The organism is Deinococcus aquaedulcis (genome assembly GCF_019693445.1).
GTDB classification, from domain to species: Bacteria; Deinococcota; Deinococci; order Deinococcales; family Deinococcaceae; genus Deinococcus; species Deinococcus aquaedulcis.
The window spans coordinates 57,672-113,535 of record NZ_JAHRBL010000007.1 but is presented as its reverse complement, the minus strand read 5'-3'; the positions used below and the strand labels follow the sequence as shown (position 1 = coordinate 113,535).

The window sequence follows — 55,864 nt, the reverse complement described above, 5'->3', positions numbered from 1 at the left end:
GCTGCACCTCAGTCTGCGCGGCGCGTGCCTCGTCGGCCAGTTCCACAGCCAGCGTATGGGCGTGCTGAAGCAGCGCCGTGGTGTCGGGCAGCGGGTGGTCGCCGCCCGCCAGGTCCAGCAGGGCGTCAATCCGCTCTGCGGTGCGCCGCTGGGGCAGATGAACCTCGTAGTGGGACAGCTCTGGCGGCAGCTCAGTCATGGGGCACCCCAGACGCCGTCATTGGGCTGGCGGCCGAGGGGGCAAAGGGGGCTCCAGAGGGTGCGGCGACACACCCGCCATTATGGCGGGGCCAGCACCCTCCGGCTGGGCCGGGCGCGGGTGAGGACAGGCCCCCGTGAGCGAAACGTCCTCCCAGCGCGGCCGGGCACCCGGGCGCGTCCCCCAGCCTTCAGGTCCAGGGCAGGGCCGATCTGGCCGCCCAGTAGGCCCCTGGCTCCTGCTTCAGAGCGGAAAGCAGCGGTTCAGCGTCCACAGTCACCCGCCGCGCCGCCAGATTCTGCGCCAACTGGTCCGGTGTGCCCGCCCCACTGAGCACCACGTCGGCCCACGGCTGGGCCAGCGCCGCGCCCAGGGCGACCGCGTCCGGGGTCACGCCCTGCGCGCGGGCGGCGTCCCGCAGCGCCGGGGGCACGTCGCCCTGCCCGGTCAGCCCGCGTGCACTCAGGCGGCCATTGGCCACCGCTTCCTTGACCACCACGGTCCAGCCTGCCGCGTGGGCTTCGGCCAGGGCGGGGCCCGCCGAGGGCTCCAGCAGGTTCCAGGTGGCCTGCACAGCGCCAAACGGACAGGCGCCGTCCACCTGCACCGCCAGGGCGCGGCGCAGGGTCTGGGCCTGCCCCGGCCCACTGGTGCTGAGGCCCACGCGCACGCCCCCCTGGGCCAGCTCCGCCAACTTCGAGAGCACCTCGGCGTTCTCCAGCACCCCCGAATCCAGCGTGGCCGAATGAATCAGGTACAGGTCCGGCGCGCGGCCCAGTGCCGCCTGGGTTTCGGGCCACTGGCGCGCCAGGGTGGCGAGGTCATGGGTCTTGACCTCATGCACCTCGGCGTCGGTGCGCCAGTCGGCCACGTAGGTGTAGCCCCACTTGCTGCCGATCACCGCGCCCTGGGGAAGGCGGTCCCGCAGCCACTCGCCCAGAAACGCCTCGGCCCGGCCGTAGCTGCGCGCGGCGTCGAAGTACCGCACGCCCGCCGCCCAGGCCGCGTCCAGTACCGCCCAGGTCTGGGCGCGCAGGTCGTCCACCCCCTTGCCGGGCAGGTCCGCGCCGTGCCCCAGGTTGATGTAGCCGGGGCGGCCCAGCGCGGCCAGCCCCAGGCCCAGTCGGGGGGTGCCGGGGGGCAAGGGGGTCAAGCGCCCCTCGTCAAGGCCGTGCGGTGGAGGGACAGGCGGGGCCAGAGGTCACAGCGGCGTTGGGTCATGCCCACAGGCTACGGCGCCATGTGGTCCGGCCACGCCCGCAACTCGGCGGCCAGCGCCGCCGACAGGGGCAGGCCCAGGTCCTCCGCCAGCTGCAGGGTCCAGGCCACGGCGTGGGTATACGCCTGTTCCAGTCCGGCGAGGTCCGCCGTGACGCTGGCGTAGCGGGCCAGGGCGGCTGCGCTGAGCTCTTGTTCGGCCGCGCGCGAGGCATTCGGCCAGTGTCCGGTTGCGCCTTCCTGCAGGCGGGCCAGCCGCAATAAGCCGCCCTGCACCCAGCCCAGCAGTTCGTGGGCCCGCACGCGCTCGCCGCGTGCCAGCACATTCAGCCCAAAGGCCAGCCAGTTCAGCAGGCGGTCCAGAAGGCGTGGCCCCTCACCCGCCGGGTCGGCGCGGCGCGTGGCCAGCACCGCCAGATGCCCGGCCAGTCGCCCGTCTGTGTCCCTCACCAGCATGCGCGCGGGGTGAACCTGCTGCGGGGTCCAGGTCTCGATCTCGGGCAGACGGGTGGCGGCCTCGACATGCAGTTCCACGCGGTGCAGGCCCGGAAGGATGGCCGTGGGCGTGCCGAACTCGTTGACCACGAAGTGCTGCACAGGCAGGTGTGCCCGCAGCCAGCCCTCGGCGCTCACCACTGCGCCAGGGGCGACAAAGGCCCAGTATTCCAGATCGCTCCAGGCGTCGGCGCGGCCCTGCGGCACGCTGCCGTAGGCGACCACGTGCGAAAAACGCGGATCGGCGCCCAGGACCGCGCGCAGCTGCCGGTCCTGGGCCAACAGGTCGGCCAGGCGCGCCTCAGTTCGCAATGATCGCCTCGGCCTCGATTTCCACCAGATGCAACGGGTCAATCAGGGCGGCCACCTGCACCATCGTGGTGGCCGGGCGAATGTCGCCAAAGACCTCGCCGTGGGCCGCGCCCACCTCGGCCCAGCGGGCGATATCTGTGACATAGATGCGGGTGCGGGTCACGTCTTCCAGCCGGGCGCCTGCCGTTTCCAGCGCGCGGCGGATGATCGCCAGAATCACCCGGGTCTGCTCGGCGGGGTCGCCTATCCCCACCACCTCGCCGTTCACAGTGGCGGTGGTGCCGGCCACCTGCACCACGTTGCCCACGCGCACGGCGCGAGAGTACCCCACCTGCGCTTCCCAGGGACTGCCACTGCTGATGTTCTGCCGCATGGGGCCCAGCGTACCGGGGCCGGGGTGGACGTGGGGCGGCCCAGGGCGGCACTCATACGGACTGCCGTCCATTTCTGGAACATCCAGGAAAGAACAGGATGTTCCCCGCCTTCGGCGCTGTTCCAGCCCAATTCCTGAGAATCCGTAGTTGTTCCTTCTCCGCTGCGCCGCTCTGCGAGTCCCTCTGATCGAAAAAGTTCCGTCACACCTGAGGGCATGTTTCGGAAACCAGATCAGTCCTTGTACAGCTCGCCCTTGCGCGGGCTCAGCGTCCAGGACTGCACCGCCCAGCCCTGCGCAGCGCGCTGCAGGTTCACGGTCAGGGTGAAGCGGTCGCCGTCAATGTATTCGCTGTCGGTGCGGGCGTCGGTCAGCCCCAGGATCACGGGCGCCACCACTTGCGCCCGGTCCGTCCGGTCCACGGTCAGCTCTACGCTGCCAAACGTGAAGTTGCCCAGCCGGTCCAGGGGCAGATCCACCTCTGGGCTGTCCAGGCGGTCCAGCCAGGGCCGGGCGCGCTGCACCGCCACGTCAATGCGGCGCTGCACCTCGGCGTTCTGGGCGGCGGTGCGGGGTGTGTCGCGGTACTGCGAGGCCACATGGCGCGCCAGCGTGCTCAGGTCGCCCAGCAGGCCGGCCGCCACCGCCAGGGGATCGGCCTTGAGTTCGGTCAGGGTGCCCGCGCCCACCCGGTAGGCCACGTAGCGCACGCTGCCGCTGCGGTCGTCACGGACCAGCACGTCGTCGCGGCCTCCCGTGCGGCGCACGGTGGTCACGGGGGCCCAGGCCGTGTCCAGATAATCGGGTTCGGCCTGCCGCGCCGGCACCGTCATCAGCGGCGGGCCAGCCACGATCCGGCCGCCCTGGGCGCGGTACAGCCGCAGGGTGGCCTGGGTGCCGCCCCCCACCAGCCCCAGGTATTCGCGCACGCCGGGGCCGCTGAACGAGCCCCCCAGCCCCAGGCGCGGGGCACTGAAGGGCACGCCCGCGCGCACCGGCCAGTCGCTCAGGCCGTAGTCGTTCATGGCGTGGCGGATGTCGGGGCCATAGTTGCCCAGCCACGTGCGAAAGCGGGCGGGCAGCTTCTGCACGAACGCCTGCGCCTCGCCGGGTTTGCCAATGGCCAGCAGGGTGGCGTAATCGGCCAGCACCTCGCCGCCGCCGGTTTTATCGGTCACCTGTTTCGTCAGGAAGCCGCGCAGCACCCCTGGAAAGGCCCGGGTGTTGTCCACGTACTGCCCACCCACGTACGAGTACACGTTCAGCAGGGGCACACTCTCGGCAAAGCTCAGGCCATAGGCGTAGGCAAACCGCCAGTCCGAGACGAACAGTTCCAGGGGCCCCTGGCCGTCCAGCTGCCGTGGAGTGATGGTTTCACTGTGGGCGCTGAACACGGTGAGCAGCTTTCTGGGCGGTGTGGTCAGCGAGTACAGCGTATGGGTAAAGCAGCAGTGTGCCCCGCCCGAAAACCCGGCCAGCAGCACCTCTGGCACGCCGTCGCCGGTCACGTCGCGGCACCAGTCTACGCTGACCGCCGTGTCGGAGACCGAAGCGTAGGTGGCGCCGCCCCGCACGAGGCTCACGCGGTCCTCGGGGTCGCCGAAGCCGTTTTCGGCCAGGCGCAGGGTGTAGGCCCCGCAGGTCTGGGTGCTGGTCTTCACTGGAGCGCGCGGCTCGTCCTGGGCGCGGGCGGAGGGCAGCGTCAGGGGCAGCAGGGCGAGGGTGAGCAGAAGCCAGCTCCGGGGTGGGGGCGCAGTGAACACAGGTTCAGTAAAGCACCTGCGTCTGCCCAGGCGCCTGCCTTGATTTTTCCGGGGCGCGGTGTACACTCGCCGCAGTCACCAGGGGTGCCGCTCACAGGGGGCGGCTGAGAGAACAGCGTGTTCAACCCTAGGAACCTGATCTGGTTTGTGCCAGCGGAGGGAGCGTGACGGGTGCCAAGGCCACGTGTGGTTTTTGCCCCCCTCCGAACGCGTGAGGGGGGCGTTGTTGTGTTGAGCCACTAAAAAAAGCGCATGAACACCGCCGGCTGAAGCGGTCTGCGGTTCATTTCTGGTGACGGTTCTCACCGCCCTTGCTGGGTGCCCTGCGCGCCCGGCCGTCCCTGCTCTGTTGCCTTTCGGAGGCCCCATGCCCACCCTGCCTGACCTGCCCCAGCCCACTCTGGACGCCGACCTGACCACCCCCTTTCCCGGCAGCGAGAAGGTGTACCTGAGCGGCACCTTGCACGCTGGCGTGCGCGTGCCCGCGCGGCGCATTCACCAGTCGCCCACCCTGGTGCGCGTGGGTGAATTGACCCGCAGCGTGCCCAACCCCCCGCTGCTGGTGCCCGACACCAGCGGCCCCTACACCGACCCCGCCGTGACCGTAGACCTGCGCGCCGGCCTGGGCCACGCCCGCCCCTGGCTAGCCGGTGACGCCCGGCTGGAGGTGCAGCCCCAGCGGCACCACCCCGCGCTGGACCGCAGCGGCCCGCTGCCTTTTCCCCGGGTGCCCCGGGCCCGCCGCGCCCGTCCCGGTGCCGACATCACCCAGTTGCAGGCCGCGCGCCGGGGCGAGATCACGCCCGAGATGGAATTCGTGGCCCTGCGCGAGTCGCTGCGCCAGGAAGAAGGCTTTGACCTGACCGCGCAGCACCCCGGGCAGGCGTTCGGGGCGAGCATCCCGCGCGAGATCACCCCCGAGTTCGTGCGCGCCGAGGTGGCGCGGGGCCGCGCGGTGATTCCCGCCAACATCAACCACCCGGAACTGGAACCCACGGTCATTGGCCGCAACTTTCGCGTGAAGGTGAACGCCAACCTGGGCACCAGCATCGTCACCAGTTCCATTCCGGAAGAGGTGGGCAAGATGATCTGGGCCGCGCGCTGGGGGGCCGATACCGTGATGGACCTGTCCACGGGCCGCCACATTCACCCCACCCGCGAGTGGATCATTCGCGGCAGCGCCGTGCCGGTGGGCACCGTGCCTATCTATCAGGCACTGGAAAAGGTGGGCGGCGTGGCCGAGGACCTGACCTGGGCGGTGTACCGCGACACCCTGATCGAGCAGGCCGAGCAGGGCGTGGATTACATGACGGTTCATGCGGGCGTGCGGCTCTCGCACCTGCCGCTGACCGCGCGGCGCCGCACCGGCATCGTCTCGCGCGGGGGGAGCATCCTGGGCAAGTGGTGCCTCGCGCACCATCAGGAGAACTTCCTGTACACGCACTTTGCGGAAGTGTGCGAGATCCTGGCCGCCTACGACGTCACCTTCAGCCTGGGCGACGGCCTGCGCCCCGGGTCCATTGAGGACGCCAACGACGCCGCGCAGTTTGCCGAACTGGACACGCTGGGCGAGCTGACCCGCGTGGCCTGGAAGCACGGGGTGCAGACCATGATTGAAGGCCCCGGCCACGTGCCCATGCAGCTGATCCGCGAGAACATGACCCGCCAGCTGGAGGTGTGCCAGGAAGCGCCCTTCTACACCCTGGGGCCGCTCACCACCGATATCGCGCCCGGCTACGACCACATCACCTCTGCCATTGGCGCCGCGCAGATCGCGTGGTACGGCACGGCGATGCTCTGCTACGTGACCCCCAAGGAACACCTGGGCCTGCCAGACCGCCAAGACGTGCGCGACGGCGTGATCGCCTACCGGATTGCCGCCCACGCCGCCGACCTCGCCAAGGGGCACCCCGGCGCCCAGGCCCGCGACAACGCCCTGAGCAAGGCCCGCTTTGAGTTCCGCTGGGCCGACCAGTTCAACCTGTCCCTGGACCCCGAGCACGCCCGCGCCCTGCACGACGAGACCCTGCCCGCCGAGGCCGCCAAGACCGCGCACTTCTGCTCCATGTGCGGCCCGCAGTTCTGCTCCATGAAGCTCAGCCACGACCTGCGCGCCCCCGAGGTGTTGGCCGGGCTGGAGGCCAAAGCGCAGGAGTTCCGCGCGCTGGGGAGCGAGATTTATGGGTGAGGGGGGAGGAGGTCTAAGGGTCGAAGGGTCTGAGGGTCTAAGGGCAGTGGGTCGGGGCGTCGAAGGGTTGAGGGATCAAGGGGGCCCGGCTGAAGGGCAGGCGGGTCTTTTTCAAAAGGCAGCCCCCCAGCGCGCCGAGGGGGTCTTGACCTCTCGACCCCTGGACCTCTCGACGGGCGCCGCTGAACAGGCCCCGGTAGCCCACGATGTCGCCTCGCCCCTTCGCCCCTTCGCCCCTTCGACGCGCCCCCTGGGGCGCCTCTACCTCGTCGCCACCCCCCGCCCCGGCCAGCCGGAAAGCGAGTTCCTGGCCCGGATCGCGGCGGCCCTGGACGGCGGCGTAGACACCCTGCAACTGCGCTGCAAAGACTGGGAAGCGCGGCCGTACATCGCATTGGGCGAGAAGGTGGCGGCGCTGGCTCAGGCGCGCGGGGTGCCCTTTTTCATCAATGACCGCGTGGACGTGGCGCTGGCCTGCGGCGCGGACGGCGTGCACCTGGGGCAGGGGGACCTGCCGCCTGCGTGGGCGCGGCGGCTGGGGCCGGAGCTGCGCGTGGGCCTCAGCACCCACGCGCCCGCGCAGGCCGAAGAAGCACTGGCGCAGGGGCCCGCGTATCTGGCCGCCGGGCCGGTTTATGCCACGCCCACCAAGCCGGGCCGCGCCCCAGCGGGGCTGGCCTACATCCGGCAGGTGGCGGCGCTGCGCCTCCACGTGCCCTGGTACGCGATTGGCGGCCTGGACGCGGGCAGTATCCACGAGGTGCTGGCGGCCGGCGCCACCCGCGTGGCGGTGGTGCGCGCGGTGCTGGACGCCCGCGACCCCGCGCAGGCGGCGGCCGAACTGTGCGCCGCGCTGCAGAAGGTCAGTCCATGCGAGTGAACGGCGAGGCCCACCCCTACACCCCAGGCCTGACCCTGTGGACGCTGCTGCGCGACCTGAACGTGGACCCGGCGCGCGTGGCGGTGGCCGTGAACGACGACTTCTACCCCGGCGCCCGCGTGCCGGACCGGGACCTAAAGGACGGCGATGTCATTGAAATCGTGCGGATTCTGGGAGGGGGCTAAGGGTGCAGGCTGATCCGTTTCACCTGGGCGGGCGTACCTTCACGTCCCGCCTGCTGGCCGGCACCGGCAAATTCCACGACTTTGGCCTGATGCGCGAGGCCCTGGCCGCCAGCGGCGCACAGATCGTCACCGTGGCCATTCGCCGCGTGGACCTGAAGGCCCCCGGCCATGACGGCCTGCTGGACGCGCTGGACTGGGACCGCCTGCAGCTGCTGCCCAACACCGCCGGCTGCCGCACCACCGCCGAGGCCGTGCGGGTGGCCCGGCTGGCCCGCGCCGCCACGGGCACGAACTGGATCAAGCTGGAAGTCATTCCCGACCCCCGTTACCTGCTGCCCGACCCGGTGGGCACCCTGGCCGCCGCCGAAGAACTCGCCGCTGACGGCTTCATCGTCCTGCCCTACGTGCAGCCCGACGCGGTGCTGGCCCGCGCGCTGGAGCGGGCCGGCTGCGCCGCCGTGATGCCCCTGGCCAGCCCCATTGGCACTGGGCGCGGCCTGCGCACCCCGGACCTGCTGGCCACCGTGCTGGACGGTGCCGGGGTGCCGATCATCGTCGACGCGGGCCTGGGGGTGCCCAGCGACGCCGCCCAGGCCCTGGAACTGGGCGCCGACGCCGTGCTGGTGAACACCGCCATTGCCGAGGCCCGCGATCCGGTGGGTATGGCCCACGCCTTTGCCCTGGGCGTGCAGGCCGGGCGCGCGGCGTTCCTGGCCGGGCGTATGGCGGCACGCACTCATGCCAGCCCCAGCAGCCCGGTGCAGGGCGTGCCCCGCTTACCCGACCCGGAGGTGCCGGTGTGAAGGGGTCTAAGGGTCGAAGAGTCAAAGGGTCTAAGGGGGGCTGGGGCCACGGGGGGAGCTTGTGGCGGGGCGCCAGTCGAGGTGTTGAGGGGTCCAGAGGTGGAGAAAGGCTGGTTCTCGACGCCTCGACTGCTGGACTTCTCGACCCGTGCGCGTCCCGCTCATGACGGCCCGCGAAGTCATCGTGGTGGGCGGCGGCCTGGTCGGCGCGCTGGTGGCCTTCACGTTGCGCCAGGCCGGAGCAGATGTGCTTGTGCTGGACGCGGGGCGGCGGGGAGCGGCGTGGCGGGCGGCGGCGGGCCTGCTGACGCCAGACGGCGAGGGACTGACCGGCACCGCCCTGCACGCCGAGGCCCTGGACAGCCTGCGCCGCTGGCCCGCGCTGGTGGCCGCCCTGGACAGGGCCAGCGGGCAGCCGGTCTTTTACCGGGAAGGGGTGCGCCGTCAGCAAGCCGGTGGGGGAGAGGCCGTCACCCCTGGCGAGGCCCGCCTGCACCCGCCGTCGGTGGTGCGCGCCGCGCGGGCCGGGGCAGAGGTGCGGCGGGCCCAGGTGCTGGCCCTGCACCCGGGGCCGCGTGGGGTGACGGTGGTAGCAGATGCGGGGGGCTGGACCGCCCAGACGGTGGTTCTGGCGGCAGGGGTGTGGAGCGCGGCCTTTGGGGTCACGGTGAGGCCCGTGCAGGGGCAGGCCCTGCTGCTGGAAAGCCCCGCCGATGTGGGGGCCGTGTACGGTCCACCCACCCGGGGCTTTTCCCGCTACGCCCTCTCGCGCCCCGACGGCGTGTATGTGGGCGCCACCGCCCGCGCCTCGTGGGCCACCACGCCAGACCCGCACGCGGCGCGCTGGTTGCGGGGGGTGGCCGGGCAACTGGTGCCGGGCGTCACCGCCCCGGTGCAGACCCGGCTGGTGGGCCTGCGCCCCGTTACCCCGGATGGAATGCCGCTGGTGGCGCCGCATCCTGGCCTGCCCGGCGTGCTGGTCGCCACCGGCCACGGGCGGCACGGCGCGCTGCTGGCCCCGGCCACGGCGGCGCGGGTGCTGGCGCTGGTGCAGGCGGGGGTACCCGCATGACGGTGCCGGTGGCCCTGAGCATTGCGGGCTCGGATTCCGGGGGTGGGGCCGGGATTCAGGCCGACCTCAAGACCTTTGAAGCGCACGGCGTGTACGGCACCAGCGTCCTGACCCTGATCACGGCCCAGAACACCTGCGGCGTGCACGGCGCGTGGCCACTGCCCCCCGAACAGGTTTCGGCGCAACTGGAGGCGGTGCTGGCGGACTTTCCGGTGGCAGCGGTGAAAACAGGGGCGCTGGGCAACGCAGCCATCATTCAGGCGGTGGCGGGCGTGCTGCGGCCCCGGGCTTTGCCGCTGGTCGTGGACCCGGTGATGCTGGCCAAGAGCGGCGACGCCCTGCTGGCCCCTGACGCGCTGGACGCCCTGCTGCGCGACCTCCTGCCGCTGGCCACCCTGGTCACGCCCAACGCCCCCGAGTGGGCGGCCTTGCAGGCGGCGGGGGCCCCCCCGGACCTGCCGCTGCTGCTTAAGGGCGGGCATGTCCCCGGCGAAACGGTGGTGGACGAATTGCGGGCCGGTGGGCAGCACTTCACCCTGACCGCGCCCCGGCAGCCCACCCGCCACACCCACGGCACCGGCTGCACCCTCTCGGCGGCGATCACGGCGCAGCTGGCACGGGGCAAGTCCTTGCCCGACGCGGTTCGGCTGGCCCACGCCTACCTGCAAGCGGCCCTGCGGCACGCGCCGGGGCTGGGCGCGGGGCATGGCCCGCTGGGACACGCCCGCGCGGCCCAGGGCCATGACCACTTGTCCGTCTCAGCGGGCCACGGCCGGACCTAACAGCGCCCTCTGTGCAGCGGCCTGCCTGCTGTGCGACCTGCGCCACACCCAACCTAACGAGCGTTAGGTACACTGGGAGACAACTCTCAATGGAGGTGGCCCCATGACCCAACCCCAGACCTTTCCCAACGGCGAAACCGCCGAGCAGCATGCCGCATTCGAGGCCCGCATTGCGCGCGGCGAGAAAATAGAAAGCGGCGACTGGATGCCCGCCGAGTACCGCCGCCAGCTGATCCGCATGATTTCCCAGCACGCCCACAGCGAAGTGGTGGGCATGCTGCCCGAAGGCGAGTGGATCACGCGCGCGCCTACCCTGAAGCGCAAGACGATTCTGATGGCCAAGGTGCAGGACGAGGCCGGGCACGGACAGTACCTCTACCACGCCGCCGAAACGCTGGGCGCCACCCGCGAGGAAATGCTCCAGGCCCTTCTCAGTGGCAAGGCCAAGTACTCCAGCATCTTCAACTACCCCACCCACACCTGGGCGGACGTGGGGATGATCGGCTGGCTGGTGGACGGCGCCGCCATTAAGAACCAGACCATGCTGGCGGGCTGCTCTTATGGCCCCTACAGCCGCGCGATGGTGCGGATCTGCAGCGAGGAAACCTTCCACCACAAGCAGGGCAAGGAAATGATCGTGGCCTACGCCCAGGGCACGCCCGAGCAAAAGCAGATGGCCCAGGACGCCCTGAACCGCTGGTGGTGGCCCGCCATGATGATGCTGGGGCCGCACGACGCCGACAGCCCCAACACGGGCGCGCTGGCGAAGTGGGGCATCAAGCTGAAAACCAACGACGAGGTGCGCCAGGAGTTCATTAATGAGCATGTCCCCGAACTGCTGGAAGCTGGCCTGACCATCCCCGACCCGGATCTGCACCAGGACGAGCAGGGCAACTGGCGCCACGGCCCGATTGACTGGACCGAGTTCTGGGCGGTCATCAAGGGCGAGCAGGGTCTGAACAGGGAGCGCCTGGGCACCCGCCAGGCCGCCCACGACGACGGCGCCTGGGTGCGCGAGGCGCTGCAGGCCTACACGGACCGGCAGCGCGCGGACGCGGCGGATTAACCCCTCAGTCGCCTCCAGCGACAGCTCCCCTGAGAGGGGAGCCAAAACGCTCTTCCCGGCTCCCCTTCAAGGGGAGCTGTCCGCGAAGCAGACAGAGGGGTTTGCCCCCCACCAAGGACACCCATGACACACCCCCAACCCGACACCCAGTGGCCCCGCTGGGAAGTGTTCAAGCAGGATGCCCCCGGGCGGCCTCACCAGGCCGTGGGCAGCGTCCATGCCGGTGACCCCCAGCACGCCCTGCTGACCGCGCGCAACGTGTTTGTGCGCCGCCCCGCCGCCGTGAGCCTGTGGTGCGTGCGCGAGAGCGACCTGCTGACCGCCACCCCCGAAGAGCTGACCACCCGCCCGGCTGTGCTGGACACGGCGGGCGAGGCCGGCACCTACCACCTGGGCGTGAAGCGCACGCACAAACGCTCCATGACCTTTGTGGACCTCGTGGACACCGTGCAGGCCGCTGGCCCTGGCGACGCGCTGCGCCAGGCCCAGGCCGCCCACCCGGACGCTCTGGCGTGGCTGGTGTTCCCGGACCGCGCCGCCGTGCGCACCGACGAGGACCCCGGTACGGTCGAAAGCTGGTTTGCCCCCGCCAGGGAAAAAACCTACAAGCAGCAGCAGTTTTACGGCGTGATTGGCCGCCACATCGGGGAACTGAAGCGCGCGGGCCTGATGCCGGGCCGCGCCCCCACCGAGGAGGGCGCATGACCGCCGCCATCGAAGCCCTGAGCACCGCCCAGACCCAGGCCCTGATTCGCCGGCTGACCGCCCTGGCCGACGACGAGATCATCCTGGCGCACCGGGGCGGCGAATGGACCGGGCACGCGCCCATTCTGGAAGAGGACATTGCCCTGGCGAACATTGCCCAGGACGAGCTGGGCCACGCGACCCTGTACCTGGGCCTGCGCACCGAGCTTGACGGCACCGACCCCGACCGCCTCGCCTTTTTCCGGGACGCCGACGAGTACACGAGCACCCGTTTCGTGGAATTGCCGCGCGGCGACTGGGCCTTTACGATGCTGCGCCAGTTTCTGTACGACACCTTTGAAGCCCTGTGGCTGGAGGCCGCCACCCGCAGCACCTACGCGCCCCTGGCTGCGGTGGCCGCCAAGGCCGTGCGCGAGGAGAAATTCCACGTGCAGCACACGGCGCTGTGGGCCGAGCGCCTCGCCCTGGGCACCGAGGAAAGCCGCCGCCGCACCCAGACGGCCCTGGAGGGGCTGTGGCCCCACGCGGCTCAGTTGTTTCAGCCGGTGGAGGGCGAGGCCGAACTGGTCGCCGCTGGCCTCGTGCCTGACCTCGGCGCCGTGCAGGCCCGCTGGCACGACCTCGTGACCCGGCATCTGGCCGACAAATGCGGCCTGATCCTGCCCGAGACCGGCGCCGAGCCTGCTCCCCGCACTGTCCACACCGAGCACCTCGCGCCCCTGCTGGCCGAGATGCAGCGCGTGGCCCGCGAGCACCCGAACGCGGAGGTCTGGTAATGGGGGCAGATGGTGGATGGCACATGGCACATGGCGAGCAGCCACCTGCCATTGACCATCTGCCATCGGCGGTCTGGAAGGCCCTCGCGGCCGTTCCAGACCCGGAAATTCCTGTGGTCAGCATCACCGACATGGGCATGGTGCGGGACGTGACGGTGGACAGCGGCGGGCGGGTGCAGGTGACCTTTACGCCCACCTTCAGCGGGTGCCCGGCGCTGCATGTGATTCGGGAGAGTATTGAACAGGCGGTGCGGGCCCTGGGCGTGCAGGACGTGGAGGTGCGCAGCACCCTCACGCCGCCCTGGACCACGGACTGGATTAACGAGGACGCCCGCGAACGCCTGCGCCAGTACGGCATTGCGCCGCCCGCCCCAGCCGGGGAAGGGCCGCTGATTCAACTGGACGCTGAGCCCACGCGCTGTCCCCGGTGCAGCAGCCTGAACGTGCGCATGACCGCCAGTTTCGGCCCGACCCTGTGCAAGCGGATGTACGTCTGCGACAGCTGCAAAGAACCGTTCGAAGGATTCAAGAGCGTGTGAGCTTGAACTGATGCGACGTCTTGATGAGCTTGATTTCAATGGTGGGCGCGTGACGCATATAGAACGCGACCTAGACCTCACCCTCTCAGTGGGCGAGCAGCAGGATGTGCTCAGAGAGGATCTCCTTCAAGTGGTCTATCCGGATGGATGCCGCATGATTGATGTTGGTTTCTATGGGCACTGGCCTGAAGGAGAGTTCGTGGTTCTCGGTGTCCGTAATGGTCAGTGGGAGTCGCCAATGTTCAGTGAGCGGACTCAACAACTCGCGACAGTCGCGGAACTTATTCAAGCAGCCGTAGTTGCCTTGACGAGGATGCAGAGTGAGTGACGCGCTTTCACGCTGTGTAGCGAGAAGCTGGAAAAGTGCTGGTATCGTCAGGGCTTTCACGGTTTAGGTGCTTATCCGCGAGTTCAGATTCTAAGATGTTCAGTTTTCAGGAGTCCCCATGACCCAATCCACACTCCCCGAACTTCTTCGCCCCGCCTCTTACGTTTACGGGACGTGGCACAGCAACAACGACGGGCAGACGCTCGTTGACGCCGTGTATGGCCGCCCTGTCGCCGTTATTTCCTCCGAAGGCATTGATTTCGCCCAGGCGCTGGCCTACGGGCGTGCAAAAGGCGCGGCGCTGCGGCGCATGACCTTTCACGAACGGGCGCGCGCCCTGAAAGCCCTGGGGACCTATCTGCTGGAGCGCAAAGAAGCCTATTACCAGCTGAGCGCCCTGACCGGCGCCACCCGCCGCGACTCGTGGGTGGACATTGAAGGCGGGATTGGCACGCTGTTTTCTTACGCGTCCATGGCCCGGCGCGAGCTGCCCGACGAGCGCTTCTGGCCCGACGGCAAGGTGGAACGCCTGGGCCGTGAGGGCACCTTTGTGGGCCGCCACCTGCTGGTGCCGCGCGAAGGCGTGGCGGTGCAGATCAACGCCTTTAACTTTCCGGTGTGGGGCATGCTGGAAAAGCTGGCCCCGGCGATCATTGGCGGCATGCCCAGCCTGGTCAAGCCCGCGCCGCAGACCGCTTACGTGACCGAGCGTGTGGTGCGCGACATCATGGCCTCGGGGCTGCTGCCCGAAGGCGCGCTGCAACTGGTGACCGGCGACCCCGGCGACCTCCTGGACCATGTGGAAGAGCAGGACATGGTGGCGTTTACCGGCTCGGCGGCCACGGCGGCCAAGCTGCGGGTGCACCCCAACATCGTGGCGCGCAACGTGCCCTTTAATACCGAGGCCGACAGCCTCAATGCCTCGGTGCTGGGCCTGAGCGTGAAGCCCGAGGACCCCGAGTTTGCCCTGTTCGTGCGCGAGGTCGCCCGCGAGATGACCGGCAAGGCGGGCCAGAAGTGCACCGCCATTCGCCGCGCCATCGTGCCCGCGCATCTGGTGGAGGCCGTGACCGAGGGGCTGCGCAAGGAACTGGGCAAGGTCACGATGGGCGACCCCGCCCGCGACGACGTGCGCATGGGCGCCCTGGTGAGTGTGGAGCAGCGTGAGCGGGTGCGCGAAACGCTGGCAAAGTTGCAGAGTGAGGCCCGCATCGTCATCAGCGGCGAAGCCCAGTTGCTGGGCGGCGACCGCGAGAAGGGCGCGTTCCTGGACCCCACCGTGCTGCTGTGCGAGTCGCCGCTGACCGCCAAGGGCCCCCACGAACTCGAAGCCTTCGGGCCGGTGGCGACCCTGCTGCCCTACGACTCGCTGGCGGACGCCATTCACCTCACCCAGCTGGGCCGGGGCTCGCTGGCGGGCAGCATCGTGAGCCATGACCGCGCCGAGGCCACCGAACTGGTCCTGGGCATGGCCAGCACCCACGGGCGCCTGCTGGTCCTGAACCGCGAGAACGCCAAGGAAAACACCGGCCACGGCTCGCCGCTGCCGCAGCTGAACCACGGTGGCCCCGGGCGCGCGGGCGGCGGCTCGGAACTGGGCGGGCTCTCGGCGGTGCGTCACCACATGAACCGCGTGGCGGTGCAGGCCGACCCCACCACCCTGGCGGCGATCACCCGCGAGTATGTGCCCGGCGCGCAGGTACAGGAAGACGGCGTGCACCCCTTCCGCAAGTCCTTTGACGAAATCCAGGTGGGCGACAGCCTGCTCACCCACCGCCGCACCGTCACCGAGGCCGACATCGTGAACTTTGCCAACGTGTCGGGCGACCACTTTTATGCCCACGTGGACGAAATCGGCGCCAGGGAAGGCATCTTCGGCAAGCGGGTGGCGCACGGGTACTTCGTGCTGTCGGCGGCGGCGGGGCAATTCGTGTGGCCCGCGCCGGGGCCGGTGCTGGCGAACTACGGCTTGGAAGGGCTGCGGTTCATTGAGCCGGTGGGCATTGGCGACACCATCCGCACCCGCCTGACCTGCAAGCGCAAGATCCGCAAGGACCTGCGCCCCGGTGAAACGCGCCCCACCGGTGTGGTGGAGTGGCGTGCGGAAATCACCAACCAGGACGGCGCGCTGGTCGCCACCTACGACATCCTGACCCTGGTGGAACGCGCCCGCGACGCCTTTGACCCCCCCCTGGACGCTGCCCAGGCCTGAAGCCCCCCAGGGGCCATTGGACGATGGCTGCTTTGCTTTCCGGGCACTGAAAGACGGCCGGGTGGTCGTGTCGTGGTACGGCTGCCCGGTGACCATCCTGGCCCCGGCCAGGGTACCGAATGCTTGCTGGCGCGAGTCGGCCTGGACGGGCGCGGCGTGCAGTGGGTCATGGCCCGCATGACGGGCAACCTCAAACGTGGTCACGAGAGGGGGGCAGAGCTTGCTGTTGTTTCGAGAGGAGTAACAACCAGTCTTGCCTCCACCTCCTACGCTCTGGGCATGACCTTCATCACCGGACTGGATCACGTGCTGCTGGAAGCGCCTGCGGGTGGCGAGCCGGCGGCGCGTGCGTTTTATGGCGCGTTCCTGGGCCTGACCGAAGTGCCTAAGCCTCCTGCCCTGCAGGTTCGGGGCGGGGTATGGTTTGCCCTGCCGGACGGGCGGCAACTGCACCTTGGCGTGGCACCCGACTTTGCGCCGCGCCTGAAGGGGCACCCGGCGCTGCGCTGCGTAAACCTCGCTGCGTTCACCGCCCACTGTGCGGCCCACGGCGTGCCCACCCGCCCCGACCAGGAAGGGGGCGTGCCCCGCGTGTTCCTGCATGACCCTTTCGGTAACCGTCTAGAAGTGCTGCAGGGCTGACGCCCCCACGGAGGGCCCCCACGGCGGCCGACCCCGGGGCTGGGCACCGGGGCAAAGCTGACCGTAAGATGAAGGGGCCTATGACACAGATGGCGTTGCGTTCCCAGAGCGGAGACCGCTGCGCCGCGCAACGCCGTTTTCTCGCCGTCTTCCTGTTGCCGGTGTGGCCCCGTTGCGTCCCTGCGGGGGGGCGGCCCCCCTCGCTGGGCGGCCTATGAGCCGCCCTAGTCCGGTGCCGCCGCCCCTGCTGGGGCGAATCGGGCGGGTGAAGGGCTGGGCGCTGCGGTTGATGTTCGGTGGCGGCAGCGTGCTCGCGCTGCTGACCCTGCTGCTGCCGGCCCCGGGCGCGCCCAACCTGCCTGTTGGCCAGCTGCTGTTTCTGCTGACAGCGGTGATGGGGCTGGGTGTGGTGGCCCTCACGTGGCAGCGGCCCGGCGTGCTGCGCAGCGAGCGGTTTGACACGCTGTTCATGGTGCTGGGCAACGTCTGCGCTTTTACCTCGTCGCTGGGCGAGGCGCTGCTGTTCGGCACCAGTTACAGCGAACACGTGGCCCTGTGGCCGATGGTGTTCGCGGCCGGCTTTCTGGGGCGGCGCCTGCTGCGCACCCAGGCGGTCCTCACGCCGCCGCTGCTGGCCCTGGCGGTGTACAGCCGCAGCCTGTGGGTCACGGGCAGCGAGCGCTGGTGGCTTGAAGCCCTGGTGCTGGCGGTGCCGGTGGTGATCACAGGACTGATCATTGGGTTTTTCCGGGCCGCCGCCGAGGACGAGGCCGAGGAACTGACGCAGCAGGTGGGCACCGACCCCCTGACGGGGCTGGCCAACCGCCGCGCGCTGCACGAGGATTTTGGCCGCTTGCTGGCGCGGCTGCCCCCGGGGCACCGGGTGGCCGTGATCATGCTGGATCTGGACCATTTCAAGCTGGTGAACGACCGGTACGGGCACCGCATCGGTGACGACGTGCTGCGCTGCTTTGCCGGGGTGCTGCGCAGCCACGCCCAGCCCCACGACCTGCTGGTCCGGGTGGGCGGCGAGGAATTCGTGTGGGTGACGGCCGAGGCGGCCCTGGACCCGGTTATGGCGCGGGTGGAAGCGGCGCGCGCCGCCCACGCGGCCCACCCGGATGCGCGGGCCGTGACCGTCAGCGCGGGGCTCGTCTGCCACGAGGCCAGCGAACCGCTGAGTGCCGGGCACCTCGACGACCTGCTGGGCCGGGCCGACGCTGCCCTGTACGCGGCCAAGGCGGCCGGGCGCAACTGCCTGCAGTTGTACGGCGGGCCCCGGCCGGTGCTGGAACCCGCCTGAAGCGCAGGGGGCTGACAGCGATCTTCCGTTCCGCCCAGGGGAGGAGAACACCCCCCCTCAACGCCACGCCAAGCGCTGTCTATCGCGGTCACTCGCGCCGCTCGCCCCACAAGACCTGAGGGTGAAGCTTTCAGGTCTTGTGGTGACTGCTATGAAGCGCCGGGTGCGGCGGCCAGCGGGCGTGGGGCCCCGGATGGGCGCGGCCTGGACCGGCTGGCCGCCCCTGGGCCATCTGACAGAGGCGGCGCCACACGGCGCTGGGTAGGCTGGCGGCATGAGTGCCTTTCACGTGTTCATTGCCACCAGCCTGGACGGTTTTATTGCGCGGGCCGATGGCCGTCTGGACTGGCTGCCCGGGGCCTCGGCGGACGGGGTACCGGCGCCAGAGGGCGAGGACTACGGCTTTGACGCGTTCATGGCGGACATAGACGTGGTGGTGATGGGCCGCGTGACCTTTGAAACCGTGCAGGCCCTTGACCCGTGGCCCTACGCGGGGCGGCGCATGGTGGTGCTCAGCCGCACCCTGCCCGAGCAGGCGATTCCGGCGCAGCGGCGCGCCGACGTCACCGTTCACCCGGGCCCTCTCCCAGCCCTGGTGGACGACCTGCGCGCCCAGGGGGTACGGGGCGTCTATGTGGATGGCGGCCAGACGGTCCAGGCCTTCCTGCGCGCAGGGCTGATTGACCGCCTGATCATCACGCGCGTGCCGGTGCTGCTAGGCCGTGGCCTGCCGCTGTTCGGGGACCTGCCCGAAGACCTGTGGTGGGACCACGTCGAAACCCGGCCTTTTCCATCCGGGCTGGTGCAGAGCCACTACCGTCGGCGCCGCTGATTCACACGGTCCAGCGGACAGGATGAGGTGCCCTTAAGACGTTCTCCATCTGGCACCGTCCTGATGCTTTAAGAGTTAAAGTGTCGCGCATGGAATACCGGAAGCTCGGCAGAAGTGGCCTGAAAGTCAGCGAAGTCGCCCTGGGCGGCTGGGAAACCTACGGGGTGAACCAGGACGCCTCGCAGATGGTGCGCGAGATTGTGCTGGCCGCCTACGAGGGCGGCGTGAACTTCTTCGATCAGGCCGACGTGTACGCCCGGGGCCGCAGTGAGGAACTGATGGGCGCCGTGCTGCGCGAACTGCCCCGGCACACCCTGGTGATTTCCAGCAAGGTCTTCTGGCCCATGAGTGACGACGTGAACGACCGGGGCCTGTCGCGCAAGCATGTGCTGGAAAGCATTGACAAGACCCTGAAGCGCCTGGGCACCGACTACCTGGATATCTACTTCGCCCACCGCTACGACCCCGACGTGCCGATGGAAGAGATTGTGATGGCCTTTGATCAGGTGATCCGCGACGGCAAGGCGCTGTACTGGGGCACCTCCATGTGGCCGGCCGCCCGCATTGCCCAGGCCGTGGAATTTGCTCGCGCCCACGGCCTGCACGCCCCGGTCACTGAGCAGCCCGAATACTCCATGATCCGCCGCGAGCGTGTGGAAGGAGAAATTCTGCCCTACACCGAGGGCGCGGGCGTGGGGCTGGTGGTCTGGAGCCCTCTGGCGATGGGCCTGCTGACCGGCAAGTACGACGACGGCAAGCCCGAAGGCGCCCGCCTGACCGAGAAGGAAAACTGGGGCAAGAACTTCCTGACCGACGAGAACATTGCCAAGGTGCGCGACCTGAAGCCCATTGCTGACGACCTGGGCATTACCCGCGCCCAGCTGGCCCTGGCCTGGATTCTGCGCCAGCCCGGGGTCAGCAGCGTGATCACCGGCGCCACCAAAACCAGCCAGATTCAGGACACCGTGAAAGCGGCTGGCGTGCGCCTGAGCAGCGACGTGCTGGACCAGATTGAGAGCATTCTGAAGCGCTGAGCGCGACAGTCACAGCTGGGGGCCTGGAACGCGGAAGGCGGCGTTCAGGCCCCTGGCTTCTGGTTGTGGCGCTCTCGCCCTTACGCCGGGGGATGCACGCGGTTGCGCCCGGCCGCCTTGGCGCGGTACAGGTGGTCGTCGGCGGCCTGCAGGGCCACGTCCAGCCGCTCCGGGCGCTCCACGGCGTAGCCCACGCTGGCCGTCAGGTTCACGCCGGGCAGCAGGGCCGACCAGTCGTGGCGTTCGATGGCCCGGCGGCAGCGCTCCGCGAGATCGTGGGCCTGGCCCGGCGCGCGAATCGGGGCCACCAGCACGAATTCCTCGCCGCCGTAGCGGCCCAGCAGGGTACCCGCGCGCACCGTGCCGGCCAGCAGCCCGGCCACCGCCTGCAGCACCCGGTCCCCGTGCGCGTGGGAAAAGCGGTCATTGACGCTCTTGAAGTGGTCAATGTCCACGAACAGGGTGGCCAGCAGGCTCCAGCCAGGGCCGCCCCCGTCCTGCAGGGTGCGCAGGCCCTCTTCCAGACCGCGCCGGTTCAGCACGCCGGTCAGGGGGTCCTGGCGGGCCTGCACCTCGGCGTGGCGCAGGCGGTCCTGCCAGGAACTGGCGTCGGCCTGGGCCTGGCGCAGTTCCACATTCAGGTGCCGCTGGGCGTCCTCGCTGATCTGGTCCTGGGCGGCCTGGGCTTCGGCCAGGGCCTCGCGCGCACTGTGCAGCGCCGCTCCCAGGTCGCCCTGCGCCTCGTGCAGATCGGCTATGCGCCGCAGCACGCGCTGGGCGTCGCGGTGGCGGCCCTGGGCGCGCATGCTGTCCAGGGCCTCGCGGTAGCCGGCCAGGGCGCCGGGCACGTCTCCGCGCGCGGCCAGCACCTCGGGCAGGCACAGCAGGGGCTCCAGGTACAGCCGCTGCTGCAACTCGGTGTTCAGGGCGTGGGCGGCGCGCGCGGCGCTGAGGGCGCCGTCCAGATCGCCGCACAGCCGCTGCAGCGCGGCGCGGTGGGCGCCGCACAGCAGGGCGGTGCTGGGGTGGGGCGTGGCCTGCAGCGCCGCGTCGGCGGCGCGCAGCACCATCAGGCCCTGCTGCGCGGCCTGCTGCACCGCTTCGGGGCGGCCCAGGCGCCCGGCCTCGCGGGCCAGCACCACGTAGGCGTGGGCGCGGTTTTCGTGCAGGCTCAGGGCGAGGCTGGCACGCAGCGGTTCATCGGTCTGCGCGTGCACGTGCTCTTCAAGCAGGTTCAGGTGGTGCAGGGCGTCCTTGGGGTCGCCGCGCAGGTTCGCCACCCAGGCCAGATTCCCCAGGGCGTGGCCGTAGTCCAGCGCGCACTCGTTCAGGCGGGCCAGCTCCAGGGCCGAGTGCAGGTCGTGCGCGGCGCCGGGCAGGTTGCCGCTGATCACGCGGATCAGGGCGCGCACATTGATTACCGCCGCGCGCAGCTCGCTCAGGGCGTGGTCCTGCACCAGCGTCTGCGCGCGGGTCACGCTGTCCAGGGCGCGGGCGGGCTGCCCCAGGTTGGCGCTCACGAAGCCCAGCCCCACCAGCGCCAGCACGGCGGCCCGGGGCGAGTCGGCGCGCAGGGCCTCGTCCAGCGCCCGCTCGCCCAGGTCCAGCGCCGCGTCCAGGCTCAGGCTGCGCACCGCGCGCGCCAGCTCCACCAGGGCCAGGGCGCGCGCCTCGCCGCCCGGGGCGCTCTGCAGGCGTTCCAGCAGGGGCGCGGGCGTCCCAGGCGGCAGCGCCTGGGGAGGCTGGGGGGCGCAGGGAGCAGACATTCTCTCCATTCACTCACATCTGACCCGGGTTCACCCTGAAAAAGGTCTCAGTGTGCGTTGGGGGAACTGGGGGGGCTGGGGGGCACGACCAAAGGTGGACGAGGCCCGCGCCGCCGCGCCTCTATGCTGACAAGGGTGAACGCCATAGAAACGCAGGACCTGCGCAAGGTCTACCGGGGCCGGGCGGTGGTGGACGGCCTGACCCTGACGGTGCCCCAGGGCGAGGTCTTCGGTTTTCTGGGCCCCAACGGCGCTGGCAAAAGCACCACGGTCAAGATGCTGCTGGGGCTGGTGCTGCCCACAGGCGGCGCGGCGCGCGTGCTGGGCGGCACCCCGCACGACCCGGCCATCCGCGCCCGACTGGGTTTTTTGCCCGAACAGTTCCGCTTTCAGACCTGGATGACCGGCGAGGAGTTCCTGCGCTTTCACGGGCGACTGGCCGGGGTGGGCGCGGCCGAGCTGCGCCGGCGCATCCCCGAGGTGCTGGAGCTGGTGGGCCTCTCGGGGCGCGGGCGCGAGGTGCTGGGCGGCTACAGCAAGGGCATGCTGCAGCGCGCGGGGCTGGCCGGGGCCATTCTGGCGCGGCCCCAGCTGGTGTTTCTGGACGAACCCACCAGCGCCCTGGACCCCATTGGCCGCATTGAGGTGCGCGAGATCATCGAGCGCCTGCGCGCCGAGGGGGTGGCGGTGTTCCTGAATTCGCACCTGCTCTCCGAGGTGGAACAGGTGTGCGACCGCGTGGCCTTTGTGAAGGCGGGCCGGGTGCTGACCCAGGGCACCATGCGCGAACTGATGGGCGGCGTGCTGCCGGTGGACCTGCGCCTCTCGCACCTGTCGCCGGGGCTGCTGGACACCCTGGCTGGCCTGGGTGAGGTGCGCCGCACCGACCTGAACACCCCGGGCCGCGCCGAGGTGGAGCTGTGGTTGGCCCAGGAAGACGCCCTGCCCGCCGTGGCCCGCGCGGTTCACGCCGCTGGCGCCGACCTGTACGCCCTGAGCCCGCGCCGCCCGGACCTGGAAACCATGTTCCTGGACCTGATTGAAGACACCCCTGAGCGCACCCGCGCCGCCGCGCCGGAGAAGACCCATGCGTAACGCCCTTCTGATCGCTGAACTCTCGCTGCGCGAGGCCGCGCGCAAGCGGCTCGTGGCGGTGCTGCTGCTGCTCACGGCTGCTTTTCTGGGCTTCTTTCTGTACGGCGTGTACCGCCTGGACCTCACGCTGGACGAGCGGGCGGTGGCGGCGGGGCTGGACGGGCGCAGCATCACCGGGGCGTCCAACCTGCCGGTCATGTACTCGGCCATGTTCGGCATGTATCTCGTGTACTTCCTGGGGTCGCTGATGGCGGTGCTCTCCACGGTGGGCGCGGTGAGCGGCGACATCGAAAACGGCGTGATGCAGAGCGTGCTGGCCCGCCCGGTCAGCCGCGCGCAGCTGGTGCTGGGGCGCTGGCTGGGCTTTGCCGCCGTGAACGTGGCGTACGTGGCCCTGCTGTCGGCCGGGTTGCTGGGCGGCGTGTATCTGCTGACCGGGTACGTGCCCCCCGAAACGTTGCCCGCTGTGGCCCTGCTGCTGCTGGCGGTCACGCTGCTGACCGCTCTGACGGTGCTGGGCAGCACCCTCTTTACCACCCTGGCCAACGGGATAGGCGTGTTCGTGCTGTACGGGGTGGGGTTCACGGGCGGCATTCTCAGCTTTATCGGCACCTTCGCGGATACGCCCACGCTGCTGACCCTGGGCCGCGTGGCAAACGTCGTCATGCCCACCAACGCCCTGTGGCTGGGGGCCAGTTACCACCTGCAGCCCCAGGTGGCCCGCGACCTGGGCGAGGTCACGCGCGGCGCCAATCCCTTCTTCGGCACTGCCCCCGCCGACCCCGCCCTGGTGGCCTGGGCCGCCGTGCTGAGCGCCCTGGCCGTGGCCGCCGCCATGTGGCGCTTCAGCCGCCGCGATTTGTAAGGGGATAGGTGATGGAAGGGGGAGGGCCTGCGCTGTCGGCCCTGGCAGCAGGGAAGACCAGAGGGCAAGGGCGCTTCGTGGAGAAACGAGGCGCCTTGCTCCATCAACCATCACCCATTAACCATCAACTCCCCAGCCGGGTCCACTGGCCTCCACTTTCAAACCACGCGGCGCCGTCACTGGTCACTGTCAGGGCGCGGGGGCCCGTGGGGGTGCCGGGGGGCAGGGCCACCGCCGCGCCGCTGCTGGCGCCGGGGGCCACGCGCAGCAGGGTCGCGCGGGTGGCGTCGGCCACCCACAGGGTGCCGTCGGGGGCGGCGGCCAGGGCGCTGGGGCGGGTGCCAGTGGGCAGGCTCAGCGTGCGGGTGGTACCGCTGCGGGGGTCCAGGTTCAGCACGGCCCCGGTGCGCGTTTCAGCCAGCCACAGGGTGCCGTCCGGGGCGGGGGTCAGCAGGTCCGGCACGCTGACATTCGCGGTGCCCACGGCAAAGGCGCGCGCCGCGCCAGTCTGCGGGTCCAGCGTGACCACGGCCGGCGCCGCGCCCCGGCGGGTGTAGGCCAGCCGGCCACCTTCCAGGGCCACCAGCGTCTCGGGCACGCCGTCGGTGGGCACGCGGCTGACGGCGCCGCTTCCTGGGTCCAGGGCCAGCACCTGCGGCTGCCCGTACACCAGGAACTGCAGCCGCCCGTCTGGGGTGGGGGTCAGGGCATTGAGGGTTTCTGGGGTGCCGGCCAGAAAGCGGGTCAGCGTGCCCGCGCTGTCGCGCCGCACCAGAAAGCTGCCGGCGGCCGTCACACCGCGCACGGCCACCCAGGTTTCGGTGCCGCGCGCCCCGAGGCTGATGACGGTATGGCTGGTGATGGTCTCGAAGCCCTGCAGCCCGAAGTCCAGCGTGCTCCAGCGGCCCTGGGCCGGGTCAAACCGCAGCAGGCTGTGGCGCGCGCTGGCCTCGGCGTTGGCCGGCGCACGCAGCAGCAGGGCGCCGTCGGGCGCGGGCAGCGCGGCGGCGGCTAGGTAAGGGGTGGTGCCCGGAATAGGCCAGCGCCGCTGCGCCAGCACCGGCACATTCAGCCGCGCGGTGCCGGGCGGGGCCGAGACCTGCAGGGTCACTGTGCCGCCCCCCTGACCCTGGGGATTCAGCGGCACCAGCGTATCGCTGCCCTCGGCGGCAGCCGCGCCCGGGGCGAGTTGCACGCCGGGGGGCGCGGCCTCCACCGTCACCTTGACCCCGGCGGGCGGCGTGCCCCGCAGGCGCAGGGCGCCGGGCTGCGCGGCCTCACCCACCACCGGCAGCCGCTCCAGGGTGACATTCAGGGTGCCGGGCTGGCCGCCCGGCGGTGGGGTGCCGCCCTCCCCCGGGGCGCTGCCACAGGCCAGGAGCAGGCTGGCCAGCAGCAGTGCCGCGCCCAGGCCAGGGCGGCGGGGGCGCCGGGCAGGCGCGGTGAGGGGTCGCATCAGGCCCGTGGTGGTCATGGCTGTATTTCACTCCCCGGGCTCTTGCCGCCGTCTGACGGGCCCTTGACCGGGGGTTCACGCTTGGGGCCGTGGGTGGAATGGTTTTAAGAGAAGCCGCTCTGAAACGGTCTTTTTGATCTTAATGAAAGACTGGGCCAGCGCGCCGTGACGCTTTGGTGAGAGGGCGGCTCGTAAGGTGAGCGGCATGGAACCCACCCTGCTGCTGTGCGCGCTGATCGCCCTCACCTCGGGCCTGCACTTTGGCCGCCGCTTCGCGCAGGCGCACCAGGCTGGGGGCGCCTACCTGCTCCCCGCCCTGGCGCACGGGGTGGTGTGCAGCGCCCTGGTGCTGCTCAGCACCCTGCTGGACCCCACGCCGAGTGGCCTGCTGTGGATGGCCGTGGCGGCGGTGGCCCTGTGCGGCCTCGCCATCGGGGCGCTGCGCCCGCTGCCGGCCCGGGCCCAGGGCGGTCAGACCCTGACGCTGGCGCGCGAACCCCACGCCGAGGTTCAGGCGGCCTAAGCACGCCTAAGTGCGGCCCGCGCGGCGTCCCTCTGGTTCGGGGGCGCCGCGCTTCTGTGGGCTATGGGGGGGTGCGGGGTGGGCGCCTTGGGCCGTTCTTTGGATGGACGCCGGGCGCCCGCCCGCTGGGGCACACTGGGGCTGGGGGGCAGAGTGCCCCAGCGCCCCAGCAAGGTGCCCCCGCAGGAGAGAAAACCCCATGAGCCAGTCCCGCCGCACCCTGAACACCCTGATTCGCCTGGGCCGCGCCCTGCGCGAAGATGCCCGGTCGCCCGATGACCAGGCCACACAGTCGCCGCTGCGCGCGGCGGGTCAGGCCGCCTCTGCCCGGGTGACGCCCACCCTGCAGGACGCGGCCGGGCGCCTGCGCGCCGGGGCGCAGGGCCTGCGCGATCAGGTGCAGGCCCGCGCCGATGACCGCCTGGAACGCCTGATCACCGAGCGCCGCACGGGCGGCGCCAGCGACCCCGAAGCCCTGGCGGTGCTGGCCCGCCGCCGCGAGGCCCGCGAAGCCCGCGCCGCCCAGGCCCAGGCCCGCGCCGAGTTGCTGGCCCAGGCCCACACCCCCGAGCAGCGGCAGGTGCTGGGGCTGGTGGCCGCCGCCACCGTCTGGGCCGGGGGCGAGCCCGGCGAGGTGCGCTACACCACCCTGCTGGACCGGCTGGCCCCCGGCGGCGACCCCGCGCGCGAGATGGCCATTCACCGCGCCCTGTGGACCCTGGCCGAGCGGCAGGTGCTGGCGGTGTCCCCGCACGGGGTGGTGACGGCCCCCTACCCCCGGCCACCTCTGGCCCTGCCCCCAAGTTGAGAGAGGCTTGTCGGCTGAGAGAGTAAAGAAGCGGGGCCTACCCCTGCGCCTGGCGGGGCGCCCCTTCCTCTGCCCTGAGCCTTGGGCCCTCTCGCGGCAGTGGTGGAGGGCCGTGCTGGCCAGCGCCGCTCAGGCCAGCGTGCTGCCAGCGGCGTTCAGCTGCGTCTGCAGGTTCTGAAAGGTCCGCTCGATCAGGGCGCGGGCCCGGCTTTCCATCAGGCGGCCCCCCACCGCCGCCAGGGGCCCGCGCACACTGACCTCGCCCTGCCAGCGCAGGGAGGTGGTGCCGTCCCCAGGGTCGCCCAGGGTGGCAGCGGCATTGAGGGTGAGCGTGCTGCCCAGCCCCGCGCCCTGCACGCGCACGGTCACGCGCTGCGCGGCCTCGTCGGGCTGGATGTTCAGGCGCAGGTGCAGGGTGCCGCGCAGCAGCCCGGCGCGCACCGCCACGCTGGCCTCGGCGTGGTCAGCGTGCGCGCGGATGTCCTGCACTTCGGGCAGGCAGCGCGCCACCTGTTCAGGGCGCTGCACAAAGGCCCACACGACGGCGGGCGCGGCCCGCACCTGAAACTCTCCGGCTTCCTGAAACTGCATGGTCCTGATGGTGGCGCCTGTGGGGGCAGGGCGGGTGAAGAAGGGCTTGAGCGGCCCTTACCGCCGGGGCGCGCCGGGCAGGTCCACCGGGGTCACGGGAATGGGCTCGCCAAACTGGGCGTAGCGCCGCCCCCGGTGCGGTTCGCCCCGGCCACACAGCACCGTCACCTGCGGCAGGCCGTGCACGTTCACCTCGGCCACGGCCAGCCGCCCGGTTTCGTAGGCGCCCAGGTCCAGGTACAGGTGGCGGCCCAGGCGGCACGGCGTGGGGACCGGGGTGTGCCCGTGCAGCGAGTAGGTGACGCCGGGGGGCAGCGGAAAGGGCCCCTCGTAGGGCCGCAGCCACAGCGCCGCCGACAGCGGGCTCTCGTGCTGTGGGTGCTTCACGGGCGGCGCCGCGTGGGCGATGAGCACGCTGGGGTGCGGCGGCACCTCGTCGTGAATCTGGCCGTCGGCGGTCACGTAGATCACCTTGCGCAGCACCTTGAGGTAGGCCTCCAGCAGCGGCGGAAACTTCTCCAGGGTCAGGCCGCCCAGTTCGGCGCGCACCGTTTCGCCGCCCGCGCGCATCCACCACTGGTAGCCTTCCATCGCCTTGCGGTAGTCGCCCAGGTTGTGGGTGCCCTCGTACAGGCGGTACCACTTGATGCCTTCTTGCATCATGCGCTCGTGGTTGCCCATCAGCAGGGTGGCCCGGCCCGCCTGATGCAGTTCCAGCAGTTTGTCCACCGTGGCGAGGCTGCGCGGCCCGCGGTCAATCGCGTCGCCCAGGCCCACGTAATGCGCGTCGGGAAAGCGCTCCAGCGCGGCGCGCAGCAGGTCCGGGCGCCCGTGCAGATCCGGCAGGACCACCACCTGGCGGCTCATTCGCCTTCTCCGGGGGCGTCGCTGAAGTCCAGCAGGGTCTGCTTGCTGCGCTCGCGCAGCTGCCGCGCGGCGTCCGGGGCGGGGACAAAGCTCAGGCCGCCCCCCTGGGCCACCACCTCGTAGCCGGCGCCGTCGGCAGCGCCGGGCAACCACTCGGCGGGCAGCTGGTAGGTGCGGCCCTGGCTGTCTTCCACATCGGCCAGGCCAGCGTCCTCATCCAGAACGTCAATCACGAGCAGCAGGGGCGGGACGGACATGGGGGCAAGTCTAGAGCATTCCCCTGCCCCGGGCGGCGGCCAGAGGGCCAAGGCGGCGCCCGTTTTCGCGCCCTGCACGTGGGACGCGGGGGGCAGAGGCGCTGGCCCCTCTTTCGGTGGATGCCCCTGGCCGGGGCGGGCCGGTATGGTCAGGGGCATGAGCACCGTGACCCGCCGCCGGGTGCTGCGCGCCCTGGGCGGCGCGGGGCTGGGCATGCTGGCTGCCGGGGGCGCCGGGGCTGCGCAGGCCTACCGCTTTGGCGTGACCCGCCACACCCGCCCCCTGCCCGGCCTGCGCGCGCCCCTGCGCGTGGCCTTCCTCACCGACCTGCACTACGGCCTGTATATCGGTGCGGGCAGCGTGCGCGCCTGGGTGGAGGCCACCAACCGCGAGCGCCCCGACCTGGTGCTGCTGGGCGGCGACCAGCTGGACCGCCGCATGGATGAAGCCCCCGGGGCCCTGCTGGACGAACTCGCGCGCCTGCGTGCCCCGCTGGGGGTGTACGGCGTGTGGGGCAACCACGACTACGGCAGCTTTGGCTTTTACGGCGGGCGGCAGTATGGCCCGCCCCGCGCCGACTGGCCGGCCAAGCGGGCGGAACTGGAAGCGGCGTTTGCGGCGGCGGGCGCGCCCATCCTGCGCAATGCTGGGCGGGCACTGCGCGACGACCTGTACGTGGCCGGCGTGGACGACCTGTGGAACGGCCAGCCGGATGTGGGGGCGGCCCTGGCCGGAGCGGGCGAGCGGGCCACGCTGCTGGTGACCCACAACCCCGACCTGCTGCCCTTTTTGCCGCGCCGGGTGGGCCTGACCCTATGCGGCCACACCCACGGCGGCCAGGTGCGGCTGCCCTGGCTGGGTGCGGTGACGGTGCCCAGCCGCTACGGTCAGCGCTTTGCGATGGGGTGGGTGGAGGGCGCGCACGGCACGCCCGCGTATGTCAGCCGGGGCCTGGGCCTCAGCGGCGTGCCTTTCCGGAACCTATGCGACCCAGAAGTGACTGTGCTGGATTTAAAACCTGCCCCGGGCTGAAGCGGCCGGGCTTATGTCTATGCAGGCGTAAAAGTTGGGGAGGTTGTCGCCCTGCTTGTCATTTGAAAGTTCGCTTGTGCTGTGTTGGCCTGGGCAACTCGGTGTGGCAGAGAGTACCCAGCGGTTGATGTCTCGGTCAACCCGTCTGCGCATGGGTGGAGCACCTCAGCAAGAATGGCGGCCCCCTGAGGTTTTGCTGCTGTGACGTTCTGCAGCTTTGTGCAGTCTCGGACGCGGCCTGGGTCCCATACCCAACTACTCAACATCGGGCCGGCTGGCTCGCTTCAGGCTGCGCCAGCCGCCCTCCACCCCACCTTCCCTTTGCCAACAAAAGGACACGGCACACTTTTAAACCCGTTATAAACAACGGGCCTGCATAGACATGCATCTCTCTGTATGGTGATTCTAGCAGCCTGCACCCTGCGGGCGAGCCCAGACGAGATGGGAGTGTCCACATGAACGAGACCAACAACCGGGTGACGCCGGCTGCATTGCCGCACACCCCATCCACGGCCACGCCAGGCACCAGCCGCGACGAGCTGAGCCGCGCCCGCGAGCAGGGCCTGTACGCCGCCCACGAGCACGACGCCTGCGGCGTGGGTATGGTGGCCCACATCAAGGGCGTGCGCAGCCACGGGATCATTGCCCAGGGCCTCAAGATTCTGGAGAACCTGGACCACCGGGGCGCGGTGGGCGCTGACCCCCTGATGGGCGACGGGGCCGGCATCCTGATTCAGATTCCCGACGAGTTCTACCGCGCCGAAATGGCGGGGCAGGACGTAACCCTGCCGCCCCCCGGCGATTACGGCGTGGGCATGATCTTCCTGCCCAAGGAAATCGCCTCGCGCCGCGCCTGCGAGCAGGAACTGGAACGGGCCATCCGCGCCGAGGGCCAGCTGGTGCTGGGCTGGCGCGACGTGCCGGTCAGCCGCGAGATGCCCATGAGCCCGGCCGTGCGCGAGAAAGAGCCCGTCATCCGGCAGGTGTTTATTGGCGCGGGGCCCGACACGCTGGTGCCCGACGCGCTGGAGCGCAAGCTGTACGTGATTCGCCGCCGCGCCAGCAACGCCATCCGCGCGCTGAACTTCACGCACGGCGCGGAATATTACGTGCCGTCCATGTCGTGCCGCACCGTCATCTACAAGGGCCTGCTGCTGGCCGATCAGGTAGGCGAGTACTACCTGGACCTGCAGGACGAACGCGTCACCTCGGCCCTGGCCCTGGTGCACCAGCGCTTTTCCACCAACACCTTCCCGGAATGGCCGCTGGCGCACCCCTACCGCATGGTGGCGCACAACGGCGAGATCAACACGGTCAAGGGCAACTTCAACTGGATGCGCGCCCGCGAGGGCATCATGGTTTCCCCGGTGCTGGGCGAGGACCTGAAAAAGCTCTACCCGATCTCCTTTGAGGGCGAGAGCGACACCGCCACCTTCGACAACGCGCTGGAACTGCTGACCCTGGCGGGCTACCCCATGGCCCACGCGGTCATGATGATGATTCCCGAAGCCTGGGAGCAGAGCAGCGGCCTGGACCCGCGCCGCCGGGCCTTTTACGAGTACCACGCCTCCATGATGGAGCCCTGGGACGGCCCCGCCGCGATGGTCTTTACCGATGGGCGACAGGTGGGCGCGACCCTGGACCGCAATGGCCTGCGCCCCGCACGCTACGTGCAGACCCGCGATGACCTCGTGATCCTGGCGTCCGAATCCGGCGTGCTGCCCATTCCCGAGAGCCGGATTGTCAAGAAGTGGCGCCTGCAACCGGGCCGGATGTTCCTGATTGACCTGGAACAGGGCCGGATTATCGAGGACGACGAGCTGAAGACCCAGTTCGCCTCGGCGCGGCCCTACGCGCAGTGGGTGGAAAACACCCGCTTCCGCCTGGACGACTCCGAGGAGACCGGCACTGTGGGCCAGTTCCGCGAGTCGCTGCTGGACCGCCAGCAGGCCTTTGGCTACACCCAGGAGGACCTGAAGTTCCTGATGGGGCCGATGGCATTGACCGGCGAGGAAGGCATTGGCTCCATGGGCAACGACAGCCCGCTGGCGGTGCTCTCGGGCAAGAACAAGCCGCTGTACAACTATTTCAAGCAGCTGTTCGCCCAGGTGACCAACCCGCCCATTGACCCCATCCGCGAGGCCGTGGTCATGAGCCTGGTGTCGTTTGTGGGCCCGCGCCCCAATCCGCTGGACGTGAACGCCGTGAGCCCGCAGCTGCGCCTGGAAGTCGAGCAGCCCATTCTGGACTTTGACGACATGGCCCGGCTGCGCAGCATTGCCGAGCACACGCGCGGCAAGTTCAAGGCCTATGAACTGGACATCACCTACCCCGCCGACTGGGGCCCGCGCGGCATAGAGGCCAAGCTGGCCACCGTGAACGCCCGCGCGGTGGACGCCATTGAAAACGGCCACAACATCATCATCGTGACCGACCGCCGGCTGGACCGCGACCGGGTGGCGATTCCCTCGCTGCTGGCGCTGAGCAGCGTGCACCACCACCTCGTGAAAGCGGGCCTGCGCATGAAAACCGGCCTGGTCGTGGAAACCGGCGACGCCCGCGAGGTGCACCACTTTGCCGCGCTGGCCGGCTACGGCGCGGAAGCGGTTCACCCGTACCTCGCGCTGGAAACCCTGATCAACCTGCACACCGACGTGCCGGGCATGCCCAGCCTGGCGGGCGTGGACGCGCACAAGGCCATTCGCAACTACATCAAGGCGATTGGCAAGGGCCTGAGCAAGATCATGTCCAAGATGGGCGTGAGCACATACATGAGTTACTGCGGCGCGCAACTGTTCGAGGCGATTGGCCTGAAGAGCGAGTTCGTGAACAAGTATTTCTACGGCACGCCGACGCAGGTGGGGGGCATTGGCATTTTCGAGGTGGCCGAGGAAGGGATTCGCAACCACCGCGCCGCCTTCAGCCCCGACCCCACGCTGGCCCAGAGTCTCGATGCCGGCGGCGAGTACGCGTGGCGCGTGCGCGGCGAGGACCACCTGTGGACCCCGGATTCGGTGGCGAAGCTGCAACACGCGGTGCGCAGCGGCTCGGTCAGCACCTACGAGGAATACGCCCGCCTGATCAACGACCAGAGCAAGCGCCACATGACCCTGCGCGGCCTGTTCGAGTTCAAGACCGAAGGCGTCACGCCTGTGCCGTTAGAAGAAGTGGAAAGCGCCAGCGAGATCGTCAAGCGCTTTGCCACCGGGGCCATGAGTCTGGGCTCTATCTCCACCGAGGCGCACACCACCCTGGCCGTCGCCATGAACCGCATTGGCGGCAAGAGCAACACCGGCGAGGGCGGCGAGGACCCCGCCCGCTACGAACGAGAAATGCGCGGCGAGACGCTGGGCGAGGGCCACACCCTGGCCTCCCTGCTGGGTGAAAGCCGCGTCGAGGTGGATTACCCGCTGCAAGCCGGGGACTCCCTGCGCTCCAAGATCAAGCAGGTGGCCTCCGGGCGCTTTGGCGTGACCACCACCTACCTCGCGTCCGCCGACCAGATTCAGATCAAGATGGCGCAGGGGGCCAAGCCCGGCGAGGGCGGCCAGCTGCCCGGCGGCAAGGTCAGCGAGTACATCGGCTTTCTGCGCCACTCGGTGCCCGGCGTGGGCCTGATCAGCCCGCCGCCGCACCACGACATCTACTCCATTGAAGACCTCAAGCAGCTGATCCACGACCTGAAGAACGTGAACCCGCGCGCCGACATCTCGGTGAAGCTGGTCTCGGAAATTGGCGTGGGCACGGTGGCCGCCGGGGTGGCCAAGTGCAAGGCCGACCACATCGTGATTGCCGGGCACGACGGCGGCACCGGGGCCAGCCCCTGGAGCTCGATCAAGCACGCGGGCTCGCCCTGGGAGCTGGGGCTGGCCGAAGCGCAGCAGACGCTGGTCTTAAACCGCCTGCGCGACCGCGTGCGCGTGCAGACCGACGGGCAGCTAAAAACCGGCCGCGACGTGGTGGTGGCCGCCCTGCTGGGCGCCGACGAATTCGGCTTTGCCACCGCGCCGCTGGTGGCGCAGGGCTGCATCATGATGCGCAAGTGTCACCTGAACACCTGCCCCGTGGGGGTGGCCACCCAGGACCCGGTGCTGCGCGCCAAGTTCACGGGCAAGCCCGAGCACGTCATCAACTACTTCTTCTTCGTGGCCGAGGAAGTACGCCAGCTCATGGCCTCCCTGGGCATCCGCACCTTTGACGACCTGATTGGCCGCAGCGACCTGCTGGACACCCGCAAGGGCATTGAGCACTGGAAGGCGCAGGGCCTGGACTTCAGCCGCGTGTTCTACCGCCCCGAGGTGCCTGAAGAGGTGGGCACGCGCCACCTGCACGCCCAGGAGCACGGCCTGGAAGGCGCGCTGGACCTCACCCTGATTGAGAAGTGCCGCCCCGCCTTTGAACGCAGCGAGAAGGTGCACTTTCTGCAGGACGCGCGCAACGTCAACCGCAGCGTGGGGGCCATGCTCTCGGGCCAGCTGGTGCGCGTGCGCCCCGAGGGCCTCCCCGACAACACGGTGTTCGTGCAGATGGAAGGCACGGGCGGCCAGTCCTTCGGCGCCTTCCTGGCCCCGGGCCTGACCCTGTACCTGATTGGCGACGCGAACGACTACACCGGCAAGGGCCTGTCGGGCGGGCGCGTGGTGGTGCGGCCCAGCATCGAGTTCCGGGGCAAGGCCGAGGAAAACATCATCGTGGGGAACACGGTGCTGTACGGCGCCACCAGCGGCGAGGCCTTTTTCCGGGGTGTGGCCGGCGAGCGCTTCGGCGTGCGCCTCAGTGGCGCCTCGGCGGTGGTGGAAGGCACCGGGGACCACGGCTGCGAGTACATGACGGGCGGCACGGTGGTGGTGCTGGGCAAGACCGGCCGCAACTTCGCGGCGGGCATGAGCGGCGGCGTGGCCTACGTGTACGACGCCGACGGCACCTTCGCCCAGCGCTGCAACCTCAGCATGGTGGGCCTGCACCCGGTCCTGCCCGAGCAGGAGCAACTGGCCCAGACGACCGGCGCCCTGCATGCCGCCCAGAGCGACGAGGCCCTGCTGCGCCGCCTGCTGGAAGACCACCACAAATGGACCGGCTCGGCGCGCGCCTCCGACCTGCTGGACGACTGGGAAGCGGCCCTGAAGCGCTTTGTGAAGGTCCTGCCCCACGAATACGCCCGCGCCCTGCAGGCCCGCGCCCCGAAAGCTGGCACCGAGGCCGGCACCGTGCAGGCCGCCGACACCACCTCCATGCAGACCGGCCAGCCCGCGCAGAAGGTGGCCGGGCAGGGCACGCTGACGAAGTAAAGGGTTGAAGGTCGAAGGTTGATGGAAGACGAGAGAGGTTGACGCAGTGCTCCTCCCCCTTGAGGGGGGACTCGCAGAGCTGCGCCGCAGAGGCTGGGAGGGGGTAAACCTGACCGCCCCGGGCCCGCCCAGACATCACACCCCCTGGTCCCACGGAGGACCCCATGAGCAAAATCACCGGATTTCTAGAACAGCCGCGCGTCAAAGACCAGTACGCCCCCGTGGACGCGCGCCTGAAGCACTACCACGAGTTTCTGTTGCCGCTGGCGCCGGGCGCGGCCCGCTTGCAGGCCACGCGCTGCATGGACTGCGGCATTCCGTTCTGCACCAGTGGCTGTCCCGTCAACAACATCATTCCCGACTTCAACAACCTCGTGTACCAGGACGACTGGCGCAGCGCCCTGGACACGCTGCACTCCACGAACAACTTCCCCGAATTCACGGGCCGCATCTGTCCCGCGCCCTGCGAGGCCGCCTGCACCCTGAACATCAGTGACGACGCCGTGGGCATCAAGTCCATTGAGCTGGCGATCATTGAGCGCGGCTGGCAGGAAGGCTGGGTGGCGCCGCAGCCCCCCACGCGGCCCACGGGCAAGAAGGTGGCCGTGGTGGGCTCGGGGCCCGCCGGGCTGGCCGCCGCCCAGCAACTGGCGCGCGCCGGGCACGCGGTCACGGTGTTCGAGAAAAACGACCGTGTGGGTGGCCTGCTGCGCTACGGCATTCCTGACTTCAAGCTGGACAAGCACCACATTGACCGCCGCGTGGCCCAGATGGAAGCCGAGGGCGTGACCTTCCGCACCGGCGTGCTGGTGGGCACGTGGCCCGAAGGCAGCCGCGTGACCAACCTGAGCAAGCAGACCGTCACCCCCGAGGGGCTGCAGGCCGAGTTCGACGCCGTGCTGCTGGCCGGCGGCGCCGAGCAGCCGCGCGACCTGCCGGTGGCGGGCCGCGAGCTGGACGGCGTGCACTTTGCGATGGAGTTCCTGCCGCAACAGAACCGCGTCACGGCGGGCGACAAGCTGAAAAAGCAACTGCGCGCCGACGGTAAGCACGTCATCGTGATCGGCGGCGGCGACACGGGCAGCGACTGCGTGGGCACCAGCAACCGCCACGGCGCCGCCAGCGTGACCCAGTTCGAGGTAATGCCCCAGCCCCCCGAGCAGGAGAACAAGCCCCTGGTCTGGCCCTACTGGCCGCTGAAACTGCGCACCAGCACCAGCCATGAAGAAGGCGCGGTGCGTGAATTCGCCATTGCCACCAAGGAATTTATCGGCAAGGGCGGCAAGGTGACGGGCGTGAAGACGGTGCGCCTGGAAATGCGCGACGGGCAGCTGCAGGAAGTGGAGGGCAGCGAGCAGGTGTACCGGGCCGACCTGGTGCTGCTGGCGATGGGCTTCGTGAGCCCGGTGGGCAGCGTCATTGACGCCTTCGGCGTGAACAAGGACGCCCGGGGCAACGCCCACGCGGGCACCGAGGAAGCGGGCGGCTACGCCACCAGCGTGCCCGGCGTGTTTGCGGCGGGCGACATGCGCCGGGGCCAGAGCCTGGTGGTGTGGGCCATCCGCGAGGGCCGCCAGGCCGCGCGCGCCATTGACGAGCACCTGATGGGGGAGAGCGTTCTGCCCCGGTAAAGGGCTGGCCGGGCCCGGTCCGGCCCATCCTCCGCGCCACCTCTGGGGTATTCCCGAGGTGGCGCTGCCGTCTTGGTTTACCGCTGATTGACCCGGGCCGGAATGTGTCTGCACCGTACAGACAGCGGGCCCAGGGGGGGTGCTAGCCTCAACGCTGGCCCGCTGTTCGGGTGGGCCGCTTCCTTCGGGGCAGGGTGTGAATCCCTACCGGCGGTGATGGCGCGGGCGCCCACAAGCCCCGGGCCTCAGCCCGCGAAGCCTGCGCAAACTGCAACACGCGCAGGCCCGACCCGGTGTGAGTCTGGGGCCGACGGTGTCATGGCGAAGAGAGACGCGCCGCATGCGGCAAGAAAGGCGAGGGGCCGTCCCCGAGCCTGAGGCCACCAGAGCGCTGTTTCTGTCCGCCATCCAGTCCGGATGAGAGAAGGAGGACCGCTGACCCTGCCGACCCCGGCGGGCAGCGACAACGTATGGTTGATGTGAATGCTCCGCCCCCTGGGCTGGAGAAACGTGTGTGGTCCGATGACCACGGCATGGCCCTGGCGCTGGCGCAGGCTGCCCGGGGCCTGGGCCGCACCGCCCCCAACCCCCCGGTGGGCTGTGTGCTGGTGCGGGACGATGAGGTGGTGGGCGCCGGTTTTCACCCGAAAGCAGGCGAGCCCCACGCCGAGGTGTTCGCCCTGCGCGAAGCCGGGGACCGGGCGCACGGGGCGACCGCGTATGTGACGCTGGAACCGTGCCGCCACCACGGCCGCACCCCGCCCTGCACCGAGGCATTGATCCGGGCCGGTGTGCGCCGCGTGGTGGTGGCCGCCCTGGACCCCAACCCGCAGGTGGCCGGGCAGGGCGTGGCCGGGCTGCGCGCCGCTGGCCTGGAGGTGGTGGTGGGCGTGCGGGAACCCGAAGCCCTGCGCCAGCAGGCGGGGTTCCGCGCCCTGATCACCCGGGGCCGCCCCTGGGTGGTGGCCAAATACGCCATGACCCTGGACGGCAAGGTGGCCGCCCACGGCGAGGGCAACGGGGCGGTGAGCAGCGCCGCCGCCCGCGAGCGCACCATGGCGTGGCGCAACGAACTGGACGCCCTGGCCGTGGGGGCTGGCACCGTGCAGGCCGATAACCCAGCCCTGACCACGCGCGGCGTGCCGGACGGGCGCGACCCCCGCCCCGTGGTCTTTGACCGCCAAGCCAGATCGGACGTTCAGGCGCGGGTCTGGCGAGAAGGCGCCGTGCTGGTGACCGGGCTGGACGCAGCGGCCACCGCTCACGAAGGAGCGGGCGTGACCGTCCTGCGCGCGGCCGACCTGCCCGGTGCGCTGCACGGGCTGGGCCAGCTGGGCGTGTCCAGCCTGCTGCTGGAAGGCGGCCCCACGCTGCTCAGCGCGTTTTTTGCGGCCGGGCTGGTGGACGAGGTGCGCGTGTTCATCGCGCCCAAGCTGCTGGGCGCGGGGCTGTCGCCCCTGACCCACCCGGCACAGGCCATGGCCGCCGCCCAGCCGCTGCGCGACGTGACGATTGAAGCGCTGGGCCCGGACGTGCTGGTCACGGGTCTGCTGAGCGAGATTCCCCGGCTGTAGTTCTCTCTCCTCTCCGGCGAGGAGAGGTGCTGCGGGACCGCAGGGGGTCTGTGCCTGCCGTCCCGCCGAGGTTAAGTCATGTTTACCGGCATCATTGAACAGGTGGGGCGCATTGCCCGCACCGAAAGCAGCAGCGGCCACCTCACGGTCACCATTCAGCCCGCCGGGATGTGGCCCGATCTGCAACTGGGCGAGAGCATCGCCGTGAGCGGCACCTGCCTGACCGTCACCGGCTGGGACGAGGCCGGCTTCACCGTGGACCTCAGCCGCGAGACGCTGGCGAAAACGGCGCCGCACTGGCAGGCCGGCGCGTCCGTGAATCTGGAGCGGGCCATGACCGCCGGCGCGCGCTTTGGCGGCCACATCGTCAGCGGGCATGTGGACGGCGTGGCCGAGGTCCTGAGTGTCGAGACCCAGCCCGGCGCCTACACCATGACCCTGCGCGCGCCGCCCCACCTCGCCCGCTACCTGGTTCCCAAGGGCAGCGTCACTGCCGATGGCGTGAGCCTGACCGTGGTGGACGTGGGCGGCCCTGCTGGCAGCCGCCCAGACCTGCGCGCCGACGAATTCACCCTCTGGCTGGTGCCCCATACGCTGGAGGTCACCACACTGCGCACCTGGGGGCCCGGCACCCGGGTCAACCTGGAAGCCGATCAGCTGGCGAAGTATGTGGAGCGGCTACTCGCCTTTGGCGGGTCTAAGGGTCTAAGGGTCGAAGAGTCAAAGAAAGACCCCCTTAGACCCTTCGACCCTTCGACCCTTGACGGGGCGCAGCCATGACCCTGGCCTCCATCCCCGCGCTGCTGGCCGAGCTGCGTGCCGGGCGCCCCGTGATTCTGGTGGATGACGAGGGCCGCGAGAACGAAGGTGACCTGCTGATCCCCGCCGCCACCGCCACGCCGCACTGGATCAACTTCATGGCGCGCGAGGGGCGCGGCCTGATCTGCGTGACCCTGCCCCCGGAGCGGGCCCAGGCCCTGGACCTGACGCCCATGGTCGGCAGCAGCACCGACCCCAACGGCACGGCCTTTACCGTCAGTGTGGACCACGTCAGCAACTCCACCGGCATCAGCGCCTACGACCGCGCGGCCACGGTGGCGGCCCTGCTGGACGGGCAGGCCCAGCCTGCCGATTTCCGCCGACCGGGGCACATCTTTCCCCTGGTGGCCCGCCCAGGTGGGGTGCTGCGCCGCGCGGGGCACACCGAAGCGGCCTGCGATCTGGCGCGGCTGGCGGGCTTTGCGCCCCTGGGCGTGATCTGCGAGATCATGGGCGACGACGGCGAGATGAGCCGCCTGCCAGACCTGCTGACGTTTGGCGAGAAACATGGCCTGAAGGTGGGGAGCATTGAGGCCCTGATCGCCTACCGCCTGGAACACGATCCCTTTATGGCGCTGGTCGCGGAAGCCAAGCTGCCCACCGAGTACGGCGACTTCCGCATCGTGGGCTTTGAAGACACCCTCAGCGGGGCCGAGCATGTGGCCCTGGTGATGGGCGAGGTGACCCCGGCGCCGCTGCTGGTGCGGGTGCACAGCGAATGCCTGACCGGCGACGGCTTTCATTCCCTGCGCTGCGACTGCGGCCCCCAGCGCGACGCGGCCATGCGCGCCATCGCCGCCGAGGGCCGGGGGGTGCTGGTCTACCTGCGCCAGGAAGGCCGGGGCATCGGCCTGCTGAACAAGATTCGCGCCTATGGGCTGCAAGACGGCGGCGCCGACACCGTGGAAGCCAACCTGCGCCTGGGCTTTCCCGCCGACGCCCGCGACTTTGGCATTGGCGCCCAGATGCTGCACCTGCTGGGCGCCCGACAGCTGCGCGTGCTGACCAACAACCCCCGCAAGCTTCATTCCCTGGGCGGCTTCGGTCTGACCGTGACCGAGCGCGTGCCCCTGCATGTGGGCGAGGGCGAGCACAACGCGGCGTATCTGCAGACCAAGCGGGCCAAGCTGGGCCATTTGGGGGCAGAGGGCGAATGGCAAATGGCTGATGGCTCATAGCAGATGGCAAATGGCTGATGGCAGATGGCGAACACCTGGCTGCGCGTCCCCACTCCCTCCTTGCTTTTCCCACTTCCCACACCCCACTCCCCCTCTAAAGGAGCCCCCCATGAACCGAATTGAAGCCACCCTCCTGGCCACAGATCTGAAATTCGCCATTGTCAGCACCCGCTGGAACCACCTGATCGTGGACCGGCTGGTCGAAGGTGCCGAACTGGCCTTTGTGCAGCACGGCGGCAAAACAGAACACCTGGATCACTTTCTGGCCCCCGGCAGCTACGAGGTGCCCCTGGTGGCGCGCAAGCTGGCGCAGTCCGGCAAATACGACGCCGTGGTGTGCCTGGGTGCCGTGATCAAGGGCGACACCGACCACTACGATTTCGTGGCGGGCGGCGCGGCCAGCGGCATTCTGAACACCAGCCTGGAGACGGGCGTGCCCGTGGCGTTCGGGGTGCTGACCACTGACACCGTGGAGCAGGCCCTGAACCGCGCCGGCATCAAGGCCGGGAACAAGGGGGCTGAGGCGGTGCTGGCGATGATTGAGACGGTGAATCTGCTGCGGCAGATCGGGTAAGAGGGTCGAGGCGGCTGCGCCGCTGCCCGGAGGTCGAGGCGTCGAGAAGGGGCGCCTTCGGCCTCTTGGCGTCTTTGTTGGCGGTGCCGTGCAGGCTGCTCGACGCCTCAACATCCTGAAGCCCGCCCGCCGCTGCCACCGTTCAGAGGGCCCCCAGCCTTTCTCGACCTCTCGACCCCCAGACTTCTCGACGCTTTGGCAGCCTCCTCCGTCCCGCAATCCCGCCCTGCCTCACACCCGGCTGCCCCTGCCCCTGCTAAGCTGCTGTGCTTGATGCGGGGCCGCGTGGAGACACCCACCAGACATGCCCCGTGCGACCGAAGGCGGGGTGATGACATTTGACGGCAGCACAGCAGATGCAGGAGCAACTCTTTCCTGCGCCGATTAAAAGTGTGGAAAAAGGCAGCGCCGCCGAGCGCGCGGGCGTGCGCCCCGGCGACGTGCTGCTGCGGGTAAACGGGCAGGCGGTGACCGACGTGCTGGCCTACCGCCACCTGCTGTCGCAGGGCGCCGCCACCCTGGAAATCGCCCGACCCCAGGAGGCCCCGCGCGTGATGACCGGCGTGCCCGGCACCGCGCAGGACCACCACCGCCTGATGCTGCCCGCCCCCCCCAGCCTGGACGACACCTTCACCTTCACGGTGGAGTGGGAAGACCCGGGCCTGGACTTCGAAGAAGTGCTGTTCGACGGCATTAAAAAGTGCGCCAACAAGTGCGATTTCTGCTACGTACACCAGATGCCGCGCGGCTTTCGCAAAAGCCTGTACATCATGGACGACGATTACCGCCTGTCCTTTCTGTACGGCTCGTTTGTCACCCTGACCAACCTCACCGAGGGCGACATCAACCGGATTCTGGACGAGAACCTCTCGCCGCTGTACGTGTCGGTGCACACGGCGAACCAGGACCTGCGCCAGGACCTGATGAAGTGGTGGAAACTGAAGGTCAAAGACCCCCAGGCCGTGCAGATCCGCTCCATGATCGAGCGCCTGGAGAGTATTGACCTGTACACCCAGATCGTGCTGGTGCCGGGGCGTAATGATCGTGAGCATCTGGACGACACCGTGGCGTACCTATCCAGCCGCCCCAACGTGATCAGCGCGGCGGTGGTGCCCATTGGCCTGACTGGGCACCGCACCAACCTGCCGGACGTGCGTACCTTCTCCCGCGAAGAAGCGCAGGACACCCTGGCGCGGCTGAACGTGTGGCGACGGCAGTTCCTGGCCGAGCGCGGCACCCGCTTCGTCTTTCCCAGCGACGAACTGTACCTGCTGGCCGGCGAGCCACTGCCCACCGAGGACGAGTACGAGGGCTTTCCCATGCTGGAAAACGGTGTGGGCATGATCCGCGACTTCCTGACCGAGGCCCTGCCCGACCTACCCGCCGCGCTGCCGCAGCCCACGCGCGTGATTCTGGGCACCGGCACCCTCTTTGCCGAGTCGCTGGACCGCGCCGTGGAGCCACTGCGGGCCATTGACGGCCTGACCCTGGAGGTGCGCGCCGTGGAGAACAAGACCTTCGGCAAGGTGACCACCGTGGCCGGCCTACTGACCGGGCGCTGCTTCCGCCACGCGGTGAAGCCGGGCGAGGCCGATCTGCTGATCGTGCCGCCCACCACCCTGCGCTACGGCACCGAGCTGATGCTGGATGACGTGAGCCTCTCGGAACTGCGCGCCGAACTGAAGATGGACGTGCGGGCGGGCGGCGCCACGCTGGGCGAACTGGCCCGCGTGATTCTGCAGGGCGCCCAGAGCAGCGGCCACCAGTGGGGCATGAGCGCCCACGCGGTCAAGGACACCGCGCAGGCGTAGCTGCAGCAGCTGAAAGCATTCGGTGGGCGCCCGGCATCAGTGGCGCCCACCTGCGGTTTGCGCCGCCGTGCCACACTGCGCTCATGCTGAGCGGCTTTCAGAAATTCCTCCTGCGGGGCAATGTCGTGGATCTGGCGGTAGGGGTGGTGATCGGCGCGGCGTTCGGTGGTGTGGTCACGGCCTTCACCAAAGGATTTTTGGACCCGATCGTCAAGCTGGTGACTGGTGGGTCGGTGGCAGGGGCCATCACCCTGCGCGCGGCTGCGCCTGGGGTGGACGCCATCGTGTTGGATTACGGCAGCTTTATCACGGCCGTCATCAACTTCGTTCTGACCGCGCTGGTGATCTATTTCTTGGTGGTCACACCCATGAACAAGATCACCGAGCGTTTCAAGCGGCAGGAGAAACCCGCCGTGGCCGAGCCCAGCAACGAGGAAAAGCTGCTGGCCGAGATCCGCGACGCCCTGAAAAACCGTCCGCTGTAGCGCGGCCTTCAGTCCCGGGCTTTCGGGGCCCGCTATCCTGCGGCCCATGAACCGCAGCGCCATCTACGCCCGGAACTTTGAAAGCCACCGCGCCGCCCTGCTGGACCTGTACGCCCAGCTGCCCGAGGACCAGGCCACCTTCTCGGCCTGGGACGGCGGCATGAGCTTCATTGGGCAGGCCGATCACCTGTCGGGCAGCGCCAGCCGCCTCCTGAACATGATTCAGGGCCAGGCCCCCGGCGACCTGCCGGCCCCCAGCCAGTCCCTGGCCGAAGCCCGCGAGCGCCTGCAGCAGAGCATGGCCGCCGCCACGGGTGCCATGACCGCCATGAGCGACGAGGATCTGTCGCGCCGCATTCCCGCCTTTGGCGGCCGTGAAATGCCCGTGGCCGCCTTGCTGGACGCCATCGTGGCCCACGAGGCCCACCACAAGGGGCAGGTGTGGCTGATGGCCCGCATGGTGGGTGTGAAGCCCCCCATGTTCGTGCGCATGGGCTGACGATGGACGCCGCGCTGCTGCTGGTGCTGCTGGCCGGGCTGGTGTTCGCCCTGCTGCTGGCCACCCGGGGCGTGCGTCACCCCGAACGGCGCGGCCAGGGCCAGTCCCGCCGCGCCGAGGCCGTCTGGGAGCGCAAGCTGCTGTCCATGACCCTGGGCAACCGGGGCGCCATAGAGCGCGGCCTCACCGCCAAGCGCCGCCAGCACCCCGGGGCCAGCCGCGCCGAATTGCTGCGCCGGCTGCATGACGACTACGTGCGTGACCGCAGCCGCTGAAGGTGGTCATGCGGGTGAGTTGCGCACATCCAGAAAACGCCCCTCCCGAACCGGAGGGGTTTTTCGCTGCCGCGCTGCTTTGCCGCCTGCCTGCCCGGCTTGATCGTGTTGGAGAGATACCAGCCGAGTTTGAGCCAGCAGGCGCTACACCCGGGCCCGTACCCGAATCTGGCGGACCCAGACCACCGCGCCCTGCGTGTCTTCGCGGCTGAGCAGGCGCACGCCGATGTACAGCTGGCCGCCCCGAATGGCCTCGTCCAGGGCGGCGCCCTCCAGGTGGATGGGGGTATCGGTGCCGCGCTTGAGGGTCACTTCGGCCAGTTGTTGCCCGCCCGCCGGGCCGTTGCAGCGCAGGGCGCCGCTCAGATCGCTGGGATTGTTGGCCGGGGGCGCCACTCTCGGACAGTCTGGCCGCGTGGGCGAGGCAAAAATCTGCACCCGGGCTTCGGTCACGGGGCCTTCGGGGGTCAGCACGGCGTCCATCGTGACGTGGCGGTAACGGGCGCGGGGCAGCGTGAGGTGGTCCAGCTGGTTGGTGTCCATGTACGCCACCTCGTGCGGTTGCAGGTTGGGCACCGTGTTCACGAAGTAGAAATCCTGGGCCTGCACTTCAGGCAGAGGAACCAGACCACAGGCGCCCAGCAGGGGGCTCAGCAGAAGCGGCAGCAGGCGGCGCATGCCCCAGGCTACCTGCGGGCCGCGTCCGCTGTGACCGCACCTGCGGCCACGGCATGAGGGGCCGCCCCGTTCCTTACCCGCGCAGCACCCGCAGGTACGCTTGCCACGGGCCCACCGCCTCCCGGTAGCCGCCCGCCAGCGTCCGCGTGATCTGCGCGAGGTGGTCCAGATCGTGAGCCGCCCAGGTGGCGAGCAGCTGCGCCAGGGTCACGGGGCCAAACTCTGGGTGCTGGCCTGTGCGGCGCAGGTCAGTGTCGGTCAGGTTCAGCGCTGCCAGCTGCCCCAGGCTCTGGGCGCGCACGGCGGCGAAGTCATTCAGCAGGGCGCCCAGAGTCCGCCCCTGCCCGGTGTGCAGATGCCCAAAGCGGTCAAAGGGCGGAAACACCTGCGCTTCGCCCACCGAGAGCAGCACCCGAGCGCGTGGCAGCCAGTTGGTGTGCTCGGCGTGGATCAGGTGCACGACCACCTGAGCTGGGCTCCAGGTGCCTTCCCCCTCATCCAGCGCCGCCCAGCCGTCCGGCAAGTCCCGCAGCAGCGCCCCCAGCACCCCCGGCGTGCGTGACAGCAGCCCCACCGCGTCCTCCAGCTTGAACTCCATGCGCCGAGTGTAGGGCGGGGGGAGTTGATGGTGAATGGGAGAAGGTTGATGTAGGAACCCTCTCTCCATCAACCTTCTCCTATCAACCATCCCCTAATTCACCAGTTTGGTCTTGTTCGTCACAAAGTCCATCAGCACGTACTGGCCGATGTTCTGCGGCGTGGTGAAGTACGCCTTGCCCCGCGTCATTTCACTGACGCGGCGCACGAAGCCCACCAGTTCCGGGTCGCGGGCCAGCATGAAGGTGTTCACCTGAATGCCGCTGCGCCGGCAGTTGGCGACCTCGCGCAGGGTGGCGCCCAGCACGTAGGGGTCCAGGCCGTAGGCGTTCTTGTAAATCCGGCCGTCGGGCAGCGTGAGGGCCGAGGGCTTGCCGTCGGTGATCATCACGATCTGCTTCATGTCCTTGTTCTCGCGCTTCAGCAGCTGCTGGGCCAGCCGCAGGCCGCCCGCCGTGTTCGTGTGGTAGGGACCAATCTGAGCCTGCGCCAGCTTGCCTACCGGCACTTCCTCGGCGCTGTCGTGGAACAGCACGAACTTCACCGTGTCGCCGGGGTACTGGGTGCGGATCAGGTGCGCCAGGGCCAGCGCCACCTGCTTGGCGGGGGTAAAGCGGTCCTCGCCGTACAGGATCATGGAGTGCGAGCAGTCCAGCAGCACGATGGTTGCCGCTGAGGAGTTGTATTCCGCCTGCCGGATCACCAGATCGGATTCCTCCAGGTTGTCAAAGCCCTTGGAAATCACGTTGCCCAGCGTGGCGGTGGTGTCCAGGTTCATGGTGTCCCCGAACTCGTAGTTCTTCAGTTCGCCGGTCATTTCCACGCCGCTGGCGTATTCACGCGTGTCGTGGGCGCCTGCGCTGGAACGGCCCAGGCCGCCCATCAGGTCGCGCAGGCTCTTGTACCCCAGGAAATCAATGCTCTTGTCGGTCAGCTGAAAGGTGGCCTCGCCGGGGTCGCCCTGGCCGCCGCCCTCGCCGTCTTCAAACTCCTTGCGGATAAAGCCGTCCTGCTGCAACTTGTCCATCAAGCGCTCAATCTGCTGGCCCAGGGCCGTCTCGCGGATGTCCTCGGCCTGCATGGCTTCCAGCAGCTGCTCTTCGGGAATCATGTTGCGTTCGGCCAGCGCTTCGAGAATCGCGTCGAACAGGTCGTCCATGCTGGGGCGCGCGTTGGGGTCGGGGTCGTAGGGGTCGTTCATCCCCTGGCCCAGCAGCGCTTCCTGAATCATCTGCATCAGCTCGCTGGAGTCCAGCTGATCCAGTTCGCCTTCAAATTTGCTGTACCGCGTGACGCGCGCCATAGGTGGTCCTCCGTGCCCTTCAGCATGGCGCGTTTGTGCGGCGCGGTTTGTAAGGGGCTGGGCGTTTGTGCGGCGCTGTCCCCTCACCCCTTGCGGCGCAAGACCCCCTCCCGCTAAGGGGAGAGGGTCGGCAAGGGGAAGGGACTTTAGTTCCAGGCACAGTGGACGTGGTTGTTGTGGCCGCCGCTGGAATCGTTGTAGGCGTTGAAGGTCTGCGAGGGGTCGCTGCCCGCCGCAATACAGGCGTTGCGCGCGGCGGTGTGGGCGCTGTTCGGCGTGCTCAGGCTCACCCCGTTCCAGATGCCAATATCAATCGCCAGCCCGGCGTAGTGGTCCGAATTCGTGGAGTGCTTGCCACCCGCCACCGAGGTGATGAAAAAGGTGTTCCCGGCGTTTGCGATGCTCAGCACGCCTTCCAGCATGGAGCGCTTCAGGGCCACCTGCAGGCCGCAGTTCACGTTGCTGTTGCACCCGCGCGTGACCAGGCGGCCAGCGGCGGCGTCGGTCATGTTCTGCTTGGGGCTGCCGTTCGTGGTGGAACTGCTGGTGCCCAGTGTGATGCGGCTGCTGCTCAGAATCTGCCCCGCAAGGCTGGCGGTGGTGCCGCTGGGCGCGGTGCTGGCGCCGGTCACCAGTTCCTGCCACGTGTTCAGGCCCACGATGCCGTCCACGCTCAGCCCACGCTTGGTCTGAAAGTCGCGCACGGCGGTATTCGTGGCGGGGCCAAAGGCGCCGTCCACGGTCACACTGGTGTACCCGTAGCCGTTGCGCAACTGGTCCTGCAGCGCGCGCACCGCGTTGTTGTTGTCGCCCTGGCGCACGGTCTTGATCAGGGCTTCCCAGGTGTTGCCGCCCACAATGCCGTCCACGGTCAGGCCCCGGGCCGCCTGGAAATTGCGCACGGCCGTGTTCGTGCCGCTGCCGAAGATGCCGTCCACATCGACCGTCTGCCCGGCTTCGCGCAGCAGATACTGCAGGGTGGTCACGTCTCGCCCGGTGGCACCCTGGCGCAGGTTCTGCCACGTCAGGGTGGCGGCGTGGGCCGGGGAGAGGGTGGCCACAAGGGCAATGGTGGTGGTGCTCAGCAAGGCATAGCGCGTGAAGCTCTCCTTTCCGCAGCGCAGGAGGCCTGCGGGCCGGCGGCCCAGCAAGAAGCCGCCCGGCGGGGACGAGGGGGGAAGATTTCGCCAACGCCGGGCATTGTGCGCAGATGGCAGGACATGCCCCAAAGAGGAAGCTCTCAGGTTGGGCCGGGCAGATGAAGAGAGGCCCCCGCGCGCTCAGAAAGGCGGGCGGGGGCTGGGGGGCTGCGCAGGCGTGCCCAGCCTGTGGGCGGCACCCGTCAGCTTCGGCCGCCAGATGACCGGAGGCTCAACTGGTGATCAGGAACGTCAGGCTTAGCGGTTCTCGAGCCTGCTCGTTCTTTCCTGCTCGAAGGTGACGCTGACGCGCGCTTTACTACTCACCATGCTCAGCTGAAGGGTCATGCGCGTGGTGTCCTGGCTGGGGCCGGGCAGGCCATCTGGGCGAACCGAGTGTGTGCTATTGGTGGTGGCGTTCAGAAGGGCGACGCTCATGGGCAGTGGCTCGCCCAGTTCAAAGCGCCAGTCACTGAACACGCTCTGAGTCTGGAACTGATGGAATCCGGTAGCGTTCTGTCCGGTATACATGGTGCGGCTGACGATCTTCATGGGGCTGGCCTTGAGCAGTGCCTCCTCTCCCAGGAATGGTCCAAACATGGCCGCCAGAAGATCCTGTGTGGGCATCTCCACGGTCTCTTCCTCGACCTGCCCGGGGGCCAGGGCCTGACCAGTGCTCGCCACCGAACTGCCATTCTGGGCTGCCATGCGCTGCAAGTCCTCAAGGTTCATACGGCTAAAGACCTCGTTCAGAAGGGCGTCATCGCTGGTGAACTTGAGCCCTTCGCTCTGGCCGTCCGGGGTCAGGGTCTGCGTGATGCGGAAGCTAATGGGCTCCTTCTGCCCCGGGACGTTCTGAATAAAGGTCTGCAGGAGCCCCACGCGTCCGTCAGCAGTGCGGCTGGTCACACGCGTAAAGAGTTTGCCGGTCTCCTGGGTATTCCGGCCAGACAGCGCCTTCGAGAAGGTCTGCCGTATCTGTTCAATCTCCTGTGCACTCAGGCGCTGGTTGGGCAGGGCTTCAACCTTGCTCTCCTTGAGCGTCATACGGGTGCTGGTCGTCAGGCGCTGCTCCACTGTGGTGCCCACTGGGGCGGTGATCAGCAGCGTGGGGGCGGCAGCGGGAGTGGCTGGGGCAGGAACAGCCGGAGCCGCGCTCTGGGCAGCGGCGGGGGTGGCAAGCAGCAGGGCAGAGAGGAGCAAGGCGCGCATGCCTTCACCCTACGCGCCCGGGCCGGGGCGGGTGACCGCACTTGCCGCGCGGCGCGCGTGGCCCCAGGTGCGGCACAATAGACGCCATGACTGATCGCCCTTCTCCCGAGCGTCCCGACGCCCGCCTTGTGCGCCTGCACGCCGAACGCGGCGACCCCCACGCCCGCCTTGCGGGGGCGCTGGCCGACCTGGAAGGGGCCGGCTGGGGCGTGCTGCTGGAAGGCCCGCGCGCGCTGGCCGCGCAACTGGCCGCCGCCCTGGGCCGGGGCACCCTGCGCGTGGACCCCCGTATCCGCCTGGACCGGGACGCCCTGGCTGGGGCCGGGCTGGCCGCCGCTTCTCTGGATGCTGATTGGCGCGGCGCGCAGGCCGTGTGGCTGCTGGAACCCACCCCCGAGGACCTGGAGCGCGCCCGCCGGGCCGGCGTGCCAGTGATCGTGGACGCCACCCTGGCCCCGGGCAGTGAGTGGTTCTCGCGCGGCGCGGCCCACGTGACTTACCGCGACAGCGTGACCCTCAGCGGCCATGGCGACGCGCCTCTGTGCGCCCTGTTTGGTACAGGCGAGGCCCCGGCCCCCGTGGGGGCGCCCCCCAGCGACCTGAACGTGGCCCTGGTCCTGCGCGATGTGGCCACGCTGCCCCTGCGCCTGGCCCGGATGGCGCGCACAGCCTCGGCCCTGGCCGAGCGCCTGGGGGGCGCCGTGCAGACGGCCGGCCCCACCGCCCTGCTGCTGGCCCCGGACGCCGTGGCCGACACCGCCGCGCCCCTGGGCGGGGTGCTGCTCGCGGCGCGCAGCGTGTCGGGCGGGGTGCTGCTGACCCCGGGCCTGGAAGACCTGGGCCGCGCCCTGGCCCTGCTGCGCGTGGGCGGTCCGGCCGCCAGCCGCGACGAGCGGACCCCTGACCGCGACCCCGGGCGCGCTGCCTCCGAGCGCAGCGGGGAGAGCCCCGAGCGCCGCGAGTTCCGGGGGCGCCGGGGCGGGGCCGACCGGGGCCGCGATGTCCGCCGGGGTGAGCGTCCGGGCCGCTTTGACGGCGAGCGTCCCGACCGCCCCCTGCCAGACCGGGCCGGGGCCGACCGCCCTGACCGCGAGCCGCCGCAGCGCGTGACCTTTGACGCCCCGGTGCCCAACCTCACCCTGGCCCCGCTGCCCGACGGGCCCGCCGAGGAGATCTGGGAGCCGGAAATCGTGTTCAGCGACTCGCCCGCCCTGCCCCCCGCGCCGCTGCCCATTCCGGTGAGTGGCGGCCCCGACGCTCCAGAGCAGCCGGCTGGCCTGCCCGACGTGCATCACCTGAGTCCCGAGGGCGACCAGTGGGCCCAAGAAGAGGCGCCGGGCGAGGGCCAGGACGAAACCGCAGGCACGACCACCGAGACCGAGGCTGCCCAGCCCGCTGATACCGCCGCCGAGCCGCAGCCGGCGCCCCAGGCCGCCCCGGTGGCCGAACCTGCCCCCGTGATCCTGCCGCCTGACCTGCCCGGCGGCAAGGAAGACCCGGCGGCCGGCCTGACGGACGAGCAGGCCGCTGTGTACGCCCGCCTGCGCGAGTGGCGCAACGCCGAAGCCAAGCGTCAGGAGATCAGCCGCTTCATCATTGCCAGCAACGCCACCCTGGCCGAAATCGCCCGCCGCGTGCCCTACACCGAAGCGGACCTGAAAGCGGTGCGCGGCATGGGCCCGGAGCGGCTGCGCAAGTACGGGCAGAAGATTCTGGAAGTGGTGCGTGGGTAGGCGGCCCTGGCAAGGGCTGGGCGGGGCCCTGCTGGCCCTGAGCCTGCTGGGCACGGGTGCGGGCGCCGCCACAGTGGATATAGCAACGGTCCTGGCCGACGGCACGCGCGCCACCACGGTGGCCAGCCTGGACCCGGTTAGCATGGAGGTGACCCGGCAGATTCCTGGGGCAGCGCCTCTGAAGCTGGGCGTGAGCCTGGACGGGCAGATTGACAGCACGGCGCCGGGCCGGGTGAGCGGCGTCACGGTGTTGGCGCCGCGTGCCCGCTTCAGTGCCGCCGAGCAGGGCTTTGTCTCCGGGTTGGTGGGCCGCCTGGCCACGCAGTGTTTCAACCTGTTGCCGGCCCGCCGCGCCGCCATCGCCGCGTGGCTGGGGCAGCAGAACGCGGCCGGCGCGCGCCGGGTGGCCGCCACCTTCGGCCCTCTGAAGCTGCAGTGGGCGCGCGGGGTGGACAGCGGCAACCGCCCGTTCACCGAGCTGACCCTGAGCCGCAGCGGCACGCCGGGCGCGGCCCCCTGGGTGAACGCCTGCCGGGCCTACTGACCCGGGACGACCCTGATGCCCAAGCAGAGTGGGAAGAGCGAAGGGACGCTGTTCCAGCGCCGGCGCCCCGTCTGTTCTCGTCTCCGCTCTTCTGTGGACCTCTGCGAGGCTGCGGTGTAGCGCTGCGCGTCCGCTCCCCCTCGACCTCCGCTCACCTGCCTTCCGTATCAGGCCAAGCAAACACCCGCGCTGTAAGAGGTGACCCCTCCAGCGCGGGTGTTTGCCGCCCCCTACTCCGGGCCGTAGCGGTGCTCGGCGGGCAGTGGGGCTTCGTCATGGGCGGCCTGGGCGATGCGGCGGGCCAGCGGAAAATCCACCGCCGCGTACCACGCCTGTTCCAGGGCGCCGCCCCCGCCGGACTGCGCGCGGTACACGCACAGGGTAGGGCCGTACGAGCAGGCGCCCAGGCAGCCGCTTTCCGTCAGGCGCAGGCTGCCGCCCTTCTTGTAGTAGGCCAAGGCGTCGCGTTCCAGGTGGTTCCACAGGGCCCGGTACAGCAGCGCCGAGCCGCGTCCCTGGCAGCTTTGCCCCTGGCAGACCAGCAGGTGGGCACGGGTGGAAAAAAACTTGGGGGTCATTTACAGGCCATCCTCGGGAATCACAATCAGGCGCTCCTGGTCACGCACGACCCGGGTCCATACGCCGTAGGCCGCGTGCAGGTGTTCGGGGGTCAGCACCGCGCCCGGCGGGCCGCTGGCCAGCACCCGCCCCTGGGCCAGCAGCACCAGATGGTCGGCGCGGGCGGCCAGATTCAGGTCGTGCAGCACGGCCACGGCGCCCAGGCCGCCTGCCACCTCGCAGCGCAGGTAGCGCATAACCTCCAGGGCGTAGGCCAGGTCCAGGTGGTTGGTGGGTTCGTCCAGCAGCAAAAAGCGCGGCTGTGCGGCCAGCGCGCGGGCCAGCGCCACCCGCTGCCGCTCGCCGCCCGACAGTTCGCCCAGCCGGCGCGCGGCAAAACGGGCGGTGTCGGTGCGGGCCAGGGCGCCCTCCACCGCCGCTTCGTCCTCGGGGCCCCAGGGGTCGCGGGGCAGCAGGCCAAAACGCCACGTGCCCGCGCCGCGCCCCAGGGCCACCATGTCGCGCACGGTGGTCCCCAGGGGCAGTTCTTCGCCCTGAGCCAGGTAAGCCAGCAGGCGCGAGCGCTGTGCCCGGCTCCACTGGCCCAGGGGGCGGCCCAGCAGGCGCACCTCGCCGCGTTCCGGGCGTGACAGCCCCAGGCAGGCGCGCAGCAGCGTGCTTTTGCCCGCTCCGTTGGGCCCAATGACCGCCGAGAGCGCCCCGGGCGGAAAGTGCACGCTGACCCCACGCACCGCCGGAAAACTGCCCGCCTGCACGTGCACGTCCAGCGCTTCCAGGCCCGGCGCGGGAGCGGGGGGCATCTCAGTCACGGGTGCGCCTCAGTAGCCATAGGAAAAAGGGCCCGCCGAGCAACGTGGTGACAATGCCCACCTGCGACAGCGGCGTGGTGCGCGCCAGTAGGTCGGCCAGCACCACCAGCGTCCCGCCCAGCAGCGCCGAGAGCGGCAGCAGCGTGCGGTGCCCGGCCCCAAAGGCCAGCCGCACCACATGCGGCACCAGCAGCCCCACGAAGCCGATGATGCCCACGTAGGCCACCGCCCCCGCCGTGGCGAGGCTGGCCGCGCCGATCACCAGCAGCCGCAGCCGCTCCACCGGCACCCCCAGGCTGCGGGCGGTCAGCTCGCCCAGCTGCAGGGTGTCCAGGGCGCGGGCCAGCAGCAGCAGCGCCCCGGCCCCCAGGCCCACGTAGGGCACCACCGCCCCCACCTCACGCCAGCCGCTGAAGCCCAGGTCGCCCAGGGTGTAGGCCAGCACCTCACGCGCGCGGTCCTCGCCGCGCAGCAGCAGCGCCGTGGAAATGGCGCTGAGCACGCTGCCCACCACCACGCCGGCCAGCACCAGCCGGGTGGGCGGCAGGCGGCGGCCCTCGCGCGCCAGCATCAGCGTGGTCGTGACCGCGCCCAGCGCCCCCAGCAGCGCCGCCGCCGGAATCAGGGGACGCGGGCCGCCGCCCACAATCACGGCAGTGGCCCCCAGCGCGCCGCCGCTGGCCACGCCCAGCAGATAGGGGTCGGCCAGGGGGTTGCGGAACACGCCCTGAAAAGCGCCGCCGCACACCCCCAGGCTGGCGCCCACCAGGACACCCATCACCACGCGCGGCAGCCGGATCTGCCACACGATCACGTCGTTGCCGACCAGTTCTTGCCCGCTCAGACCACGCCACAGCGCGCCCAGCACCTCGCCCGGCGGCACCATGACGCTGCCCAGCCCTGTGCCCAGCACCACGGCCAACAGCAGCAGCAGGGCCAGCCCCGCCAGCTGCAGCGGCAGGGCCGAACGGGGTGGGCGGGGCGGGGCGGCGCTGGACACAGCCTTACTTGAAGAGTTCAGGGTGAACGAGCTTGGCCAGCCCGCGCAGGGCCTGGGGCAGACGGGGGCCGGGGCGGCCCAGGATGGTGTTCAGCTCTTTGGGCACGTTGATCACCTTGCCGGTTTTCAGGGCCGTGATGGTGTTCCAGCCGGGGCGGGCGCCGGCTGTCGCTGCGTCCACGCCCAGAATCAGCTGCGGGTTCTGCTTCACGATGAATTCGGGGTCCACCTTGGGAAAATCGCCCATCGTCGCCGGAATGATGTTGCGCGCGCCGGCTTTGGTCAGCAGCGTGCCCATGAAGGAATTCGGGCCGATGGAGTACGGGGTGGGGTCAATCTCAAAGTAGGCGGTGGGCTTGTTCACGGCCGTCTTCGTCAGAATCTCGACCTTGGCGATCTCGCGCTTCATGGAGGTCACCAGCGCCTTGGCCTGGGCCTCGCGGTTGACGATCTTGCCCAGCAGCAGGGTCTTGCTGAACACCTCGTCGTAGGTTTCGGGGTTCACAGCGATCACCGTGATGCCCGCCTGGGTCAGCGGCTCAGCCAGCTTGCCGTACTTGCTCACCAGCACGAGGTCGGGTTTGCGGGCCACAATCGCTTCCACGTTGGGGTTGTACAGCCCACCCATCTTGGGCAGCTTGGTGACGTAGGCGGGGTAGTCACTGTAGTCGTCCACGCCCACCAGCTTGTCGCAGGCGGCCAGGGCGCACAGCGTTTCGCTGGTGCTGGGCAGCATGCTCACAATGCGCTTTGGCTCGGCCTTCAGGGTTACCTTGCGGCCCAGGTCGTCGGTGAGGGTCAGGGGGTAGGTGGTGGCGCTGGCCGCCGCCGACAGGGCGGCGCACAGGGCAGCAGTCAGGGTCAGGGCACGGTTCATGGGCAGTCTCCTTGCCTGGACCCCTCGGACTTCGGCGCCACAAAAACGCCGCCCCAGTCGGGGGGCGGTCAGGGGTCAAAGCAGGGGCCGCGTGCGGGGGCCCACGGGGGGGCCGCCAACTCTCACGGCCGTGCCCCCTTTCCGCGAGAGGTCAGGCCACACGCCCCGCAGGGCGGGGCATGAACGGCGGAGGTGTTCGGTCTTGTCCCCACGTCTGGCGGGGCTTACCGTTGCGCGACAGAACCGGATTCTCACCGGATTTCCCCCCGCAGCCGTCAGCGGGCAGTATACCGCTCGCCCGGCAGTGGCGTGCCCAGCGGCCCGGACAAGCTGGACAGCACCTCGGCCAGCTCTGCCGTGACCGCCTTGATGCCGCCGCGCGGCGAGATGGGCTCGCCAAAGCGGATCACCCAGGCCTTGCCCCGGCGGCTGATGCCGGCCGGCAGAATGGGCGCGCGGCCCTTGGCGGCAATCAGGGCCACGCCGCCCTGCATCTCGGCGCCGCCGCGCGTGCCCTGCGGAAAGATCCCCACGGTGCCGCCCACCTTCAGCACCCGCAGGGCGGTGCGCACCGCCACCAGATCGTTGCCGCTGCGGTCCACCGGAAACGATCCCCCAGCGCGGATGATGTGCCCAATGCCCGGCAGGAACAGCTCCTTTTTCGCCATGAATTGCAGGTAGCGCCCCGGCGGCAGCGCGCGGGCCACCAGAAAGGGGTCCAGGGCGCCAACATGGTTGGCCGCCACCACCAGCGGGGTGCCCGGGGGCGGCACGTGCTCGCGGCCGTGAACCTCCAGGTGCCGGCCGCCCAGCAGCACAGGCAGGTAGGTCACGTCCACCACGAAGCGGTACACCCTGGGGTTCACGTGGGGCGCGGGCGGCTCAGCTGCTGGGCGTGGGGCGGGGGGCACCTGGGCGGGGGCAGCGCGCTCGGGGCGGGCGGCGTCACTCATGGGGGTCAGCATACGCGCCGGGGCCGGGGGCTCACAGCGCAACCCAACATCGCCCAGGGCGGCGCCAGGGCGAGCGAAGTGGGAGCGGGCACCACATGACCCAAAGGTGAACTCTGCAGGTCATGGATGGCGAGCGGCGCGAATGACCGCGACAGACAGCGGTTGGCGTGGCGTTGAGAGGCTGCTTTCCTCCCTTTAATGGAACGGAAGACCGCTGTGAGGGTTCGGCCGAGACAGCGCCGCCAACGAAATTGCAGGGGGCGTCATCTGGCCCGTGGCTACACCTGGCCGCCGCCGTCAGTCGTCATCCTCGTCGGCTTCGTCGTCCAGGGCGTCATCCTCGGGATCGTCGTCGGCGCCGGCCCAGTCGCCGGCCAGCACCGCTCGCACCGCTTCAATGCGCGCGCGGCACTCGGCGTAGGCTTCGCGCGCCTCTTCCAGCAGGGGAAGAACGCGGTCCAGGTCGGCCTCGCCGCCCTCCAGCTCGGCGGCAATCCGCGACAGCCGGGCATAGGCCTCGCGGTAGGACAGTGGACGGGGGGCACTCACGCGGGCCATGCTAGCGCCCCCCGCTAGGCTGGGGCCATGCCCGCTGCGCCCTCGCCCACCCCGCCCCCTCAGCACTTTGACCTGACTGCCCTGCCCGCCGAGGCCCGCTACAAGCTGCTCACGGCGGTGGTGGTGCCCCGGCCCATCGCCTGGGTCTGCACCCTGGGCGAGGACGGGCACGTGAATCTGGCGCCCTACTCCTTTTTTGGCCTGATGGGTTCGGACCCGCCGGTGGTGGCCTTTGCCCCCGGCAACCGCCCCGACGGCACCCCCAAGGACACCGCGCGCAACATTGGCCCGGGCGGCGCCTTCACGGTGAATCTGGTCAGCTTCGACCTCGCGCCGCTGATGAACGCCACCGCCACCGACTTTCCGCACAGGCACAGCGAGCCGGGCGCCCTGGGCATTGCCCTGAGCCCGGGCGTGCAGGTGCCCACGCCACGCGTGGCGGCGGCCCCGGCGGCGCTGGAATGCCGCGAGGTGCAGACCCTCACCATTGGCCGCACCCGCATCATCCTGGGCGAGGTGCTGGGGTTGGTCCTGCAGCAGGAAGCCGTGCAGGACGCGGCGCGGCACCACGTGAACACCGCCGCGCTGGACCTTGTGGGGCGGCTGGGGGGCCGGGGCACCTACGCGCGCACGCGCGACACCTTTGTGCTGGACCGCCTGACTTACGAAGCGTGGCAGGCCGCGCAGGAAGGGGAGAGCTAGGCTCAAAGCGGTAAGTACATGATCTGAAAACCCTTCGGGTCATGTGGGGCGAGCGGCGCGAGTGACCGCGACAGAGAG

Annotated in this window: 55 protein-coding genes and 1 riboswitch (1 of these 56 running past the window's edge); of the genes, 34 read left to right on the top strand and 21 right to left on the bottom strand. The window is 69.9% G+C overall.

Going from position 1 to position 55,864, the window contains the following annotated elements; genetic code table 11:
* The 5 genes from KMW22_RS10580 to KMW22_RS10560 all read right to left on the bottom strand — a co-directional run.
* Positions 1-199 carry the 5' portion of a tetratricopeptide repeat-containing diguanylate cyclase gene (locus KMW22_RS10580; protein ID WP_221090016.1) on the bottom strand. Its footprint begins 1,568 nt before the window's first position, so 199 of the gene's 1,767 nt are visible here — the first part of the coding sequence; it begins with the start codon at positions 197-199; its stop codon lies beyond the left edge, outside the window.
* 190 nt (positions 200-389) lie between these two features.
* Positions 390-1,352, bottom strand: coding sequence for an aldo/keto reductase (locus KMW22_RS10575; RefSeq protein ID WP_221090015.1), 963 nt, complete (start codon positions 1,350-1,352; stop codon positions 390-392).
* Between the two features lie 77 nt (positions 1,353-1,429).
* Positions 1,430-2,224, bottom strand: coding sequence for a hypothetical protein (locus tag KMW22_RS10570; protein WP_221090014.1), 795 nt, complete (start codon positions 2,222-2,224; stop codon positions 1,430-1,432).
* Entirely contained in the window at positions 2,214-2,597 is a 384-nt protein-coding gene (locus tag KMW22_RS10565) for a RidA family protein (RefSeq protein ID WP_221090013.1), read from the bottom strand. Before KMW22_RS10565 ends, KMW22_RS10570 begins: the two co-directional genes overlap by 11 nt.
* A gap of 233 nt (positions 2,598-2,830) precedes the next feature.
* Complete coding sequence (locus KMW22_RS10560; protein WP_221090012.1) at positions 2,831-4,360, bottom strand: hypothetical protein; 1,530 nt, start codon at positions 4,358-4,360, stop codon at positions 2,831-2,833.
* A gap of 70 nt (positions 4,361-4,430) precedes the next feature.
* Positions 4,431-4,540: riboswitch (TPP riboswitch) on the top strand.
* 187 nt (positions 4,541-4,727) lie between these two features.
* Between KMW22_RS10560 and thiC the strand changes: the two genes are divergently transcribed.
* From thiC to KMW22_RS10480, 16 genes are all read left to right on the top strand, one after another.
* Entirely contained in the window at positions 4,728-6,548 is a 1,821-nt protein-coding gene (thiC, locus tag KMW22_RS10555) for a phosphomethylpyrimidine synthase ThiC (protein ID WP_221090011.1), read from the top strand.
* A gap of 145 nt (positions 6,549-6,693) precedes the next feature.
* Positions 6,694-7,428, top strand: coding sequence for a thiamine phosphate synthase (gene thiE / locus KMW22_RS10550; protein ID WP_407928437.1), 735 nt, complete (start codon positions 6,694-6,696; stop codon positions 7,426-7,428).
* Positions 7,419-7,613 (top strand): sulfur carrier protein ThiS, encoded by a 195-nt coding sequence (gene thiS, locus KMW22_RS10545; protein ID WP_221090009.1) that lies wholly within the window; start codon positions 7,419-7,421, stop codon positions 7,611-7,613. The genes thiE and thiS overlap by 10 nt, the downstream gene beginning before the upstream one ends.
* A gap of 2 nt (positions 7,614-7,615) precedes the next feature.
* Positions 7,616-8,416, top strand: a complete 801-nt coding sequence (locus tag KMW22_RS10540; RefSeq protein WP_221090008.1) for a thiazole synthase — start codon at positions 7,616-7,618, stop codon at positions 8,414-8,416.
* A 148-nt stretch (positions 8,417-8,564) separates the two neighbouring features.
* Positions 8,565-9,488 carry an FAD-dependent oxidoreductase gene (locus tag KMW22_RS10535; RefSeq protein ID WP_328774661.1) on the top strand — a complete coding sequence of 308 codons (924 nt, stop codon included), beginning with the start codon at positions 8,565-8,567 and terminating at the stop codon, positions 9,486-9,488.
* Positions 9,485-10,270: a bifunctional hydroxymethylpyrimidine kinase/phosphomethylpyrimidine kinase gene (gene thiD, locus KMW22_RS10530; RefSeq protein ID WP_221090007.1), complete on the top strand. Its 786-nt coding sequence runs from the start codon at positions 9,485-9,487 to the stop codon at positions 10,268-10,270. Before KMW22_RS10535 ends, thiD begins: the two co-directional genes overlap by 4 nt.
* Positions 10,271-10,373: 103 nt before the next feature.
* Positions 10,374-11,336 (top strand): 1,2-phenylacetyl-CoA epoxidase subunit PaaA, encoded by a 963-nt coding sequence (paaA, locus tag KMW22_RS10525; protein ID WP_221090006.1) that lies wholly within the window; start codon positions 10,374-10,376, stop codon positions 11,334-11,336.
* 123 nt (positions 11,337-11,459) lie between these two features.
* On the top strand, positions 11,460-12,041 hold the full coding sequence (locus KMW22_RS10520; protein ID WP_221090005.1) for a phenylacetic acid degradation protein: 582 nt from the start codon (positions 11,460-11,462) through the stop codon (positions 12,039-12,041).
* Positions 12,038-12,817 carry a 1,2-phenylacetyl-CoA epoxidase subunit PaaC gene (gene paaC, locus KMW22_RS10515; protein ID WP_221090004.1) on the top strand — a complete coding sequence of 260 codons (780 nt, stop codon included), beginning with the start codon at positions 12,038-12,040 and terminating at the stop codon, positions 12,815-12,817. Before KMW22_RS10520 ends, paaC begins: the two co-directional genes overlap by 4 nt.
* 23 nt (positions 12,818-12,840) lie before the next feature.
* A complete protein-coding gene (paaD, locus tag KMW22_RS10510) occupies positions 12,841-13,356 on the top strand; it encodes a 1,2-phenylacetyl-CoA epoxidase subunit PaaD (RefSeq protein ID WP_221090003.1) in 516 nt (171 codons plus the stop codon).
* Between the two features lie 10 nt (positions 13,357-13,366).
* Complete coding sequence (locus tag KMW22_RS10505) at positions 13,367-13,684, top strand: hypothetical protein (protein ID WP_221090002.1); 318 nt, start codon at positions 13,367-13,369, stop codon at positions 13,682-13,684.
* Positions 13,685-13,802: 118 nt separating this feature from the next.
* Positions 13,803-15,896 (top strand): phenylacetic acid degradation bifunctional protein PaaZ, encoded by a 2,094-nt coding sequence (gene paaZ / locus KMW22_RS10500; RefSeq protein ID WP_221090001.1) that lies wholly within the window; start codon positions 13,803-13,805, stop codon positions 15,894-15,896.
* A 279-nt stretch (positions 15,897-16,175) separates the two neighbouring features.
* A complete protein-coding gene (locus KMW22_RS10495) occupies positions 16,176-16,538 on the top strand; it encodes a VOC family protein (RefSeq protein WP_221090000.1) in 363 nt (120 codons plus the stop codon).
* A 214-nt stretch (positions 16,539-16,752) separates the two neighbouring features.
* Entirely contained in the window at positions 16,753-17,841 is a 1,089-nt protein-coding gene (locus KMW22_RS10490) for a GGDEF domain-containing protein (RefSeq protein ID WP_221089999.1), read from the top strand.
* Positions 17,842-18,115: 274 nt separating this feature from the next.
* A complete protein-coding gene (locus KMW22_RS10485) occupies positions 18,116-18,673 on the top strand; it encodes a dihydrofolate reductase family protein (RefSeq protein WP_221089998.1) in 558 nt (185 codons plus the stop codon).
* 89 nt (positions 18,674-18,762) lie between these two features.
* The gene (locus KMW22_RS10480) at positions 18,763-19,707 is read left to right on the top strand and encodes an aldo/keto reductase family protein (RefSeq protein ID WP_221089997.1); all 945 of its coding nucleotides are present in this window, start codon (positions 18,763-18,765) and stop codon (positions 19,705-19,707) included.
* Positions 19,708-19,787: 80 nt separating this feature from the next.
* Here the strand turns inward: KMW22_RS10480 and KMW22_RS19360 are convergent, their stop codons facing one another.
* Entirely contained in the window at positions 19,788-21,473 is a 1,686-nt protein-coding gene (locus KMW22_RS19360) for a GGDEF domain-containing protein (protein ID WP_235692853.1), read from the bottom strand.
* 123 nt (positions 21,474-21,596) lie between these two features.
* Here KMW22_RS19360 and KMW22_RS10470 point away from each other — a divergent pair, with 123 nt between their 5' ends.
* Positions 21,597-22,568, top strand: coding sequence for an ABC transporter ATP-binding protein (locus tag KMW22_RS10470; RefSeq protein ID WP_221089996.1), 972 nt, complete (start codon positions 21,597-21,599; stop codon positions 22,566-22,568).
* The gene (locus KMW22_RS10465; RefSeq protein WP_221089995.1) at positions 22,561-23,433 is read left to right on the top strand and encodes an ABC transporter permease; all 873 of its coding nucleotides are present in this window, start codon (positions 22,561-22,563) and stop codon (positions 23,431-23,433) included. The genes KMW22_RS10470 and KMW22_RS10465 overlap by 8 nt, the downstream gene beginning before the upstream one ends.
* Positions 23,434-23,557: 124 nt before the next feature.
* Here KMW22_RS10465 and KMW22_RS10460 read toward each other — a convergent pair whose 3' ends face one another.
* On the bottom strand, positions 23,558-24,907 hold the full coding sequence (locus tag KMW22_RS10460) for a Vgb family protein (RefSeq protein ID WP_221089994.1): 1,350 nt from the start codon (positions 24,905-24,907) through the stop codon (positions 23,558-23,560).
* 187 nt (positions 24,908-25,094) lie between these two features.
* On the opposite strand from KMW22_RS10460, the gene KMW22_RS10455 reads away from it, so the two are divergent.
* Together KMW22_RS10455 and KMW22_RS10450 are read left to right on the top strand one after the other, a co-directional pair.
* Entirely contained in the window at positions 25,095-25,412 is a 318-nt protein-coding gene (locus KMW22_RS10455; RefSeq protein WP_221089993.1) for a hypothetical protein, read from the top strand.
* A gap of 199 nt (positions 25,413-25,611) precedes the next feature.
* The gene (locus KMW22_RS10450; RefSeq protein WP_221089992.1) at positions 25,612-26,220 is read left to right on the top strand and encodes a hypothetical protein; all 609 of its coding nucleotides are present in this window, start codon (positions 25,612-25,614) and stop codon (positions 26,218-26,220) included.
* Positions 26,221-26,349: 129 nt separating this feature from the next.
* On the opposite strand, the gene KMW22_RS10445 is transcribed toward KMW22_RS10450, so the two are convergent.
* From KMW22_RS10445 to KMW22_RS10435, 3 genes are read right to left on the bottom strand one after another with little or no spacing between them, the layout of a single operon-like run.
* Positions 26,350-26,811, bottom strand: a complete 462-nt coding sequence (locus KMW22_RS10445) for an SRPBCC domain-containing protein (RefSeq protein ID WP_221089991.1) — start codon at positions 26,809-26,811, stop codon at positions 26,350-26,352.
* 57 nt (positions 26,812-26,868) lie between these two features.
* Positions 26,869-27,678: a metallophosphoesterase gene (locus tag KMW22_RS10440; RefSeq protein WP_221089990.1), complete on the bottom strand. Its 810-nt coding sequence runs from the start codon at positions 27,676-27,678 to the stop codon at positions 26,869-26,871.
* Positions 27,675-27,935 (bottom strand): hypothetical protein, encoded by a 261-nt coding sequence (locus KMW22_RS10435; protein ID WP_221089989.1) that lies wholly within the window; start codon positions 27,933-27,935, stop codon positions 27,675-27,677. The genes KMW22_RS10440 and KMW22_RS10435 overlap by 4 nt, the downstream gene beginning before the upstream one ends.
* A 157-nt stretch (positions 27,936-28,092) precedes the next feature.
* Here KMW22_RS10435 and KMW22_RS10430 point away from each other — a divergent pair, with 157 nt between their 5' ends.
* From KMW22_RS10430 to KMW22_RS10380, 11 genes are all read left to right on the top strand, one after another.
* Positions 28,093-28,968, top strand: a complete 876-nt coding sequence (locus KMW22_RS10430; protein ID WP_221089988.1) for a metallophosphoesterase — start codon at positions 28,093-28,095, stop codon at positions 28,966-28,968.
* 455 nt (positions 28,969-29,423) lie between these two features.
* Positions 29,424-34,256: a glutamate synthase-related protein gene (locus KMW22_RS10425; protein ID WP_221089987.1), complete on the top strand. Its 4,833-nt coding sequence runs from the start codon at positions 29,424-29,426 to the stop codon at positions 34,254-34,256.
* Between the two features lie 164 nt (positions 34,257-34,420).
* The gene (locus tag KMW22_RS10420; protein ID WP_221089986.1) at positions 34,421-35,887 is read left to right on the top strand and encodes a glutamate synthase subunit beta; all 1,467 of its coding nucleotides are present in this window, start codon (positions 34,421-34,423) and stop codon (positions 35,885-35,887) included.
* Positions 35,888-36,420: 533 nt separating this feature from the next.
* Positions 36,421-37,461, top strand: a complete 1,041-nt coding sequence (gene ribD, locus KMW22_RS10415) for a bifunctional diaminohydroxyphosphoribosylaminopyrimidine deaminase/5-amino-6-(5-phosphoribosylamino)uracil reductase RibD (protein WP_221090058.1) — start codon at positions 36,421-36,423, stop codon at positions 37,459-37,461.
* A gap of 78 nt (positions 37,462-37,539) precedes the next feature.
* Positions 37,540-38,241, top strand: a complete 702-nt coding sequence (locus KMW22_RS10410) for a riboflavin synthase (RefSeq protein WP_221089985.1) — start codon at positions 37,540-37,542, stop codon at positions 38,239-38,241.
* A complete protein-coding gene (locus tag KMW22_RS10405) occupies positions 38,238-39,458 on the top strand; it encodes a bifunctional 3,4-dihydroxy-2-butanone-4-phosphate synthase/GTP cyclohydrolase II (RefSeq protein ID WP_221089984.1) in 1,221 nt (406 codons plus the stop codon). Before KMW22_RS10410 ends, KMW22_RS10405 begins: the two co-directional genes overlap by 4 nt.
* Positions 39,459-39,567: 109 nt before the next feature.
* A complete protein-coding gene (gene ribH / locus KMW22_RS10400) occupies positions 39,568-40,032 on the top strand; it encodes a 6,7-dimethyl-8-ribityllumazine synthase (protein WP_221089983.1) in 465 nt (154 codons plus the stop codon).
* A gap of 356 nt (positions 40,033-40,388) precedes the next feature.
* Positions 40,389-41,843 (top strand): DUF512 domain-containing protein, encoded by a 1,455-nt coding sequence (locus KMW22_RS10395; protein WP_407928439.1) that lies wholly within the window; start codon positions 40,389-40,391, stop codon positions 41,841-41,843.
* Positions 41,844-41,926: 83 nt separating this feature from the next.
* A complete protein-coding gene (gene mscL, locus KMW22_RS10390; protein ID WP_221089981.1) occupies positions 41,927-42,328 on the top strand; it encodes a large conductance mechanosensitive channel protein MscL in 402 nt (133 codons plus the stop codon).
* A 46-nt stretch (positions 42,329-42,374) separates the two neighbouring features.
* Positions 42,375-42,827, top strand: coding sequence for a DinB family protein (locus tag KMW22_RS10385; RefSeq protein ID WP_221089980.1), 453 nt, complete (start codon positions 42,375-42,377; stop codon positions 42,825-42,827).
* A 2-nt stretch (positions 42,828-42,829) separates the two neighbouring features.
* Positions 42,830-43,102: a hypothetical protein gene (locus KMW22_RS10380; RefSeq protein ID WP_221089979.1), complete on the top strand. Its 273-nt coding sequence runs from the start codon at positions 42,830-42,832 to the stop codon at positions 43,100-43,102.
* Positions 43,103-43,246: 144 nt separating this feature from the next.
* Here KMW22_RS10380 and KMW22_RS10375 read toward each other — a convergent pair whose 3' ends face one another.
* From KMW22_RS10375 to KMW22_RS10355, 5 genes are all read right to left on the bottom strand, one after another.
* Positions 43,247-43,780 (bottom strand): hypothetical protein, encoded by a 534-nt coding sequence (locus KMW22_RS10375; protein ID WP_221089978.1) that lies wholly within the window; start codon positions 43,778-43,780, stop codon positions 43,247-43,249.
* 73 nt (positions 43,781-43,853) lie between these two features.
* Positions 43,854-44,378, bottom strand: a complete 525-nt coding sequence (locus tag KMW22_RS10370; protein ID WP_221089977.1) for a DinB family protein — start codon at positions 44,376-44,378, stop codon at positions 43,854-43,856.
* A 93-nt stretch (positions 44,379-44,471) separates the two neighbouring features.
* Positions 44,472-45,680 (bottom strand): vWA domain-containing protein, encoded by a 1,209-nt coding sequence (locus tag KMW22_RS10365; protein WP_221089976.1) that lies wholly within the window; start codon positions 45,678-45,680, stop codon positions 44,472-44,474.
* A 146-nt stretch (positions 45,681-45,826) separates the two neighbouring features.
* The gene (locus tag KMW22_RS10360; protein WP_328774660.1) at positions 45,827-46,741 is read right to left on the bottom strand and encodes a peptidoglycan-binding domain-containing protein; all 915 of its coding nucleotides are present in this window, start codon (positions 46,739-46,741) and stop codon (positions 45,827-45,829) included.
* 336 nt (positions 46,742-47,077) lie between these two features.
* Positions 47,078-48,031 carry a hypothetical protein gene (locus tag KMW22_RS10355; protein ID WP_221089975.1) on the bottom strand — a complete coding sequence of 318 codons (954 nt, stop codon included), beginning with the start codon at positions 48,029-48,031 and terminating at the stop codon, positions 47,078-47,080.
* Positions 48,032-48,117: 86 nt separating this feature from the next.
* Between KMW22_RS10355 and KMW22_RS10350 the strand changes: the two genes are divergently transcribed.
* Both KMW22_RS10350 and KMW22_RS10345 read left to right on the top strand, forming a co-directional pair.
* Positions 48,118-49,764, top strand: a complete 1,647-nt coding sequence (locus KMW22_RS10350; protein ID WP_221089974.1) for an HRDC domain-containing protein — start codon at positions 48,118-48,120, stop codon at positions 49,762-49,764.
* Positions 49,757-50,308, top strand: coding sequence for a hypothetical protein (locus KMW22_RS10345; RefSeq protein WP_221089973.1), 552 nt, complete (start codon positions 49,757-49,759; stop codon positions 50,306-50,308). The genes KMW22_RS10350 and KMW22_RS10345 overlap by 8 nt, the downstream gene beginning before the upstream one ends.
* Positions 50,309-50,538: 230 nt before the next feature.
* Here the strand turns inward: KMW22_RS10345 and KMW22_RS10340 are convergent, their stop codons facing one another.
* From KMW22_RS10340 to xseB, 6 genes are all read right to left on the bottom strand, one after another.
* Positions 50,539-50,886, bottom strand: a complete 348-nt coding sequence (locus KMW22_RS10340; protein WP_221089972.1) for a (2Fe-2S) ferredoxin domain-containing protein — start codon at positions 50,884-50,886, stop codon at positions 50,539-50,541.
* Positions 50,887-51,687: an ABC transporter ATP-binding protein gene (locus KMW22_RS10335; RefSeq protein WP_221090056.1), complete on the bottom strand. Its 801-nt coding sequence runs from the start codon at positions 51,685-51,687 to the stop codon at positions 50,887-50,889.
* 1 nt (position 51,688) lies between these two features.
* Entirely contained in the window at positions 51,689-52,696 is a 1,008-nt protein-coding gene (locus KMW22_RS10330) for a FecCD family ABC transporter permease (protein ID WP_221089971.1), read from the bottom strand.
* Positions 52,697-52,700: 4 nt separating this feature from the next.
* Positions 52,701-53,573, bottom strand: a complete 873-nt coding sequence (locus KMW22_RS10325) for an ABC transporter substrate-binding protein (RefSeq protein WP_221089970.1) — start codon at positions 53,571-53,573, stop codon at positions 52,701-52,703.
* 275 nt (positions 53,574-53,848) lie between these two features.
* Complete coding sequence (locus KMW22_RS10320; RefSeq protein WP_235692852.1) at positions 53,849-54,526, bottom strand: lysophospholipid acyltransferase family protein; 678 nt, start codon at positions 54,524-54,526, stop codon at positions 53,849-53,851.
* Between the two features lie 297 nt (positions 54,527-54,823).
* Entirely contained in the window at positions 54,824-55,084 is a 261-nt protein-coding gene (gene xseB / locus KMW22_RS10315) for an exodeoxyribonuclease VII small subunit (RefSeq protein ID WP_221089968.1), read from the bottom strand.
* Positions 55,085-55,111: 27 nt separating this feature from the next.
* Between xseB and KMW22_RS10310 the strand changes: the two genes are divergently transcribed.
* Complete coding sequence (locus tag KMW22_RS10310; protein ID WP_221089967.1) at positions 55,112-55,786, top strand: flavin reductase family protein; 675 nt, start codon at positions 55,112-55,114, stop codon at positions 55,784-55,786.
* The last annotated feature ends 78 nt before the right edge of the window (positions 55,787-55,864 follow it).

Bases quoted from the DNA above. Each gene is read 5' to 3' on its own strand.
- KMW22_RS10565 (WP_221090013.1), bottom strand. From the start codon at position 2,597: ATGCGGCAGAACATCAGCAGTGGCAGTCCCTGGGAAGCGCAGGTGGGG.
- thiC (WP_221090011.1), top strand. From the start codon at position 4,728: ATGCCCACCCTGCCTGACCTGCCCCAGCCCACTCTGGACGCCGACCTG.
- thiS (WP_221090009.1), top strand. From the start codon at position 7,419: ATGCGAGTGAACGGCGAGGCCCACCCCTACACCCCAGGCCTGACCCTG.
- thiD (WP_221090007.1), top strand. From the start codon at position 9,485: ATGACGGTGCCGGTGGCCCTGAGCATTGCGGGCTCGGATTCCGGGGGT.
- paaA (WP_221090006.1), top strand. From the start codon at position 10,374: ATGACCCAACCCCAGACCTTTCCCAACGGCGAAACCGCCGAGCAGCAT.
- KMW22_RS10520 (WP_221090005.1), top strand. From the start codon at position 11,460: ATGACACACCCCCAACCCGACACCCAGTGGCCCCGCTGGGAAGTGTTC.
- paaC (WP_221090004.1), top strand. From the start codon at position 12,038: ATGACCGCCGCCATCGAAGCCCTGAGCACCGCCCAGACCCAGGCCCTG.
- paaD (WP_221090003.1), top strand. From the start codon at position 12,841: ATGGCACATGGCGAGCAGCCACCTGCCATTGACCATCTGCCATCGGCG.
- KMW22_RS10505 (WP_221090002.1), top strand. From the start codon at position 13,367: ATGCGACGTCTTGATGAGCTTGATTTCAATGGTGGGCGCGTGACGCAT.
- paaZ (WP_221090001.1), top strand. From the start codon at position 13,803: ATGACCCAATCCACACTCCCCGAACTTCTTCGCCCCGCCTCTTACGTT.
- KMW22_RS10495 (WP_221090000.1), top strand. From the start codon at position 16,176: ATGACCTTCATCACCGGACTGGATCACGTGCTGCTGGAAGCGCCTGCG.
- KMW22_RS10490 (WP_221089999.1), top strand. From the start codon at position 16,753: ATGAGCCGCCCTAGTCCGGTGCCGCCGCCCCTGCTGGGGCGAATCGGG.
- KMW22_RS10485 (WP_221089998.1), top strand. From the start codon at position 18,116: ATGAGTGCCTTTCACGTGTTCATTGCCACCAGCCTGGACGGTTTTATT.
- KMW22_RS10480 (WP_221089997.1), top strand. From the start codon at position 18,763: ATGGAATACCGGAAGCTCGGCAGAAGTGGCCTGAAAGTCAGCGAAGTC.
- KMW22_RS19360 (WP_235692853.1), bottom strand. From the start codon at position 21,473: ATGTCTGCTCCCTGCGCCCCCCAGCCTCCCCAGGCGCTGCCGCCTGGG.
- KMW22_RS10470 (WP_221089996.1), top strand. From the start codon at position 21,597: ATGCTGACAAGGGTGAACGCCATAGAAACGCAGGACCTGCGCAAGGTC.
- KMW22_RS10465 (WP_221089995.1), top strand. From the start codon at position 22,561: ATGCGTAACGCCCTTCTGATCGCTGAACTCTCGCTGCGCGAGGCCGCG.
- KMW22_RS10460 (WP_221089994.1), bottom strand. From the start codon at position 24,907: ATGACCACCACGGGCCTGATGCGACCCCTCACCGCGCCTGCCCGGCGC.
- KMW22_RS10455 (WP_221089993.1), top strand. From the start codon at position 25,095: ATGGAACCCACCCTGCTGCTGTGCGCGCTGATCGCCCTCACCTCGGGC.
- KMW22_RS10450 (WP_221089992.1), top strand. From the start codon at position 25,612: ATGAGCCAGTCCCGCCGCACCCTGAACACCCTGATTCGCCTGGGCCGC.
- KMW22_RS10445 (WP_221089991.1), bottom strand. From the start codon at position 26,811: ATGCAGTTTCAGGAAGCCGGAGAGTTTCAGGTGCGGGCCGCGCCCGCC.
- KMW22_RS10440 (WP_221089990.1), bottom strand. From the start codon at position 27,678: ATGAGCCGCCAGGTGGTGGTCCTGCCGGATCTGCACGGGCGCCCGGAC.
- KMW22_RS10435 (WP_221089989.1), bottom strand. From the start codon at position 27,935: ATGTCCGTCCCGCCCCTGCTGCTCGTGATTGACGTTCTGGATGAGGAC.
- KMW22_RS10430 (WP_221089988.1), top strand. From the start codon at position 28,093: ATGAGCACCGTGACCCGCCGCCGGGTGCTGCGCGCCCTGGGCGGCGCG.
- KMW22_RS10425 (WP_221089987.1), top strand. From the start codon at position 29,424: ATGAACGAGACCAACAACCGGGTGACGCCGGCTGCATTGCCGCACACC.
- KMW22_RS10420 (WP_221089986.1), top strand. From the start codon at position 34,421: ATGAGCAAAATCACCGGATTTCTAGAACAGCCGCGCGTCAAAGACCAG.
- ribD (WP_221090058.1), top strand. From the start codon at position 36,421: ATGGCCCTGGCGCTGGCGCAGGCTGCCCGGGGCCTGGGCCGCACCGCC.
- KMW22_RS10410 (WP_221089985.1), top strand. From the start codon at position 37,540: ATGTTTACCGGCATCATTGAACAGGTGGGGCGCATTGCCCGCACCGAA.
- KMW22_RS10405 (WP_221089984.1), top strand. From the start codon at position 38,238: ATGACCCTGGCCTCCATCCCCGCGCTGCTGGCCGAGCTGCGTGCCGGG.
- ribH (WP_221089983.1), top strand. From the start codon at position 39,568: ATGAACCGAATTGAAGCCACCCTCCTGGCCACAGATCTGAAATTCGCC.
- KMW22_RS10395 (WP_407928439.1), top strand. From the start codon at position 40,389: ATGCAGGAGCAACTCTTTCCTGCGCCGATTAAAAGTGTGGAAAAAGGC.
- mscL (WP_221089981.1), top strand. From the start codon at position 41,927: ATGCTGAGCGGCTTTCAGAAATTCCTCCTGCGGGGCAATGTCGTGGAT.
- KMW22_RS10385 (WP_221089980.1), top strand. From the start codon at position 42,375: ATGAACCGCAGCGCCATCTACGCCCGGAACTTTGAAAGCCACCGCGCC.
- KMW22_RS10380 (WP_221089979.1), top strand. From the start codon at position 42,830: ATGGACGCCGCGCTGCTGCTGGTGCTGCTGGCCGGGCTGGTGTTCGCC.
- KMW22_RS10375 (WP_221089978.1), bottom strand. From the start codon at position 43,780: ATGCGCCGCCTGCTGCCGCTTCTGCTGAGCCCCCTGCTGGGCGCCTGT.
- KMW22_RS10370 (WP_221089977.1), bottom strand. From the start codon at position 44,378: ATGGAGTTCAAGCTGGAGGACGCGGTGGGGCTGCTGTCACGCACGCCG.
- KMW22_RS10365 (WP_221089976.1), bottom strand. From the start codon at position 45,680: ATGGCGCGCGTCACGCGGTACAGCAAATTTGAAGGCGAACTGGATCAG.
- KMW22_RS10355 (WP_221089975.1), bottom strand. From the start codon at position 48,031: ATGCGCGCCTTGCTCCTCTCTGCCCTGCTGCTTGCCACCCCCGCCGCT.
- KMW22_RS10350 (WP_221089974.1), top strand. From the start codon at position 48,118: ATGACTGATCGCCCTTCTCCCGAGCGTCCCGACGCCCGCCTTGTGCGC.
- KMW22_RS10340 (WP_221089972.1), bottom strand. From the start codon at position 50,886: ATGACCCCCAAGTTTTTTTCCACCCGTGCCCACCTGCTGGTCTGCCAG.
- KMW22_RS10335 (WP_221090056.1), bottom strand. From the start codon at position 51,687: ATGCCCCCCGCTCCCGCGCCGGGCCTGGAAGCGCTGGACGTGCACGTG.
- KMW22_RS10325 (WP_221089970.1), bottom strand. From the start codon at position 53,573: ATGAACCGTGCCCTGACCCTGACTGCTGCCCTGTGCGCCGCCCTGTCG.
- KMW22_RS10320 (WP_235692852.1), bottom strand. From the start codon at position 54,526: ATGAGTGACGCCGCCCGCCCCGAGCGCGCTGCCCCCGCCCAGGTGCCC.
- xseB (WP_221089968.1), bottom strand. From the start codon at position 55,084: ATGGCCCGCGTGAGTGCCCCCCGTCCACTGTCCTACCGCGAGGCCTAT.
- KMW22_RS10310 (WP_221089967.1), top strand. From the start codon at position 55,112: ATGCCCGCTGCGCCCTCGCCCACCCCGCCCCCTCAGCACTTTGACCTG.